Annotated in this window: 49 protein-coding genes (1 of these 49 only partly in view); 27 read left to right on the forward strand and 22 right to left on the reverse strand. The window is 74.0% G+C overall.

Annotated features, from left to right (window positions below; genetic code table 11):
* Positions 1-460: the 3' portion of a hypothetical protein gene (locus tag ACFYT9_RS06060; protein ID WP_389161229.1), read on the forward strand. 53 nt of this gene lie to the left of the window's left edge; only the last 460 of its 513 coding nucleotides appear in the window; the start codon falls outside the window, past its left edge; it ends in the stop codon at positions 458-460.
* Complete coding sequence (locus tag ACFYT9_RS06065; RefSeq protein ID WP_389161231.1) at positions 457-939, forward strand: hypothetical protein; 483 nt, start codon at positions 457-459, stop codon at positions 937-939. The genes ACFYT9_RS06060 and ACFYT9_RS06065 overlap by 4 nt, the downstream gene beginning before the upstream one ends.
* A 578-nt stretch (positions 940-1,517) precedes the next feature.
* Here ACFYT9_RS06065 and ACFYT9_RS06070 read toward each other — a convergent pair.
* Positions 1,518-2,171, reverse strand: a complete 654-nt coding sequence (locus ACFYT9_RS06070; protein WP_389161232.1) for an NADPH-dependent F420 reductase — start codon at positions 2,169-2,171, stop codon at positions 1,518-1,520.
* A gap of 84 nt (positions 2,172-2,255) precedes the next feature.
* On the opposite strand from ACFYT9_RS06070, the gene ACFYT9_RS06075 reads away from it, so the two are divergent.
* The 8 genes from ACFYT9_RS06075 (at position 2,256) to ACFYT9_RS06110 (ending at position 7,349) form a co-directional block, all read left to right on the forward strand.
* On the forward strand, positions 2,256-2,615 hold the full coding sequence (locus tag ACFYT9_RS06075; protein WP_389161655.1) for a winged helix-turn-helix transcriptional regulator: 360 nt from the start codon (positions 2,256-2,258) through the stop codon (positions 2,613-2,615).
* A 67-nt stretch (positions 2,616-2,682) separates the two neighbouring features.
* Complete coding sequence (locus ACFYT9_RS06080; RefSeq protein WP_389161234.1) at positions 2,683-3,315, forward strand: RNA polymerase sigma factor; 633 nt, start codon at positions 2,683-2,685, stop codon at positions 3,313-3,315.
* Entirely contained in the window at positions 3,312-4,334 is a 1,023-nt protein-coding gene (locus ACFYT9_RS06085) for a CU044_5270 family protein (RefSeq protein WP_389161236.1), read from the forward strand. Before ACFYT9_RS06080 ends, ACFYT9_RS06085 begins: the two co-directional genes overlap by 4 nt.
* Positions 4,335-4,348: 14 nt before the next feature.
* Complete coding sequence (locus tag ACFYT9_RS06090) at positions 4,349-4,726, forward strand: VOC family protein (protein WP_389161237.1); 378 nt, start codon at positions 4,349-4,351, stop codon at positions 4,724-4,726.
* Between the two features lie 170 nt (positions 4,727-4,896).
* Positions 4,897-5,568, forward strand: coding sequence for a beta-glucanase (locus tag ACFYT9_RS06095; RefSeq protein WP_376604674.1), 672 nt, complete (start codon positions 4,897-4,899; stop codon positions 5,566-5,568).
* Positions 5,569-5,677: 109 nt separating this feature from the next.
* Complete coding sequence (locus ACFYT9_RS06100; RefSeq protein ID WP_389161238.1) at positions 5,678-6,073, forward strand: VOC family protein; 396 nt, start codon at positions 5,678-5,680, stop codon at positions 6,071-6,073.
* A gap of 343 nt (positions 6,074-6,416) precedes the next feature.
* A complete protein-coding gene (locus tag ACFYT9_RS06105) occupies positions 6,417-7,082 on the forward strand; it encodes a hypothetical protein (protein ID WP_389161240.1) in 666 nt (221 codons plus the stop codon).
* A 135-nt stretch (positions 7,083-7,217) separates the two neighbouring features.
* Complete coding sequence (locus ACFYT9_RS06110; protein ID WP_389161242.1) at positions 7,218-7,349, forward strand: hypothetical protein; 132 nt, start codon at positions 7,218-7,220, stop codon at positions 7,347-7,349.
* Positions 7,350-7,361: 12 nt separating this feature from the next.
* Here ACFYT9_RS06110 and ACFYT9_RS06115 read toward each other — a convergent pair whose 3' ends face one another.
* From ACFYT9_RS06115 to ACFYT9_RS06150, 8 genes are all read right to left on the reverse strand, one after another.
* A complete protein-coding gene (locus ACFYT9_RS06115) occupies positions 7,362-7,850 on the reverse strand; it encodes a hypothetical protein (RefSeq protein WP_387276847.1) in 489 nt (162 codons plus the stop codon).
* Between the two features lies 1 nt (position 7,851).
* A complete protein-coding gene (locus tag ACFYT9_RS06120; protein ID WP_389161243.1) occupies positions 7,852-8,382 on the reverse strand; it encodes a matrixin family metalloprotease in 531 nt (176 codons plus the stop codon).
* A gap of 855 nt (positions 8,383-9,237) precedes the next feature.
* The gene (locus tag ACFYT9_RS06125; protein ID WP_389161245.1) at positions 9,238-9,690 is read right to left on the reverse strand and encodes a hypothetical protein; all 453 of its coding nucleotides are present in this window, start codon (positions 9,688-9,690) and stop codon (positions 9,238-9,240) included.
* A gap of 647 nt (positions 9,691-10,337) precedes the next feature.
* The gene (locus tag ACFYT9_RS06130; RefSeq protein WP_387276839.1) at positions 10,338-10,661 is read right to left on the reverse strand and encodes an SH3 domain-containing protein; all 324 of its coding nucleotides are present in this window, start codon (positions 10,659-10,661) and stop codon (positions 10,338-10,340) included.
* A gap of 85 nt (positions 10,662-10,746) precedes the next feature.
* The gene (locus ACFYT9_RS06135; protein WP_389161247.1) at positions 10,747-11,523 is read right to left on the reverse strand and encodes a hypothetical protein; all 777 of its coding nucleotides are present in this window, start codon (positions 11,521-11,523) and stop codon (positions 10,747-10,749) included.
* Between the two features lie 65 nt (positions 11,524-11,588).
* Positions 11,589-12,257: an aspartate/glutamate racemase family protein gene (locus tag ACFYT9_RS06140; RefSeq protein ID WP_389161249.1), complete on the reverse strand. Its 669-nt coding sequence runs from the start codon at positions 12,255-12,257 to the stop codon at positions 11,589-11,591.
* 543 nt (positions 12,258-12,800) lie between these two features.
* Positions 12,801-14,525: an MFS transporter gene (locus ACFYT9_RS06145; RefSeq protein ID WP_389161251.1), complete on the reverse strand. Its 1,725-nt coding sequence runs from the start codon at positions 14,523-14,525 to the stop codon at positions 12,801-12,803.
* Positions 14,522-15,730 carry a M20 family metallopeptidase gene (locus tag ACFYT9_RS06150; RefSeq protein ID WP_389161253.1) on the reverse strand — a complete coding sequence of 403 codons (1,209 nt, stop codon included), beginning with the start codon at positions 15,728-15,730 and terminating at the stop codon, positions 14,522-14,524. Before ACFYT9_RS06150 ends, ACFYT9_RS06145 begins: the two co-directional genes overlap by 4 nt.
* A 79-nt stretch (positions 15,731-15,809) precedes the next feature.
* Between ACFYT9_RS06150 and ACFYT9_RS06155 the strand changes: the two genes are divergently transcribed.
* Entirely contained in the window at positions 15,810-16,940 is a 1,131-nt protein-coding gene (locus ACFYT9_RS06155) for an Lrp/AsnC family transcriptional regulator (protein ID WP_389161255.1), read from the forward strand.
* Between the two features lie 163 nt (positions 16,941-17,103).
* On the opposite strand, the gene ACFYT9_RS06160 is transcribed toward ACFYT9_RS06155, so the two are convergent.
* Both ACFYT9_RS06160 and ACFYT9_RS06165 read right to left on the reverse strand, forming a co-directional pair.
* On the reverse strand, positions 17,104-17,352 hold the full coding sequence (locus ACFYT9_RS06160) for a hypothetical protein (RefSeq protein ID WP_389161257.1): 249 nt from the start codon (positions 17,350-17,352) through the stop codon (positions 17,104-17,106).
* A gap of 50 nt (positions 17,353-17,402) precedes the next feature.
* A complete protein-coding gene (locus ACFYT9_RS06165; RefSeq protein WP_389161258.1) occupies positions 17,403-17,786 on the reverse strand; it encodes an ankyrin repeat domain-containing protein in 384 nt (127 codons plus the stop codon).
* 201 nt (positions 17,787-17,987) lie between these two features.
* Between ACFYT9_RS06165 and ACFYT9_RS06170 the strand changes: the two genes are divergently transcribed.
* A complete protein-coding gene (locus tag ACFYT9_RS06170; protein ID WP_389161260.1) occupies positions 17,988-18,866 on the forward strand; it encodes a maleylpyruvate isomerase N-terminal domain-containing protein in 879 nt (292 codons plus the stop codon).
* 18 nt (positions 18,867-18,884) lie between these two features.
* Here ACFYT9_RS06170 and thpR read toward each other — a convergent pair whose 3' ends face one another.
* Both thpR and ACFYT9_RS06180 read right to left on the reverse strand, forming a co-directional pair.
* Positions 18,885-19,466 (reverse strand): RNA 2',3'-cyclic phosphodiesterase, encoded by a 582-nt coding sequence (gene thpR, locus ACFYT9_RS06175; RefSeq protein ID WP_389161261.1) that lies wholly within the window; start codon positions 19,464-19,466, stop codon positions 18,885-18,887.
* A 254-nt stretch (positions 19,467-19,720) separates the two neighbouring features.
* Positions 19,721-20,800, reverse strand: a complete 1,080-nt coding sequence (locus ACFYT9_RS06180; protein ID WP_387275440.1) for a hypothetical protein — start codon at positions 20,798-20,800, stop codon at positions 19,721-19,723.
* Positions 20,801-20,935: 135 nt separating this feature from the next.
* Here ACFYT9_RS06180 and ACFYT9_RS06185 point away from each other — a divergent pair, with 135 nt between their 5' ends.
* The gene (locus ACFYT9_RS06185) at positions 20,936-21,307 is read left to right on the forward strand and encodes a PadR family transcriptional regulator (RefSeq protein WP_387275438.1); all 372 of its coding nucleotides are present in this window, start codon (positions 20,936-20,938) and stop codon (positions 21,305-21,307) included.
* Positions 21,304-21,873, forward strand: coding sequence for an HAAS signaling domain-containing protein (locus ACFYT9_RS06190; protein ID WP_389161263.1), 570 nt, complete (start codon positions 21,304-21,306; stop codon positions 21,871-21,873). Before ACFYT9_RS06185 ends, ACFYT9_RS06190 begins: the two co-directional genes overlap by 4 nt.
* Positions 21,874-22,104: 231 nt before the next feature.
* On the opposite strand, the gene ACFYT9_RS06195 is transcribed toward ACFYT9_RS06190, so the two are convergent.
* The 4 genes from ACFYT9_RS06195 to ACFYT9_RS06210 all read right to left on the reverse strand — a co-directional run bounded on the left by ACFYT9_RS06195 (position 22,105) and on the right by ACFYT9_RS06210 (position 29,252).
* The gene (locus tag ACFYT9_RS06195; RefSeq protein ID WP_389161656.1) at positions 22,105-23,523 is read right to left on the reverse strand and encodes a GH1 family beta-glucosidase; all 1,419 of its coding nucleotides are present in this window, start codon (positions 23,521-23,523) and stop codon (positions 22,105-22,107) included.
* 101 nt (positions 23,524-23,624) lie between these two features.
* Positions 23,625-24,716 carry a DUF1996 domain-containing protein gene (locus ACFYT9_RS06200; RefSeq protein ID WP_376605325.1) on the reverse strand — a complete coding sequence of 364 codons (1,092 nt, stop codon included), beginning with the start codon at positions 24,714-24,716 and terminating at the stop codon, positions 23,625-23,627.
* A gap of 41 nt (positions 24,717-24,757) precedes the next feature.
* On the reverse strand, positions 24,758-26,938 hold the full coding sequence (locus tag ACFYT9_RS06205; RefSeq protein ID WP_389161265.1) for a discoidin domain-containing protein: 2,181 nt from the start codon (positions 26,936-26,938) through the stop codon (positions 24,758-24,760).
* 121 nt (positions 26,939-27,059) lie between these two features.
* On the reverse strand, positions 27,060-29,252 hold the full coding sequence (locus ACFYT9_RS06210; RefSeq protein ID WP_389161267.1) for a discoidin domain-containing protein: 2,193 nt from the start codon (positions 29,250-29,252) through the stop codon (positions 27,060-27,062).
* Between the two features lie 190 nt (positions 29,253-29,442).
* Between ACFYT9_RS06210 and ACFYT9_RS06215 the strand changes: the two genes are divergently transcribed.
* Positions 29,443-30,471, forward strand: coding sequence for a LacI family DNA-binding transcriptional regulator (locus ACFYT9_RS06215; protein ID WP_387275429.1), 1,029 nt, complete (start codon positions 29,443-29,445; stop codon positions 30,469-30,471).
* Between the two features lie 118 nt (positions 30,472-30,589).
* Here the strand turns inward: ACFYT9_RS06215 and ACFYT9_RS06220 are convergent, their stop codons facing one another.
* Genes ACFYT9_RS06220 through ACFYT9_RS06235 form a run of 4 tightly spaced genes read right to left on the reverse strand, consistent with a single transcriptional unit; the run spans position 30,590 to position 35,184 of the window.
* Positions 30,590-31,957: a GH1 family beta-glucosidase gene (locus tag ACFYT9_RS06220; RefSeq protein WP_389161269.1), complete on the reverse strand. Its 1,368-nt coding sequence runs from the start codon at positions 31,955-31,957 to the stop codon at positions 30,590-30,592.
* Between the two features lie 35 nt (positions 31,958-31,992).
* Positions 31,993-32,877 (reverse strand): carbohydrate ABC transporter permease, encoded by an 885-nt coding sequence (locus tag ACFYT9_RS06225; RefSeq protein ID WP_389161271.1) that lies wholly within the window; start codon positions 32,875-32,877, stop codon positions 31,993-31,995.
* Positions 32,870-33,862: a carbohydrate ABC transporter permease gene (locus ACFYT9_RS06230; protein ID WP_387275423.1), complete on the reverse strand. Its 993-nt coding sequence runs from the start codon at positions 33,860-33,862 to the stop codon at positions 32,870-32,872. The genes ACFYT9_RS06225 and ACFYT9_RS06230 overlap by 8 nt, the downstream gene beginning before the upstream one ends.
* A gap of 11 nt (positions 33,863-33,873) precedes the next feature.
* Entirely contained in the window at positions 33,874-35,184 is a 1,311-nt protein-coding gene (locus tag ACFYT9_RS06235; RefSeq protein WP_389161273.1) for an ABC transporter substrate-binding protein, read from the reverse strand.
* Between the two features lie 171 nt (positions 35,185-35,355).
* On the opposite strand from ACFYT9_RS06235, the gene ACFYT9_RS06240 reads away from it, so the two are divergent.
* The gene (locus tag ACFYT9_RS06240; RefSeq protein WP_389161275.1) at positions 35,356-36,687 is read left to right on the forward strand and encodes an ROK family protein; all 1,332 of its coding nucleotides are present in this window, start codon (positions 35,356-35,358) and stop codon (positions 36,685-36,687) included.
* Positions 36,688-36,718: 31 nt separating this feature from the next.
* Here the strand turns inward: ACFYT9_RS06240 and ACFYT9_RS06245 are convergent, their stop codons facing one another.
* Entirely contained in the window at positions 36,719-37,486 is a 768-nt protein-coding gene (locus tag ACFYT9_RS06245) for an NPP1 family protein (RefSeq protein WP_387275419.1), read from the reverse strand.
* Positions 37,487-38,000: 514 nt separating this feature from the next.
* Here ACFYT9_RS06245 and ACFYT9_RS06250 point away from each other — a divergent pair.
* From ACFYT9_RS06250 to ACFYT9_RS06300, 11 genes are all read left to right on the forward strand, one after another.
* Positions 38,001-38,927 (forward strand): endonuclease/exonuclease/phosphatase family protein, encoded by a 927-nt coding sequence (locus tag ACFYT9_RS06250; RefSeq protein ID WP_389161658.1) that lies wholly within the window; start codon positions 38,001-38,003, stop codon positions 38,925-38,927.
* A gap of 565 nt (positions 38,928-39,492) precedes the next feature.
* The gene (locus ACFYT9_RS06255; RefSeq protein ID WP_389161277.1) at positions 39,493-41,424 is read left to right on the forward strand and encodes a BTAD domain-containing putative transcriptional regulator; all 1,932 of its coding nucleotides are present in this window, start codon (positions 39,493-39,495) and stop codon (positions 41,422-41,424) included.
* A 184-nt stretch (positions 41,425-41,608) separates the two neighbouring features.
* Positions 41,609-43,855, forward strand: coding sequence for a TOMM precursor leader peptide-binding protein (locus tag ACFYT9_RS06260; protein ID WP_389161279.1), 2,247 nt, complete (start codon positions 41,609-41,611; stop codon positions 43,853-43,855).
* Positions 43,845-45,782 (forward strand): TOMM precursor leader peptide-binding protein, encoded by a 1,938-nt coding sequence (locus ACFYT9_RS06265; protein ID WP_389161281.1) that lies wholly within the window; start codon positions 43,845-43,847, stop codon positions 45,780-45,782. Before ACFYT9_RS06260 ends, ACFYT9_RS06265 begins: the two co-directional genes overlap by 11 nt.
* A gap of 60 nt (positions 45,783-45,842) precedes the next feature.
* Positions 45,843-47,438: a nitroreductase family protein gene (locus ACFYT9_RS06270; RefSeq protein WP_389161283.1), complete on the forward strand. Its 1,596-nt coding sequence runs from the start codon at positions 45,843-45,845 to the stop codon at positions 47,436-47,438.
* 10 nt (positions 47,439-47,448) lie between these two features.
* The gene (locus tag ACFYT9_RS06275) at positions 47,449-50,301 is read left to right on the forward strand and encodes a lantibiotic dehydratase (RefSeq protein WP_389161284.1); all 2,853 of its coding nucleotides are present in this window, start codon (positions 47,449-47,451) and stop codon (positions 50,299-50,301) included.
* Positions 50,289-51,416 carry a lantibiotic dehydratase C-terminal domain-containing protein gene (locus ACFYT9_RS06280; protein WP_389161286.1) on the forward strand — a complete coding sequence of 376 codons (1,128 nt, stop codon included), beginning with the start codon at positions 50,289-50,291 and terminating at the stop codon, positions 51,414-51,416. Before ACFYT9_RS06275 ends, ACFYT9_RS06280 begins: the two co-directional genes overlap by 13 nt.
* Positions 51,413-52,516 carry a metalloprotease gene (locus tag ACFYT9_RS06285; protein WP_389161288.1) on the forward strand — a complete coding sequence of 368 codons (1,104 nt, stop codon included), beginning with the start codon at positions 51,413-51,415 and terminating at the stop codon, positions 52,514-52,516. The genes ACFYT9_RS06280 and ACFYT9_RS06285 overlap by 4 nt, the downstream gene beginning before the upstream one ends.
* Before the next feature lie 47 nt (positions 52,517-52,563).
* The gene (locus ACFYT9_RS06290) at positions 52,564-53,565 is read left to right on the forward strand and encodes an ATP-binding cassette domain-containing protein (RefSeq protein ID WP_389161290.1); all 1,002 of its coding nucleotides are present in this window, start codon (positions 52,564-52,566) and stop codon (positions 53,563-53,565) included.
* Between the two features lie 2 nt (positions 53,566-53,567).
* On the forward strand, positions 53,568-54,323 hold the full coding sequence (locus ACFYT9_RS06295; RefSeq protein ID WP_376598003.1) for an ABC transporter permease: 756 nt from the start codon (positions 53,568-53,570) through the stop codon (positions 54,321-54,323).
* Between the two features lie 35 nt (positions 54,324-54,358).
* Positions 54,359-56,278, forward strand: a complete 1,920-nt coding sequence (locus ACFYT9_RS06300; protein ID WP_389161659.1) for a TOMM precursor leader peptide-binding protein — start codon at positions 54,359-54,361, stop codon at positions 56,276-56,278.
* Positions 56,279-56,327: the final 49 nt, after the last annotated feature.

Raw genomic sequence — 56,327 nt, forward strand, 5'->3', positions numbered from 1 at the left:
CCGGCACATCAAGCGCTATCACGTCACGTCCGACCGGGCCGGCATCGAGCCGGAGGTGGAGAAGGCGGCCCACGCCCTGCTCCCGGAGCTGCTGCCCGCGCCGGACGGCACGCCCGCCGCGAGCTTCGTGGTCCTCCACCGGGGCGGCGACACGGGGGCGTACCTCAACGTGTACAGCTGGGCCTGGGACAACGTGCTCCACTTCGCGGGGGCCGCGGCCGGGCAGCCCGCGCTCGACTGCCCCGACACCGACCCCACCCACTTCGTCCGCCTCACGGGCACGGCCCGCGACCGCTCCTGGATCGGCTGCGTCTGGGAGCTGGCACCGCTGGACCACGAACGCACCGCGTGGATCCGCCACATGCTCGCCCCCGACACTCCCGACCTGCCGGGCTACCTCGGGGACTCGCTGCGCACCGGCACGACGGCGACGGCCGCGGGCGGGGCGCTGCCCGTATGACCTCCGACCACGCCTTCGACTTCCTCGTCGGCGAGTGGACCGTCCGCAACCTCAGGCTCGCCGACTTCCTGGATCCGGACTCCGGCTGGGAGGAGTTCGACGGCCACACCTCCGGCCGCCTCTTCTGGGACGGCCGCGCCCACGTGGACGAGATCGCCTTCCCAACGAAGGGCTTCAGCGGGCTGACCCTGCGTCTGTACGAGCCGGACACGGGAGAGTGGACGCTGAACTGGTCGAGCACCCGCGCCGGGCGCCTCGATCCCCCGGTCCGGGGGCGCTTCGCGGCGGACGGCACGGGCGAGTTCCACGGCGAGGACCGGTACGGCGACCGGCCGGTCCGCGTGCGGTTCCGCTGGTCGGGCATCACCCCGGAGACGGCCCGCTGGGAGCAGGCGTTCGCGCCCCCCGGCACGGAGGAGTGGGTGGTCAACTGGGTCATGGACTTCAGCCGTCGTCGTACGGGGGTCGACGACGGCTGAACGGCCACCGGCCGGTGGAAGGCAGGCCGTCGTCGTACGGGGGTCGACATCGGCTGTACTGCCACCGGCCGGCGGAAGGCGGGCAGGTCGCGGCCCGCCCACGCGCCGAGGGGGCGCCGGGCGGCCGAGGACGGCCTCCACGCCGGGGCTGACCCGGCGCTCCTCCGGGAGCGGCAGGCCGAGGATGTACGGCGGCTGCCGGCGGGGCCGCCGACCGGTCCGGGCCCTGGGCATGCCCGGCCCCGAGGACCTGGCCGTCGCCCATGTCTCCGGTTGCCGGGCGTGTCCCTCATGGCCGACGCCCTGCGCGACCCCGACGTGAAGGCCCGCGAAGGCACCCGCCTCCTGGCCTGGTTCGACTGCCTCCTGCCCCGGTCGGCGCCGTCTTGCCCTGGGTCGGGGGCACGGTGGTGACGGTCTCCGCCGGAACTCGTCGGAGGCGCGTCCGCCCCGGACACCGTGATCCTGACGATGCGTCGGAGGCGCGTCCGCCCCCGGACACCGTGATCCTGACGCTGCGGCAGATCCGCGCGCGTGCCCTCACCGGCTGAGAACCGCTCCCCCGCCCCGTCCCGCCGCTATCCCACGTCCGGACCCGTCGCGTAGGCCAGCGGGGGTGCGATGGCCTGGACGTCGGCGCCCTCGCCCACCCAGAGGGCGATGAAGAGCGCGGCGGTCGCCTCCAGGAGGGCGGCTCGTTCGAGGCCGCCGCCGGAGACGGGGAGGCAACCCGTGTCATGGACCAGGGTACGGACGAGTCCGAGGGCGGTCTCGTCGTCACCGCAGACGGGGACGGAGAGCGCGCGGCCGTCGAAGACGGGCGGACGCATGCGCCAGACGTCCTCGTGGCAGAGGTTGAACGCCTTCACGATGTGGGCCCCGGGCGCCGCGGACGCCAGGCGCCGGGCCGCCGACGGTCCTCCCTCCGTCAGCAGGCGGAAGCCCGCGCCGACCGGGTTGGAGCAGTCGATCAGCGCCTTGCCGACCAGCTCCGAGCGCACACCCCGTACGACGTCCGCACCCGCCTCGAAGGGCAGCGCGGCGAGCACCACCTCGCCGGACCCGGCCGCTTCGCTCAGGCTGCCGGACTCCGTGCCGGCGCCGACGCGCCGCGCCAGCGCCTCCGCCTTGTCCGCGTCCCGGCCCCCGATCGTCACGTGGTGTCCGGCCAGCGCCCAGTGCGTGGCGAGTGCGTCGGCCATGCCGCCCGTTCCCAGTACGCCGATTCTCATCTCGTTCCGCCTCTCGTCGACCTGCTTCGAGCTTGCGTACCGACGCTAGGGCGCGGCTCAGGCACCATCTGGTACGTGACGACCATGCATCCCTTCCTCGCCGACTGCCGCGCACGGCTCGCCTTCGACCTCCTCTCCCACACCTGGAACGCCGTGGTGCTGTGGGCCCTGCGCGACGGCCCCGGACGCCCCGTCGAACTCCGGCAGCAGATAGGCGGCATCAGCTCCAAGGTCCTCAACGAGACGCTGCGCAGGCTCCAGTTCAACGGCCTGGTGGACCGGCGGGCCCATCCCGGCTCGCCCCCTCGCGTGGAGTACGAACTCACCGCCCTGGGACGTACGTTGCTCGCTCCGATCGATGCCTTCGGCGCCTGGGCCTACGAGCACGGGGACGAGGTCATGGCAGCCCAGGACGCGGCACGGGGCGAGGCCGACCAGCCGTGACCCCGCCCGCCCGCGAGATCGAGGCTAAGGAAAGGGAACCCGACTGCGGCTGCGGACACTTGTCTGTGTGGAACGGGAACTGAACGAACGGCTGCGGGCCGGCGACCGGGACGCCTTCGGCGAGCTCTTCGACGGGTACGGGCGCGCCGTGCACGCCTACGCCGTGCGGCTGACCGGTGACTGGGCGGTGGCCGAGGACGTCGTGTCGCTCACCTTTCTGGAGGCGTGGAAGCGGCGCGGGAAGCTGCGGGGCGAGGTGTGCGACGTACGCGCCTGGCTGTTCGGCGTCGCCACGAACGTGGCGCGGAACACCGCCCGCTCCGCCCGCCGCCACCGCGCCGCGATGGCCCGCCTCCCTCCGCCCGAGCCGCTGCCCGACGTGTCGGACGGGGTGGTGCGGCACCTGCACGACGCGGCCCGACTGGTCGCGGTGGCACGGGCGGTACGGCGTCTGAAGCGGCGCGACCGCGAGGTGCTGGCCCTGGTCGTCTGGTCCGGACTGGGCTACGCGGAGGCGTCGGTGGCGCTCGGTGTCCCCGTGGGCACGGTCCGGTCGCGGCTCTCGCGGGCCCGGCTCAAGCTGCGGCTGCTGGTGGACGAGGAACTGGGCGCCGAGGCGGCCGGCCGGCAGCGGCAGGCCGTGCCGTCCGGAGACCTGTCGGGGCGGGACACGCGGGCGGGAAGGGAGAGTGTCGGATGAGGGGTGCCAAGGGGAAGGTGGACGGCGGGCGCATGGACGACGGACTCGACGAGGCGCGGCGGGGGGTCCCCGCCTTCCCGGTCCCCGGTCCTGCGGAGCAACGGGAGCGGGAGCGGCGTCGGCACCTCCTCGGCGAGATCGACCGGATGGCGGGGCGCGGGACCGGGCCGCTCGTCGGCCGGCGGAGGCACCTCGCCGTGCTGGGGAGCGCCGTGGCGGTGGGCGTGCTGACGCTTACCCTCGGATTCCCGTCCACCCCACCGCCGGGCGCTCCGGCCGCTCCGGCCGACCCGACGACCGTGGCGCTCCTCGAACGCGCCGCGCTGGCCGCCGCCTCCGAGCCGGAGGCGCCGGTCCGGGCCGACCAGTACGTCTACCTCAAGGTGGTGGGCCACACGGCCTACCTCACCGAGAACGCCGCCGGAGGCATGGACCGTGGCCGGCAGCGCGAGGACGCGGAGCGGTGGACGTCCGTCGACGGCACACGGCCGGGGCTGGCACGGCAGGGCGGGCGCGAGGAACCGATCCGGGCAACCTCGGGAGGGAAGGCCGGTTTCCACTCCCCTACGTACGCGTTCGCCGCGTCGCTCCCGAGCGATCCCGACGAGCTGCTGGGGCTGCTCCGTGAGGACGCCCTCAGGAACCACGGTCCCGGCAGCGACTCCACGACGGGGCCGGACCAGCAGGCGTTCGTGGCGATCGGGGACCTGCTCCGCGGCACCGTCGTCCCTCCGGCGACGACCGCCGCGCTCTACCGCGCGGCGGCCCGCATCCCCGGCGTCGTCACGCTCCCCGACGCCGTGGACGCGGCCGGCCGCACCGGCGTGGCCGTGGCGCGCGTCCACGGCGGCGAGCGCGTGGAATGGATCTTCGACGGGACGACGGGGCGCTTCCTCGGCGAGCGCCTGGTCCTCACGCGCGCCGGCGCGTGGGGCGAGGCGGGGGACGTCGTCACCTCCGTGGCGGTCGTCGGGCGCGGCGTCGTGGACGAGCCCGGGCAGCTCCCGTCGGCCCGCTGACCTACGCTCTCGGCATGATCGCCCGATTGCAATGCGTGGTGCTGGACTGTCCGGACGTCAGGGAGCTCGCCCGGTTCTACCAGGCGCTGCTGGGCGGGGCGGTGGACCACCCCGACCCGCGCTGGTCCCTCGACGACGACTGGTCGACCCTCCATACGGAGGACGGCCTGGTGCTCGCCTTCCAGCGCGTGGAAGACCACCGCCCGCCGCGCTGGCCTGACCCCGAGCACCCCCAGCAGTTCCATCTGGATCTGGGCGTCGAGGACCTGGACGAGGCGCAGGCGCGGGCGGTGGCCGGCGGCGCCACGCTTCTCGCCGGCGGCGAGGAGCAGGGCGGCTGGCGCGTCCTCGCCGATCCGGCGGGCCATCCCTTCTGCCTTGTGAGGGAATGAGCAGGGTCCTGGACCCCGGCACCGGCACGTGAGGGTCCGACCGGGGCCCTCCTCGTGACGAGTTCTCGCCAGGGAGCCGATGGTTCCGCATGTGAGGGTCGAGGCGGGGGAGCCATCCAAGTGACCTTGCCGCCCGTTCGGCAACGCCCAGTGTTCCGTGAGGAGCCGTCATGTCGCTGCCACCCCTCCCCGACGACCCCGTCCTCACCGCCGACTTCACGTCCCCCGAGCAATGGGTCGCCGGGCGGTCATGGGCCTATCCGGACGGCGGTCCGGTCAATCCGCTCGACAACAAGCTGGACCATCTCGTGGAGGATCCCGCGTACAGCCGCTCCGGGGTCTTCCGGGCGACCCGCCGCCGTGACGGCCTCTGGGACAGCGGGCTGCTCACCACGGAGGGGAGCGCCGAGGGGTTCGAGGTGCGGGCCGGTGACGTGCTGGAGGCGCGGGTCCGGCTTCCGAAGGAGACGGGTGCCTGGCCCGCGATCTGGACCTGGCGCGACGGCGGGCAGGAGATCGACGTCTTCGAGTACCACCCGGACAACCCCGACCTCCTCGAGCTTTCCAACCGGGTGCGGGGCACGCACCTCTACCACCGCTCCCCCGCCGTCCGCCCCGGCGGCTGGGTGAAGCTGCGGACCGAGTTCGGCGCCCGGTCCGTCGTGTGGTGGGTGAACGGCGCGAAGGTGTTCTCGGACGGCAGGGGGGTGGGGCGCTCCTGGCACGCGAGCCTGATCGTCAACCTCTCGGTGTGCGCCGGTCGTTACCACCCCGCTCCCGACCCGGGGACGACCGAGATGTCCTTCGAGGTGTCCGAGCTGCGGGTGTTCCGCCCGGGCTGACGCCTTCCGGGAAGCGCCGCGGACCCGGGCCCGGGTCCGCGGGCGCCGTACCGCCGAGGCACCCCGCAGGCTGGTGGCGGACGGGGCACGCCTCCGGCAAGATCACCACATGATCTCAGTGGTGCAGAATGTGGCGATCGACTGCGCGGACGCGTACGCGCTGGCGCGGTTCTGGAGCGAGGTGACGGGTGCCCCGGTGGATCCGGAGGGCGAGCCGGGGGCACGCGAGACGCAGGTACCGCTGCCGGGCGGTCCCGTGCTGTACTTCAACGAGGTGCCAGAGCCGAAGACCGGCAAGAACCGGATCCATCTCTGCCTACGGCCGACGTCCACCCGCGACGCGGAGGTCGAGCGGCTGCTCGACCTCGGCGCGACGCTGGTCAACGATCTCCGGGAGCCGGAAGGTGCGGGCTGGGCCGTACTCGCGGATCCCGAGGGCAACGAGTTCTGCGTCCTGCGCAGCGACTCCGACCGCGCCGGGCAGAGCGACGGGGACGCACCCTAGGACTAGCCCGGCCGGTCATGTCACTACCCCGTGTGCGAGTCGCTCCTGTGGGCATGGGGCGGGGCGATCGTGGTGTTGGAGGTTCTGGCTCAGCCTTCGTGCACCGGCCACGGAGTGAGTGACGACTGAGGGTCTCCGGGCGGTATGCGAAGTCGCCCGAAAATGGACGGTTGTCAGTGCAGCTGGGCTGACAGTCCGGGCGGCTCTTGCCGGGGCCTCTGACGGCGTCCTCGCCGCCCGGTCACGGGTTGCCCGCTGCCTGCCGGAAGCGCGGGTTCGCCGTCCACGGCAACGAACTCTCCCAAGCCACGGGAAGCCTGCCGAGCAGGTCTAGGGTGTGGGGGTGTCTGCTCACGTCCATGCCCTGGCCCACAGACCGCTGACAGTCGTAGCGATCGCTGACTTCATCGACTACCTGTCCGAACCGCAGGTTCCTGAGGATGCCGTCGAGGAAGTGCTGGAGCGGCGCGGATGGAGCTGGGCGGACGATCTCGTCTGTGAATCCCTGCTCACCGACCACGGACACGTACTGTTCAGCGAGCGCCTCATACCCTTCGGGTTCCCTGACACACGCCACTTCCTGGTCTTCGGCGAGGTCTACCCCGTCGACGAGGACTACGACGAGATGACCAACGGCCCATGGCTGTTCCCCATCCTGGACGACTGGCAGAAACTGCCGGGCTGGACCGGGAAACGACCGGCCACGGTGGAGGACTGCGAAAGCGTTCTGACGAGCGCCGCTCAGGCCGTGACCGCATGCCTGGGGTCCACGCCGGAACGCACGATCGTCTCGGACGCGGCGGTCGTGACCGGTCCCGCCATGACCCACCGCATCTGGCGCACCCCCTCCCATGCCCTTGTCCTCGGGCCCCACGCCGACAACGGCCCCTACGGCTACCTCACCCACCTCCAACTGTCCCTCACACCGCTGACCTGCGCACCGGATCTGCCGACAGCGCACAACACCGACGACGTGAACCGGTGGATCACCGACCACGTCGACTGGTGACCCCGTCTCCGACGACAGAGCCGGGTCCCGGGCCGTGTCGGCGACGCATGCCGTGCCGACGGGCTCACGGTCGATCACGGCAGGCTTCACAACGGCCGTGACCGCCTGGACTACCCCGGGGCCCGTGCTGCCGCCATGGACTCAGGGGAGGTGGAGCAGGACCGGATGGACGCGTGCGTGCACGCGCTGACCGAGCTCGCCGACCCGGCCGCCGTGGCGACGACGGGCGGGGCGTATACGGACCACCGGATGGCCGGACGGTGGTGAGGCCGCCTCTCCCTAAGGTGCGGTGGTCATGTCGGTGCAGGGCGCTTCGGCGAAGCCCCGGTCGATCTCCTTCTTCCAGTGCGCGCCGACGACGTCTGTGGACTGGTCCGCGGGGACGGGCCGGGTGAAGCGGGCGAGCCACACGCCGTCCTCGGGGCCGATCACCGACACTTCGTACCGGCCGCCGGCCTGGACCTGCGCGGCCGCGCCCTCGGGGAGTCCGATCTCCGCCTCGGGCGGGAGGGTCCCCTTGAAGACGGCGAGCGTACGGGTCTTGAAGGTCTGCACGCCGGTGTCGTTGCCCTTGTCGACGAACCGGCCGGGTTCGAGGACGTCGACCAGGGCGAGGTTCTGGGCGCGGGCGGCCTCGGCCGCGTCCGAGCGGGTCTCCGCGCACAGCGACTCTACCCGCGTCGGGTCGTCCTGCTGGAAGTAGGCGAAGGCGCCGGCGCCGGCCGCGACGGCAGCCACGGTGGCGGCTCCGAGCACGAGCTTGTTCATCTCAGCCCCACAGTTTCTTGTAGTTGGCCTTGTCGACGTCAGGGATCCAGGTGAACTCGTAGCCGGGCGACGGAGCGTTCTTCCACAGCAGGGAGACGATCGCGTCGCTCTTGTGGCACAGCCCCAGGGCGTGCCCGAGCTCGTGGAGGGCGACGTACCGGAGCCGATCCCTGGAGGCGCCGCGGAGCTTCTGTCTGTTGAAGATGATGTAGTCCGTCGCCCCGATCGACCCATGGCGCTCGTAGCGGCCGAGCGGGGCGCCGGCGCTCGTGCCGAGGTCGGCGTCCTTGAACTCGACGTCGTTGGACGTGATCGCGGAATCCTCCACGATCTTGATCTTCGAGCCCCGGTACTGCCACGCCTTGATGGCGAACGTGCGGGCGTCGTCGTAGGACGTCTTGTCGGTCCAGCGGATCTCGCCGTCGTCGACGGCCGAGAAGCCCTTCGTCTCTCTCACTCCGTCGAGGCACGGGGCGGGCTGGACGACGGCGTACGCCGGACCCGGCGCGCTCGCGAACAGCACGAGAGCCATCGCGAAAAGGAGAAAGGGTAACCGATGCGATCTCACGCTGTGTAGCGTAGCGAGTACCCTATGCACCCTGGCGTGAACTTGCCATGCCGGCGGGGGCACCTGCCACCGGTATCGGAGCGAGCGGACAGCCCGGCCAGTCCGCGAACACGGAAAACGGCGTCGTCAGACCGCCGTGACACCCTGACGGGGCCCGGCGGCGCCCCCTCACCTCGAAACCGATACCGCCGCCGGGCACCCACCACCACACACCGGGGAGCATGCCATGGACGACTAGCGCCTCACCTGAACCCAGCAAGGCCGCGACGGCCGCCAGGCGTCCGCCGTGAAGTACAGCAAAACCGCCGCCCAGGACTACGCCGGCTGCAAGCGGGCGGAGCGCTGTCGGTGTAGGGGCGATGGCGTCGGCCTACGAGGGCAGAGCCCTGTGGCGAGGACGGTTGTAGGTCCCGTGTGACGATGCTTCACGGACCGGCCGTCTACCCGGCGAGTGCCGTTTCAGCGCCAGTGATCACCCCTTTCGATCACGTCCATGTCGATCACACCGTCTGTCCCTGTCCTGCGTGGCGGCGGCGCAGTTCTCCGTCACGAGGGCGCCACACTGACGCTGCGCCGCAGGGACCGGACAGCCCCGGCAATCCCTCCGTTCCGTTGTCCGTCACCCCTTGATACGTGTGGCAGCCACCATCGGGACCTTGCTGCTGTGGGCCGCCACGGCCGGCCTCATCTTCGTGTGGATGATGGCCGCCACCACGTGACGCGCGCGCAGCGCATGACGTCGTGACCGCTTACGCGAAAGGTTCTCCGACCCCACCCGGGCCTTCGAAGGCAAAGGCATGCCCGGGCGGTCCGTGTGCATCAGCGGGGCGACGCAGTGGGTTCGGCGGGAGGCACGGGGTGGGCTGCGAGGCGGCGGGCTTCGGCCGTGACCTCTGCATCGACCTGAGCTATTGCTTCGTCGCCGGGTTCGAGCATGCCGTACGCGTCATCGAGCTCGGCGAGCCGCTCAGTCAGGGACAGCTCGTGCCCGTAGCGACGGTGAACCCGGAAGGTCAGCTCCCAGGGCTTCAACTCGCCGGCGAGCATGCGCCGTGCGAGCGCCCGTACGGCGGCTTCTTGGCCAGCCGCGCCGCCGACCGGGTGGAGGGTGAGGCCGAGTTCGGCCAGTGCCGGGGGAAGCAGGTCGTGGACGTCGTAGTCCGCCTCGGCGCGCGTGCAGGCGGCGAGGATCCGAAGGGTGGGGGTGTCGAGTCCGGCGACGAGCGCGTCGCAGGCGGAATCGACCACCTCGCTCGCACTGATCTCCCCCACACTCCACAGGGCGGCATGGTCCTGTAGAGCGATTGCTGCTGCCTCGGTCGACGTCACTCGCCCATGATTCCTTTCACGGTGCGTTCCGGTCGAGCAGATGTCCTCGAAAGTGCCGCCCAGCGGCCTGTTCGCCCACGAGTCTGGCGCCGACCTCGACGGATACGTCTGCGGCGTGAACTGGCACGACCTGTACCCGAGAGCCAGCCTCCTTCCTGAGTCTCCGAGGCTACCCGCCACTGGTCGAAGGCTTTCGGGATCGACTTTCACGAGGGACGCATCGAAACCGACGCGCACAAGGTGACGTCGTTCTTGTCCGACCTTCAGGTGAGCGAGGTCCCGGACGGATACGCACACTTCGTCACGAGGTGGGGATCAGGGTTCATGTGATCTTGTAGGTGCCGTCTGTCCTGGTCGTTCTTCATGTCATGGTTCTGCACCGGGTGCGGACCGGTGCGCAGTGGCGTGACCTGCCCGACCGTTTCGGGCCGCGGAAGAACAACTGCGAACGCCCCCGCGCTCCGGGTTCAAAGGGCCCGGACTTGGCCTGGGACGACCGCGTATGAAAGCCGGACGGCATCGCGGCGCTCGGCAGCGCCGGCGTCGCAGCTCTCAACCTCTGGCTCCGCATGTGATCGCCCGGACAAGTACTAGCCGTCCGCTCGCATGCAGCGGAGGGGCTCGATGTCCGCCTTGGGGGCCCAGCCCTCCGTACCGGCGCGCAGCCCCGTCCGCGCGCGGTCGTCGAGGCGCACTCGGTACCAGTCGCCGGACTCCCGCAGGACGGTGACGTCGTCGCCTGTGCGCAGGGCGCCGAGGGAGGCGCGCGAGGCGCCGGGACCGTCGCGGAGGTGGAGCGTGCCGGCGGCCTCGTAGCCGCACGGATCGAACCCTCCGGGGGCGGCGGGGGTACCGGCGACGGCTGCCAGGAACACGGCCGTGAGCGCCACCCCGAGCATCGACGTCATGCGCATGCCCCCGCAAACCGTCCTCCCCGGGACAGGTCACGGACCTCGCGCGCATCTCACCCGTACGGGCGACCCTCCCGGGCCTGGCGCCCTACCGCTCACCGTCCTGGTGGTCCTCGCGCAGCATGCGGGCCGCTTCGGAGACGTGGTGGACCTGACCGGCCGACAGCCGTCGTGCCTCCCACACCAATGCCGCGGCGTCCCTGGCCTCCGGGGACGGCGGGGTCGGCGGCCGGTCCAGCACCACACCCGTCATGACGGCCAGCTCGCGGGCGTCGATGCCCAGCACGGCCGCGCAGTCCGTCACCAGGTGCGGGGTCAGCTCCTTGCCCCCGGCACCGATCACGCCGTAGGTGGGCGGCGACAGGTAGGTGGGCGTCACGTACGCGAGCGCGTGGGCGATGCCCCGCCAGTCGAGGTTGCGGTGCAGGAACATGCGGACGACCCAGCCGCCCGGTCCGTCGACGAGGGGCGCGCGGAGCTTCGGGGCGAAGGCGGCGCGTCGTTCCTCCTGCGGCAGGGCGCGCGCCAGGTCGAGGACTTCCTTGCGCTGCGCTTCGGGCAGCCGCGCCGTGTCCGTGACCATGCTGGTCACCGACGACGCGGCCTCGGCGTCCAGCGGCGCCAGGTCGTCCGGGACCGGCTGCCCCGCGAGGACGAACAGGTCGACGGCGTGGAAGCCCAGCGCGGGGCCGAGGCGTCGCAGCAGCGCGTGTCCGGGAGTCTCCCCCGCCAGCACCGCCCGGAGCTCGTCCTCCGTGACTCCGGCGCGGTCGGCCGCGTCCCGCGCGCCGAGCCCTCGGTGGTCCAGCAACCTCCCCAGCGTCGCGCCGAAGCCGTGGTCTCCGGTGGTGGTAGTGGTCGTCACTGTCGGGGCCTTTGGGGGGGGGAAGGGTGCTCGAGGGATGAGTGTTCGGGGGGGAGGGGTACGGGTCACGTCAGGAGGCGGTGGATCTCTCGCGCGGCGGCGGGGATGGGGCCGATGACCGGGACCTGGAAGCGGTGGCGGAGGGCTTCGGCGGCTTCGCCCAGGGGGCCGCCGCCGATGACGACCGCCGCCGCGCCGTCCTCCCGCACGCAGCGGTCGACGGCTTCGGCCAGCCGCTCCGTCATCTCGGCCGGACTCGCGGCCAGTCGGCGGGGGTCGCCGGGGGTGAGGCGGATGCCGGTGTACTGGGCGGACCAGCCGAGGCGGGTGACGCGGGCGTCGATCGCGGCGGCGAGTCCGGGGGTGGTGGTGGCGATGCCGAAGCGTCGGCCCGCCGCGCCCGCCTCCCGCATCGCGGCCTCGGCGATGCCGACGACCGGGACGGAGGTACGGGCGCGGAGGTCCTCGACGCCCGGGTCGCCGAAGGCGCTGACGACGAAGGCGGCCACGCGGTCGCCGGCCGGTCCGGCGAGGAGGCGGTCCGCCGCGTCGAGGACATGGCCCGCCGACGCACGCAGCACCTCCTCGTCGACGAGCATCGGCGGTCCCGCGGCGACGGTGACGCCATGGACGTCGTAGCCGTCCTCGGGGCGCAGGACGCGACGGGCGATGGCGGCCATCATCACGGTGGTGGCCCCGTCGGTGTTGGGGTTGATGAGTGCCACAAGGGTCATGCGCCCGCCTCCTTCTCCACGATGTCCCCCATTCTCGTCCTCGTCCTCGCGCTCCTTGGACCGGGCGGACGTCTCCGGCGGGAACTGGACGAGTACGGCGAGGCCGACGAACAGGGCGCCGAGGAGCTGGGCATGCCTTCACGCGCACACCCGTCCGTGCGGGCGGGCGTCAGGGTCGGCGTCCACGCGCTGCGTCACCGGGCCGTCCCGAGGAGGAGCCCCATGTTCCCCGCGTACCTGGCCCTTCGGTCCGTCGTGCGGAGTGACGGCGCCGGGCCCCGGTCGCGGCGGGCGCCAGCCCAAAGGCGTGGGGAGGACACAGCGTGGCTGCTCACCGGCGTGACCGGCTGGGTTCCGATGATGCCTGTCTCGGCTGGACCCCGCTGTTGGAGGCGGTCATCCTCGGCGAGGGCGCACGCCGGCGTACCAGGAGATCGTGGAGCTGCTCATCAGCGCGGGCGCCGCTCCCCACCTCCCGGGTCGTGGAGATGTCACCCCGCTCTCGGCCCCGACCTCCGGTCGGAGGGCGGGGCCGCACCTGTTTCAACCGGCCGCGGGAGTCCGGTCGGTGGCGCGTACCGCCGCGCGCGGGGGTGCGGTGCGGCGGGCGACCAGAGTGAGGGCGGCGGCCGCGGCGGCGACGCCCGCGCAGATCAGCCAGACCGTGACGTACGCCGATGCGGCCGGGGTGTCGGACGCCTGCGTGGCCGACGCGGTGAGGACGGCGGCCATCACGCCGCCGGCGACCGCGCCGCCGAGCGTCTTCACGTTGTTGTAGAGGGCGGTGGTGACTCCCGTCCGGGAGGGGTCGCTCGCCTCCGCGATCACGGTGGGCATGGCGCCGAGGGCGACGCCCAGGCCGAGTCCCGCGAGGATCTTCGCGGCGACGAGCTGCCAGATCGCGGTATGCAGGACGGCGGTGGTCAGGAAGCTCGCCGCGACCAGTGCGAAGGAGCCGGCGAGTGCGGGGACGTAGCCGGTCCGGCCCGCGATGCGGGCGGTGAGGGAGGCGGTGACGACGGCCGTCGCCGCGGCCGGGAGCGCCACCAGGGAGATCGACAGGGCGGAGAGCCCGAAGCCGTAGCCGGTGGTGGCGGGGTCTGCCGCCAGGAAGGTGGCGTCGGGTGCCTGGCCGCCGAAGTAGACGACGCCGAAGGCGAACGCGCAGAGGAAGAAGGGGGCTACTCGGCGGTCGGCGAGCGCCCGGACGTCCACGAGGGGTTCGGCCGTGCGGAGTTCGACGCGGGTCCAGACGACGCCGAGGAGGACCGCGAGGCCGAGCTGGATGAGGGCGGAAGGCCCGGGTCCGTCGTCCTGGGCGGCCGAGACGCCGGAGAGGAGGAGCAGCATCGTGGCGCTGAGCAGGACGGCGCCGGGCAGGTCGAGCCGCCCTCGGGCGAGGCGGCGCGACTCGGGGATGGCGAGGAAGGAGACCGGGACGCAGGCGACGGCCAGGACGACCGGCAGGAGGAGCGTGAGGCGGACGTCGTCGGTGAGTTCGTGGACGGCTCCGGTGAGGACACCGCCGAGGAGGGTGCCGAGTGCGAGGGCGCCGACGAGCCGGGCGATGGCGGAACGTGCCGGTCCGAGCGGCAGCCGGTCGCGTACGAGAGCGATCTCCAGCGGCAGCAGGGCGGCCAGCGGGCCGGTCAGGACGCGGCCGAGGAGCAGCACCTCCAGGTTGGGGGCGAGGGCGACGAGGAGGGTGCCGACGGCGACGGAGGCGAGCGCCCAGCGCAGGACCCTGCGGTGTCCGTGGAGGTCGCCGAGGCGGCCGAGGACGGGGACGCTGACGGCGGCGGCGAGCAGCTGCGCGGAGAGCACCCAGGTGAGGTCCGCGTCGCGGATGCCGAGTTCCCGGCCGATCTCCGGAAGCAGGGGGGCGATGCCGCCCTGGAGGAAGCCGCTGGTCAGCTCGAAGAGGACGAGAAGCCCGACGACCGCCCGGACGGATCCGGCACCGGTGTCTCCGACTCCGCCGTCTCCGGCCTCCGGAGTCGCGGTGTCCGGAGTCGCGGTGTCCGGGCCGGCGGAGGCGGGGCCGTCGGGGGCCGAGCTGTCGGAGGCGGAGCCATCGGAGGTCGGACGGTCGGAGGCGCAGCCGTCGGAGGCCGTGCGGTCGCAGGTGGGGGCGTCGGAGGCCGCACGATCCGGGGTCGGGACGTCCGAGGCCGCACGGCCCGGGGTCGGGCGGTCGGCGGCCGGACGGTCCGAGGTCGGGACGTCGGCGCCCGGGCGGTCCGAGGAGGGGAGGTCGGAGGCGGTCACGCGGGCTCCTCGGCGGCTTCCTGGAGGCGGCGGGCGGCGAGTTCGGCGAGCAGCACGGCGGCGTCGAGGACCGCGCGGTCGTCGAAGACGGCCTGGGGCGAGTGGTTCATGGGGGCGGTCGCGGGATCGCGGTCGGGCGGGCAGGCGCCGATCCCGAGGTAGGCCCCGGGGACCTCGCGCAGCACGAGGGAGAAGTCCTCGGAGCCGGTGAGCGGGCGCGGGGCCTCGAAGGCGCGGTCGGCGCCGAGGAGTCCCTGTGCGGTGCGGAGCGCGAAGGCGGCCTCGGCCGGGTCGTTCTCGGTGACCGGGTAGTTCTCGCGGTAGTCGAGGTCGGCCTCGACGCCGTGGGCCGCGGCGACGCCGTGGACCACGCGGGCGAAACCGGCGCGGACGGCGGCCTGGGTGGCGGTGGAGAAGGAGCGGACGGTCGCCTCCAGGACGGCCGTCTCCGGGATGACGTTGCCGGCCGAGCCGGCGTGCAGGGAGCCGACGGTGAGGACGGCGGGGTCGAACACGTCGACGGTGCGGGTGACCATCGTCTGGAGGGCGGTGACCATCTCGCAGACGGCGGGCACCGGGTCCTTCGCGGAGTGCGGCGCGGATCCGTGGCCGCCGGCGCCGCGGACGGTGAGGGTGACGGAGTCGGAGGCGGCCAGCATGGGGCCGGGGCGGACGGCCGCGTATCCGGTGGGGAGCAGGGTCGAGGTGACGTGCAGGGCGTACGCGGCGACGACGCGGCTGCCCGCCGCGTCGAGGACGCCCTCCTCGATCATCAGGCCGGCGCCGCCCATGCCCTCCTCTCCCGGCTGGAACATGAGGACGACGTCGCCGGGGAGTTCGTCGCGGCGGGCGGCGAGCAGCCGGGCCGCGCCGACGAGTCCGGCGGTGTGCAGGTCGTGGCCGCAGGCGTGCATGCGGCCGGGGACCTCGGAGGCGTACGGGACGCCGGTGTCCTCCTGGACGGGGAGGGCGTCCATGTCGCCGCGGAGGAGGACGGCGGGTCCCGGACGGCCGCCGCGCAGCACGGCCGTGACGGAGGTGAGCCGCTCGCCGAGGGTGATCTCCAGGGGCAGTCCGGCGAGGGCGTCGAGGACCGCGCGCTGGGTGCGCGGCAGGTCGAGGCCGAGTTCGGGCTCGCGGTGCAGGTCGTGCCGCAGGGCGATGAGGGGGTCGGCGATTGCCAGGGCGTCGCTGTGCGTGAACATGCCGGGTATAGTGCCGATCCGCCGGATGAACGCGATGCGCTTGCAGGGATCCGCCGAAGTGCTGTGATCGTTTGCGCGAATGAGCCGTTTCGGGAACGGAGTGGTGGGCGTGCTCGACGAGCTGGACTATCTGCTGGTGACGGCGCTCCAGGTGGCTCCGCGCGCCGACTGGCAGACCGTGGGCGAGGCGCTGGGGCTCGACGCCTCGACCGTGGCGCGCCGCTGGGCGCGGCTGACCCGGGCCGGGAACGCCTGGATCAGCGTCCATCCGGCGGTCCGGGCGCAGGCGCCCGCCGTGGTCGCCTTCATCGAGGTGGACTGCGCGGCCGGCCGGCTGCACGAGGTCGCGGCGGAGATCGCCGAGGATCCGCACGTGTTCAATCTGGAGCACGTCAGCGGCGGCCGGGACCTGTTGGTGACCGCCGTCTTCGCCGACCAGGCCGAGCTCGCCCGGTACGTGGGCTTCCGGCTGGGCGCGCTGGCCGGGGTGGCGGCGTCCCGGACGCAGGTGGCGACCACCCTGCACACCGAGGGGAGCCGGTGGCGGCTGGACCGGCTGACCGAGGAGCAGCGGCGGCGGCTCGCGGGCCCCGACCGGCCGGGTCCGGCCCGGCCCGGGGGCGGTCGGCTGCTGGAGGAGCGCGATCTGGAGCTCGTACGGGTGCTGAGCGAGGATCCGCGGCAGTCGGCGGCGCGGCTGGCGGAGCGGACCGGGCTCAGTCCGACGACGGTACGGCGGCGGCTCGACCGGCTGGAGGCGGAGCACGCGCTGGTGTACCGGTGCGAGGTGGCGCGGGCCCTGTCGGGGTGGCCGGTGTCGGTGTCTCTGTGGGCGGCGGTGCCGCAGAGCCGGGCGCCGCGGCTCGCGGAGCGGATCAGCGCGCTGCGCGAGATCCGGCTGTGCGCGTCGCTGTCGGGGCCGTACAACCTGCTGCTGGCGGCCTGGCTGCGGTCGGTGGACGACATCGCGCCGTTCGAGACGCGGCTGGCCGAGCGCTTCCCCGAACTGGTGGTCACCGACCGGGCTCTGACGCTCTGGCCGATGAAGCTGGGCGGTCATCTGCTCGATCCCCGGGGGCGACACCTGCGGGCGGTGCCGCTCGGGCAGTGGAGCGACGCGCGCTCCGAGGCCGCGGAGTCCGCGCTCCTCGACCGGCTCCGGACCCCGCGACGGCAGGCTGCATCGGGGGCGGGGTCGGCGGGGGCCTGAAGCCCTCCGGGAGACACCTGGCCCAGCGGGTGTGCGGAGCCCCTTGGAGACGCTTGGGTCAGTAGGGGTCCGAAGCCCCCTGGAGACGCTTGAGACAGCGGGTGATCGAAGCCTCCTGGAGACGTGAGTCAGCGGCTGTTCGGAGGCCCGGGAGACGTGTGAGTCAGCCGAGGACCGAAGCCCCCCGGGAAGCGCCGGGGTCGGTGGGGGTGTCCGACGCCCGCCGGGCCGCGGCCGCGGATCCCAGGGCCGCGACGATCTCCTTGAAGACCGCGATCTTTTCCGGGTTGCGCCGGGCACCCCACAGCACGGCCCGGTCGCGGGCCTGGAGGGTCGGGGTGGCGCCGCGGGCGAGGAGGTGGTGGACGACGTCGGTACGGGGCATGCCGGCCGCCCATTCGAGGGGGGTCATGTCATGCCGCCGCTCCTCCAGGTCCGCGCCGAACTCCAGGAGCAGGTCGATCAGGGCAGGGCATCGCCGAGGGTGCCGGTGGCGGCGTGGACGAGGGGGACCCAGCCGAAGCGGGTCTGGGGGCCGGTCGGGGCGCCCGCGGCGAGCAGGAGCCGTACCACGTCGGTGTGCCCCCGACCGACGGCGATGGTGAGCGGGGTCTGGTCGCCGTCGTACTCCCCGACGAGCCGCGCCGGTTCCGCACCGGCCCGGAGGAGCAGGTCGACCACCGCCGCGTGGCCCGGGTGCACGGCGGCCTCCAGCGCCATGACGCGCCCGCCGCCCGGGTCGTCGGGTGCGACGCCCTCGCGCAGGAGCCGCTCCACCGTCGCAGTGTCGCCGTCCCGGGCGGCCTCGACCAGCAGATCCGCGGGGTGGGTCGGCCCGTCCTGCACGTGCTGCGCGCCCTGCCCGTCCTGCTCACTCTGAACGTCGGCTTTCTCTGCTCGCCCTGCTCGCCCTGCTCGCCCATGCGGATGATCATCCCGCACGGGACGGCTCCCCGAGCCGTGCCCGGTTCGTCACGCGCGGCCTCTTCCACCCGCACCCTACCGAGCGGTAACGTGCGGGCCCGTCCACAGCCTTGGGGGAATCGCATGGGTGCAGTCACGGCGTTCGATCCGGTGGCCGAGCACGAGCGGACGCGGGTCGCGCTGGAGGCCGCGATCGGGCGGCTGGTCGCGTTGACGGACGGGATCGGCGACCTGGAGGTGCCGTCGGGGGTGCCGGTGTGGTCCGTCGGGGACGTCGGGGCGCATCTCGCCGCCGTGTACCTGGCGTACGGGGCCGCGATCCCCGACGCGCGGAGCGGCGAGGCCACCGAGGGCATCGACTGGGACGCCGTCCTGGCCGGGCGGGACGGGACGTTCGGCGAACGGATCGCCGCCGTGAACGCCCTGTCCGTCGGGCTCGTCGCCGGGGCGGAGCGGAAGCGGCTGGGCGCGATCCTGGCCGGGCGTGGCGCCGCCTTCCTCCGGGACTCGGCGGGCCTCGCACCCGACACGCCGGTGCCCTCGCCCTGGTACGGGCCCGGCCGGACGGTCCCGCTGGCGGCGGCGACGGGCCTGATGCTCAGCGAAACCCTGGTCCACGGTCTCGACATGGCGCGGGGTGCGCGCAGGCCGTGGGCCCTCACCTCCGAGGAGGCGTCCCTGGTCATCGGGCAGGCGATGGTGACGATGATGCCGCTCGCCCTCGACGCCGAGAAGGCCCGCGGGGTACGCATCGCCTTCGACCTCGCCCTGAAGAGCGGCCCGCGGCTCGCCGTCGTGGTGGAGGACGGTGCCGCCACGGTGACCCGGGACCCGGCGCCCCGCCCGTACGACTGCCGGATCACCGCGGCCCCGGCGGCGTTCCTGCTCGTCTCCTTCGGCCGCATGCCGCTCTGGAAGGCGATCGCCCTGGGCCGGATGCGGGCCGGCGGCCGCAGGCCGTGGCTCGCCACGCGCCTGAGCGAGCTCATCACGGCGCCGTGAGGCCGGGGTCGTCCGGGGTCAGACGCCGGTGAAGGGCCAGGAGTCGATGTCCTGGTAGCGGACCGGGGCCGGGCCCCGGGCGTAGTCGCTGCCGACGAGGTGGAGGCGGGCGGTCGGCCAGGGGCGGCCGGTGAAGCCGTCGAGGACGCCGGCCGCGTCCGGAACGCTGCTGAGGTCGCCGCGCCGGGCCCGGGCCAGGGTCAGGTGCGGGCGCAGCGGGCGCCCCTCGTAGGGGATGCCGGTTTCCTTGACGAGGGTGCGGACCTCGTCGGCGAGGCGGTGCAGGCCGGCGACCTCGCCGTCGATGCCGCTCCACAGGACGCGGGAGTCGAAGTGGCCGCCGTCCCGGAGGGAGAGGTCGAGGGGACGGCGGGCGGCGGCGAGCTCCGCAAGGGGGTCGTGCAGGAGGGCCACGGCGGTGGTGGGCAGCTCGCCGAGGAAGGCGAGGGTGATGTGCCAGTCCTCGATCCGGTTCCAGCGCATGCCGGGGTGGGCCGCGTAGGCGGGTGCCAGGGCGCGGGCGAGTTCGTCCTTGGCGTCGTCGGGCGGTGCCAGGGCGATGAAGGCGCGGATGGTGGCGGGCTGGGTCGAGTCGTTCACAGGACTCTTCGTACCGTGCCGCGGCCCGAGCCTCGCGGGCGGGTCCCGGTACGGGGGGGGCCGCCGGTCGTGTACGGGGGCGATGGCGGACGGTCGTGTACGAGGGCGATGGCGACCGGTCGCGTACGGGGGCCGGCCCCGCTCTCCGTACCGGCGGATGCCCCGTACCACCGGCCACGGCCCCGGCGTGCCGGCGGATGCCGCCCGTACACCGCCGGCCATGGCCCCCGTTCCGGCTGATCAGCCCCTGCGCGTCACCAGTCGCCGTCCGCGATCGGCGCGCCGCCCGGCGGGGGCGGCGGGGGGCCGAGCGGCTTGACCTGGTACGGAGAGGGCGGAGTCCACGGGTCGAGGTCGTCGCCCAGCCACTCGCCCACGGGCTTCACGTCGGCGAGGGGGCCGGAAGGGGCGAGGTCGGTGCCGTCGGCGTCGAAGTAGTCGTACCAGGGCAGGCCCGCGCGCGTGTAGGCGGCGCGGTCGACGGGCGACGGCGGGGGCTCCTCGCCCGTGATGCGGCGCCACTCGGGCGGGGTCACCAGATGGACGAAGACGCGCGCGTCGGCGGTGTCGGACCAGTCCCGGGCCGGACGGTCGTCCTTGTACACCTCCTGGCGCATGGTGCCGCCCGCGCCGATGCCCATCGCGGCGGCGGCCCGCGGCGCGCCCGCCGGGGCGGCCATCGGCATCGCCGGGGCGCCGCCGTAGCCGCCGAAGGACGGCGCGGGCGGGGGGCCCGCGGCGAGCAGCCGGGCCCGCTCCTCGGCCTGGCGGCGCCGCTCCTCCGCGAGCCGACGCTGCTCCTCGCGCCAGGCGGCACGGGGCTTCGGGGCCAGCGGGAACGCCTGGAGCTGGAGGCCGCCGACGGTCTCCTCGCCGGTGACCTGGCCCTCGACGGTGGCGCCCATGCCGAGCGGGACGGCGACGAACTGACGCACCGTGCCCTTGCCCGAGTTGATGCCGTCGAGCCACGGCTGGCGGGGCAGCACCACGTAGTTCTGCGGGCGCCGGGAGAGCCGCCCGGTCCACTTCTCGCCGGAGATCGCGCAGACCTTGCCGACGCCGACCTGGAGCGCTGTGGGCTCCGGGCTGCCGGCGAAGCTGAGCCACATCGCCTCGCGGAGGTAGACCGGCATCATCACGCCGCCCTTGGCGCGCCACTGTTCGGGCACGGTGTCGAGGTGGTCCTCGACCCGGCGGAGCGGGAAGGTGCCGAGCCCCGGGGGCAGGCCGTGCGTCCCGGTCTCCGGCAGCCGGAGCGTGCGGACGAACCGCACCCGCACCCCGTCCCCCAGCAGCAGGCTGTCCCCGTCGATCCTCGCCTCGTTGGCGACCACCGTGTCTCCCCTCGTCCCGTCGCATCCGTCCCCTGTTACACGTTCGGCCACGGCGGCCGGTTCCCGACGGGTGCCCCCCGGGCTCGGCGGGGGCGCGGCTTGTCGCGGGCACCGGTCGGCGCTATCTTGCATTGCATGGTTCCTGGTAACGCAAAGAACGAGGCGGGGGGCAGGGTCCCCAGTCAGCTCCGCAAGGGAGTGCTGGAGTACTGCGTCCTCGCGCTGCTCAGGGACGAACCGAAGTACGGCGTGGAACTCCTCGCCGAACTCGCCGCGGTCAGCGTGATGACCACGAGTCAGGGCACGATCTACCCCCTGCTGTCGCGGTTGCGGCGGGAGGGGCTCGTCGACACGGAGCTGCGCGAGTCCCCCAGCGGGCCGCCGCGCCGCTACTACGCGCTCACGGCCCTCGGCCGGACCGCGCTCGCCGAGTTCGCCGGGGCGTGGCCGCACTTCCGGAACGCCGTCGACCACTTCCTCAACGACCCGCAGGGGGACCCCGCATGAACGCCATCGACCACCCGCTCGTCGCGGCCTACCTCGACTCCGTGGCCCGCGAGACCGCCCCGCTCCCGGCCGACCGCCGGGCCGAACTCCTCGCCGACCTGCGCGAGCACATCGAGGTGAGCGACGCCCGGGACGACGCCGGGATCCGCGCGGTCCTCGCCGAGCTGGGGGACCCCCGTACGGTGGCCGCCTCCGCCCTCGCGGAGGAGGAACCGAGCGCCGTCGCCGCCCCCGCGCCGACCGGCCCGCTCTCCGGCCGTCAGGTCGGCCGGCTCGTCGCGGTGCTCCCCGCGCTCGGCGGCCTGCTGGTCCTGGCCTCCCCGTTCGCGGGCACGCTCGTCCTGGCGATCGGAATCGCGCTGCTGTGGAAGACGCCGCTGTGGAGCGCCCGGCACAAGCTCATCGGCACGGCCACGGCCGTGGCCGTGCCGGCGCTGCTCGTCCTCGGCGGGCTGCTCCTCGCCGGCGGCCGGCTCGGCCCGGTGGAGGTACTGCTGATCGGCGTGTTCGCGGTCGGCGTGCCGGTCTCCGGCGTGCTGACCCTCCTGCGGGCACTCCGCGACTGACGGATCCCGGAGCGGCACCGTGCGGAGCCCCGGGGCGGCACGACCGTGCGGAACCCCGGAGCGGGGGGCCACCGGTGCGGAAACCCCCGAACCGGCACCACCGTGCGGAACCCCGGAGCGGAACCCCGGGGCGGGCCAACGGAGCGGGGCCGCCAGGGCCGGGCCGCCGGTGCGGGGCCGCCAGGGCCGAGCCACCGGAGCGGGGCCGCCTACTCCTCGCGGTCGCCGGGTTCAGGCTCCGCCGCGGACGCGGACGGCCGTGTCGCGGAGCCAGTGGGCGCTGCGCTTGGGGATGCGCGCCTGGGTGTCGTAGTCGACGCGGACCAGGCCGAAGCGCGCGGCGTAGCCGTAGGCCCACTCGAAGTTGTCGAGGAGCGACCAGGCCAAGTAGCCGCGGACGTCGGCGCCGGCCTCGCGGGCGCGGGCGACGGCGGCGAGATGGGCGGAGAGGTAGGCGGTGCGGTCCCGGTCGTCGACGAAACCGCCGGCGTCCGGAGCGTCCTCGTAGGCGGCGCCGCTCTCGGTGACCACCATGGGGGTGCCGGGGTAGTCGCGGGCGATGCGGAGCAGCAGGTCGGTGAGGTCGTGGGGCATGACCTCCCAGCCGAGGCCGGTGACCGGCAGGTCGCCGTGCGGCAGGCCCCGGGTGACGGGGCGGCCCCGGGCGTCCGTGTCCGCGCCGTTCTCGTCCGTGCCCGAACTGCGCATCGAGCGGTAGTAGTTGACGCCGAGGGTGTCGATCGGGGTGGCGATGGCGGCCAGGTCGCCGTCGCGGACCGGGATCTCGATCCCATGGGCGGCGAGGTCGCCGATCAGGTCCTCCGGGTAGGCGCCGCGCAGGATCGGGTCGAGGTAGAAGCGGAAGCCGAAGGCGTCGGCGCGGCGGGCGGCCTCGCGGTCGGCCGGGGTGTCGGTGGCGGGGGCGCTGGTGCCGAGGAGGTGGGTGACGGCGAGGTCGAGCGGGCGTCGGGCGTCGGCGCGCAGTCTGCGGGCGGCGAGGCCGTGGGCGAGGTGGAGGTGGTGCACGGCGGCGACGCCGTCGGCGAGGGACCGCCCGCCGGGCGCGTGGACGCCCTCGACGTGACCGAGGACCGCCGAACAGAACGGCTCGTTGAGGGTCGTCCAGTGGGTGACCCGGTCGCCGAGCCGGTCGTGGACGAGCGCCACGTAGTCGGCGAACCGGTGGGCGGTGTCCCGGGCGGTCCAGCCGCCGGCGTCCTGGAGCTCCTGCGGCAGGTCCCAGTGGTAGAGGGTGAGCCAGGGGGTGATGCCCCGGGCGAGGAGTTCGTCGGTCAGCCGGTCGTAGAAGGCGAGTCCCTTCGCGTTGGCGGGGCCGCGTCCGCCGGGCTGGACGCGCGGCCAGGAGACGGAGAAGCGGTACGTGTCGAGGCCGAGCTCCGCCATGAGGGCGACGTCCTCGGGCATGCGGTGGTAGTGGTCGCAGGCGGTGTCCCCGGTGTCCGCGTTGTCGACGGCTCCGGGCACGCGGCAGAAGGTGTCCCAGATGGAGGCGGTGCGGCCGTCCTCGGCGGCGGCACCCTCGATCTGGTAGGCGGAGGTGGCGGCGCCGATGCGGAAGCCGGGCGGGAGCCGGGCGATCAGGGCGTCGTCGGCGGGGAAGCGGTCGGGCGAGAGCGTGGCGGCGGACAGGTCGGCGGACGGCACGGGCACCTCCGGGTGTGGGCCGCACGGGGGCGGCCCGGGCGCCGCGATCGGGCGTCCGGGCCGCCCCGTACGGGGTGGGTGAGGGGTCAGGGCAGGCGGTGGTCGGCGTTCAGCACCGTGCCGCGCTCGGGGCGGTACAGGTCGAAGCCCCGCGTGTCGCACTGGAGACCACCGTTGATGCAGTGGTCGACCAGGGCCTTGAGCGTGCGCTCCTCCCACGCGTTGAAGAAGTCGTAGTGGAAGGAGTAGCCGCGGCCGCTGGCCAGGCGGACCTGGCTCATGTCGCCGTTGACCGGCCACGCCATCTTGAACTCGATCATCGGCAGGGCCACCGGGTGGGAGGCCGGGCACATGTTGTCGTTGGTGCCGGGCTTGACCACCGGGTAGGCCATGTGGCTCTTGTGGTCGGGGGTGTCGAGGTGCAGGCCGTTCCAGCAGCTGGGCGCCTGCATGCGCAGGTTGAGCTGGACGTCGGGCCGCTCGGGACAGTGGGCGGGGATGTCGGAGTTGAAGAAGCTGTCACCGCACTCCCAGCCCTCGACGAAGCCCTTGTGGCCGCGGAACTCCTGCTCGGTCTGCATCGGGTTGCCGACGACGTACCGCAGTCCCTTGGGGAAGGGCCGCACGCTCCGGTAGTCGGTGACGCCCGCCTTGTAGTAGATGACCTGCGGGCCGACGGGCAGGATCTTCTGGTCGCCCTTGTACAGCGAGGGCATCCAGTACGCGGAGGCGTCCGCGGGTGCCTTGCAGGTGGTGGTGCCGCCGTAGAGCGAGCCGGTGGTGCTGGCGGCGTCGGTGGAGGTGTTGCCCATGAACGTGTGGTCGTGGGACTTGCCGAACTGGCCCGGGTAGACGATCGGGTCGTCCGGGGCGGTGTGGCTGACGGCGCAGCCGGCCTGGAACTCGTGGTGGTAGGCCGGGGGCGGGGTGTCCGTGGACGGGGTGACGCCGGTGACCGGCGGGTTCGCGGGGATGTACCCGTCTCCGTCGGCGTCGTCGCCCGATGCCTGGGTGGAGGCGGCCATCTGGTGGCCGACGTGGTTGGCGGCCGCGGCGACGGCCGGCGGGATGCCGTTCTCCGGGTCCGTGGCCTGGGCCATCGTGCCGATGCCGAGGACGCTGGCGATGAGGGCCGTACCGACGAGAAGTGCCGGGAGCCGCTTGGGGCTCGATCTCATGGGGATCTCCTCAGTGGGGTGGGAGGGGTGGTGCGGGCCGGTCAGCCGAAGACGCCGAACTCGTGGAGCGAGTAGCCCCAGCCGGTGCCGCGCGCGGTCATGTGCACCCGCACGTGCCGGGCGGTGGCCCCGGACTCGATGGTGTCGATGTCGCCGTTGCCGGCGGTCTGGGTGTGGATCGTGCGCCAGTTCTGGCCGTCGTCGGAGACCTGGACCTCGTAGGCGCGGGCGAAGGCCGGGTCCCAGACGAGCTGGAGGCGGGAGAAGGAGCGGACCGAGCCGAGGTCGACCTGGATCCACTGGGGGTCGGCCCAGTCGCTGGCCCAGCGGGTGTTCGGGTTGCCGTCGGTGGCGTTGCCGGCCGGGCAGGGGCAGTCGCCGTAGGACGCCTGGAAGGAGGAGGCGGTGGTGGGGCGGCCCTGGGCGAGGTTGGTGCCGGAGACCGGCGGGGCGACGACCTTGACGGACTTGGTCTCGATGCCGGCGTTGCCGCGGCCGTCCTCGGCCTGGACGTACACCTTCCAGACGCCGAGCTTCTCGGGCGCGGTGACGGTCAGGGAGCCGTCGGCGTTGCGCCGGTGCGGGGTCTCCAGGAGCCGCTTGTCGCCGTTGGCGTAGTTGCCGCTGAGGAAGACCTTGGTGGTGACGGGGTCTCCGTCGGGGTCGCGGACGTCGGCGCGGACCGTGAACTCGCCGCCGGCCGGGGCGGATCCGGACGGGGTGACGGACATGTTCGTGATGACGGGCGGCGTGTTGTCGCCCGCGGTGCTGCCCGTGTACGCCTTCTTCAGGGCGTAGTAGGAGAGGCGCTTGAGGCCGTCGGGCAGCAGGTTGAACCAGACGCCGCCGAAGTCGTGCTCGGTGCCGTAGTGGAAGACGGTGGCGCCGAGCGCGACGCCCTGGTGGCCGGTGACGCAGTTCCAGGCGCGGGTGTAGCCCTCGGCCTTCTGCACGTCGGTGGGCTCCTCGGCGACGCCGTTGGCGTCCTTCGGGGTCTCCCACTCCCCCGCCGGGCCGGTCTCGGTGATGAGGTACGGCTTGGTGTAGCCGCCCTGCTCCCAGTCCTCGCGGACCCCGCACATGTCGCCGTAGGCGTTCATCGAGTACAGGTCGAGGTCGGGGGCGTTGCGCTTGTAGTAGGGCCAGGCGCCGGTCCAGGCGTCCGTGGAGGTCACCGGGTGGTCAGGGTCGATGGAGTGGATCTTCTTGGCGACATCGTTGACGAAGGTCGTGTAGGCGTTGCGCTGGGCTTCGAGTTCGGCGCCCGAGTAGCAGTTCTGGAGGCCGAGGACGGACTCGTTGCCGACGTTCCACATCAGGGTGGCGGGGTGGGACTTGTACTCCTCGACCCACCTGGCGAACTCGTTCAGCATGTTCGTCTTGTACGTCGTGTCGGTGACGTAGTTCGCGCAGCCGCCGGAGCCGGGGCCGCCTCCGGGCTGGAGCCAGAAGCCGTTCATGACCCGGATGCCCTGGGCGGCGGCCGCGTCGAGGAGCGGCTTGGTGGAGCCGTCGGTGCCCCAGGTGCGGATGGTGTTGGCGCCGAGGGACTTCACGTCGGGCATGTACCGGCCGGCGTCGGCGACGGCCGGACCCCAGGTGACGCCCTTGACGGTGTAGGGCTGTCCGCCGACGGTGAGCTGCCAGTTGCCCTGGCTCCCGGTGACGCGGACGGCGCCGCCGCCCTGGGGCGGGGTGCCGCCCTCCTCGCCGTACACCTTGAACTCCCAGAGGGAGAGGCCGTATCCGCCGGAGCGGGTGACGCCCTGGACGCGGACGTACCGGCCGGTGCCCGTGACGGCGATCTCGTCGGTGCCGCCGTCGGCGCCGGTGACGGTCTTCGCCGTACGCCAGTCGGTGCCGTTGTCGGAGAGCTGGATGTCGTACGCGGTGGCGTGGGCGGCCTCCCAGGTCAGCACGATCCGGCTGACGGAGGCGGTGCGGCCGAGGTCGACCTGGATCCACTGGCCGTCGCTCCACTGGCTGGCCCAGCGGGTGCCGGGTTCGCCGTCGACGGCGGCGGAGGCGGGGAAGCCGTCGCCCTCGGCCGAGGAGGCGGTGGCCGTCCTGCCCTGGGAGAGCAGGGTCTCGGCGGCGGAGGCGGGGGTGGCGGCGAGGGCCGTCAGGGAGGTGGCGAGCAGGGCGCCGAGGGAGACGAGCGAGGCGGTGGTGCGGGTGCGCGTGCGGGTGCGGCTGGGCGTGGGGAGGTGGTGCGCGGTCATGGCGGCTCCAGGACGGACGCGGGGAGGAAGGGGGAGGTGGTGCCCTTCCGGGCGGCACAGCGGGACGGGTTGCCGCCCGGAAGGGGTCGGTGGCCGGGGCGCGGGGCGCCCCGGCCCGTCGTCACGGGAAGCTGACGACGGTGGACGGCACGGTGGAGGTGCCGGCGGGGATGGTGGACGCCCCGGTGTCGTTGATGACGTGGTTGTAGTGGCCCATTCCGCCGAGGGAGACCACCAGGAGGCTGTGGAACTTCACTCCCGGCTTGACGGGCGCCTTGAAGCCGTGGTCCTGGACGATCGTCGGATCCACGTTGTAGTTGCAGTAGCTGCCGAGGCCCCATGCCTCGTGGGTGTTCACGGAGTCGTCGACCCGGTAGGCGGCGTACCCCTTCGTGGCACCGTTCTGGATGGCGGCCTGGTTGGGGGCGTCGTACGCCTTCTCGTTCTGGTAGAAGATCGTGCGGCCCCGCTCGCCGTACCACTCGACGTCGTACTTGTTGAAGTGCTCGACGAACAGACCGGTGGCGAGCACGTCGTCGCCGTTGACGCGGACACCGTAGTCGGCCCGGTTGGTCTCCCAGCCCCAGCCCTCGCCGTGGTCGGCGCGCCAGACCCAGGTGTGGTCGATGATCGCGTCGTCGCTGTTCACGACCATGCTGGTGGTGGCCTTGCCCACGTGGGCGCCGCCGATGCGGATGTAGACGTCCTGCACGGTGGTGGGGTTGGCGGAGTGGTCCGCGGAGGAGTTCTGCGGGCCGAGCTCCAGCAGGGTCGGGGAGTTCACCGGGCCGGCGTCGATCAGGAAGCCGGCGAGGCGGACGCCGTCGACGTCGGCGACCTTCATCGCGGTGACGCCGTTGTCCGGGATGATCGTGGCGAGGCCGAGGCCGAGCACGATGGTGTTGGCGCGGTTCACGTTGATGGTCTGGTCGACGTGGTAGACGCCCGGCGTGAACAGCAGGTGCAGGCCCTGGGCGAGTGCCGCGTTGATCGTGGCGGCGGTCGCGCCCGGCTTGACCACGTAGAACTGGTTCAGCGGGATCGACTCGCCCTGCGGCGTGCCGTTGGCCCAGCTGGTGCCGCGGGCGTTGACGCGCTTGGCGGGGGCGAAGACCTTGTACTCGTTGCCGTCGAGGTACAGGTAGGGCTTCTCGCGGGAGATCGGCGTGGTGTCGAGCGTGGTGTAGCGGGGCTCGGGGAAGGAGGTGGCCGGAGCGCCCTCGACGCCCGAGAAGGTCTGGTTCCAGACGCTGTTGGACCAGCCGCCGATGGAGCTCTCGCGGGTGTACCACTGCTGCTGGGAGTAGTTCCCGACCTGGCCGTCGATCTTCGAGTCGGCGATGTAGCCGCCGCTCGCCCAGCCGTAGCCGTTCGGCGCGAGGTTGAGGCCGCCCTTGACGTGCATGCGGCGGAAGGCGGACGCCTGTGAGACGGCCCAGCGGTTGGTGCCGTTCACCGGGTTGAGGGTCAGGCCCTCGGCGCCGCGCCAGAAGTTCTGGGTGGCGTTGCCGTTGAACCAGCCGGCGTCGACGGTGACGTCGCCGTTGATGGTGGTGTCGCCGGGGCGCAGACCGAGGCCGGCTATCTGGGTGTAGAAGCCGATCTGGGCGTTGAGGTTGTTGTACGTGCCGGGCTTGAAGAGGAAGGCGTGCCGGCCGCTGCCGAACTGCGCCGACTCCTGCTCCTGGAAGACCTGGTCCAGCTTGGCCTGGATGCCGGGCGTGGACGGGTCGAAGACGTGCACGTTGGGGCCGAGGTCGCCGCCGCCGGGCAGCGTCGGGCCGGTGGTGTCGGTGGTGCCGTACACCTGGAACTCCCAGAGGGAGTAGCCGTATCCGGTGGCCCGGGTGAGGCCGTTCATGCGGACGTAGCGTCCGGAGCCGGAGAGGGTGACCTCGTCGGTGCCGCCGTCGCCCGCGGAGACCGCGGTGACGGTGCGCCAGTCGGTGCCGTTGTCCGAGGCCTGGATCTCGTAGTTCTTGCCGTAGGCCGCCTCCCAGGTGAGGACGGCCCTGCTGAGCTGCCGGCTGGCGCCGAGGTCGACCTGGAGCCACTGGGCGTCCTGCCACTGGCTGGCCCAGCGGGTGCCGAGGTCGCCGTCGACGGCGGCGGAGGCGGGGAAGACGGCTCCCTCGACGGTGGAGGCGGTGGCCGTCTTCCCCTGGGAGAGCAGGGTCTCGGCGGCCTGGGCCGAGGTGGTGGGGACGACCGCGAGCAGCGTGCCGGCCAGGGAGGCGACCAGGGCGCCGACCATGGAGCGGCGGAGTGGGGATGCGGGGCGCCGGCGGGGCGGCGGGGACCCTACGGAGGACATGGATCTCCTCGGTGATACGTGACGGACACATGGGAGAGCGCTCTCCGAAACCTTGCACGGGGCCGGAGTGGACGGTCAAGCCATGTGACACGACTTTTCTTTTGACTTGCATTAAGCATCGATCGCAGAGGGGGCGGTTCCGCCGCGTACTGCCCACCCTCCGGACACCCCGCACCGATAAAGTGCGTGGATGGGGAATCGAGGCCCGACCCTTGAGGACGTCGCACGTGAGGCGGGGGTGTCACGCGCGACGGTGTCCCGCGTGGTCAACGGTGTGCGGAACGTGGCTCCGGACATCCAGGAGGCCGTCCGCGCAGCGGTCGCCAGGACGGGTTACGCACCCAACCAGGCGGCCCGCTCGCTGGTCACCCGGCGCACCGGCGCGGTCGCCCTGGTCCTGTCCGCGACCGGCGGCTCCTTCACCGCCCGGCTCTTCTCCGACCCCTTCTTCGGGCGGGTGGTCGACGGCGTCCTGCCGGTGCTGCGCGAGCGCGCGGTGCAGCCGGTCCTGCTCGTCGCCGAGTCCGAGCCGGCCCGCCTCCAGCTCGTCGAGTACCTGCGGCGCGGCGGCGGCGACGGGGCGGTCGTCGTGCCGCTCGACGAGGACGACCCGCTGCCCGGCATGCTCGCCTCGGCCGGGCTGCCGACGGCGCTCTTCGGGCGCCCTCCGCAGGGGGTCCGCTGCGACTGGGTGGACCTGGACAACACCGCGGGCGCCCGGCTCGCGGCCGAACACCTGTGGGCGACCGGGCGGCGGCGCCCCGCGACGATCGCCGCACCGGCGTCGGCGCCGACCGCGCGGGAGCGGCTCTCCGGCTTCACGGCCGCCCTCGCCGCGCGCGGGGTCGTCGACGTGCCGGTCGAGCGGGGCCGGTTCACCGAGGAGAGCGGCCGGGACGCGATGGCCCGGCTGCTCGACCGGCACCCCGACATCGACGCGGTCTTCGCCGCCAACGACGTGATGGCCCGCGGCGCCGTCCGCCACCTCGCGGAGCGGGGACTCGACGTGCCGGGGCGGGTCGCGGTGATCGGTTTCGACGACGCGGCCACCGCCCGGGAGGTCGAGCCCGCGCTGACCACCGTGCGGCAGCCGGTCGAGGCCATGGCGGCGGCCGCGACCGGCCTGCTCCTGGACCGGCTGGGGGCCCGGGACGCGGACACGCCGGAGACCGGTTCGAAGGTCTTCGAACCGGTTCTGGTCGTCCGGGAGTCCGCCTGAGCCGGGCGGCTCCCGGCGGGCCCCGCGCGGGCCCCCGCGGGTCGGGCCCCACGGGCGCGGAGGGCCGCCCCCTCTCGACGGCCGGGGCGGCCTTCCGCGCGGTCCGGGGTGCGGCGGATCAGCCGTGCAGCTCCCGGTGGGCCCGGATGAGCTCGGCGTAGCGGCGGCCGGTGGTCTTCACGGTGCGCTTCTGGGTGGCGTAGTCGACGTGGACGAGGCCGAAGCGCTTGTCGTAGCCGTAGGCCCACTCGAAGTTGTCCAGGAGCGACCAGGCGTAGTAGCCGGCGAGCGGGGCGCCCTTGCGTACGGCGCTCGCGCAGGCGGCGAGGTGCTGCTCCAGGTAGCGGGTGCGGTCGGGGTCGTGGACGGAGCCGTCGGGGGCGACGGTGTCGGGGAAGGCGGAGCCGTTCTCGGTGACGTACAGCTCGCGGACGCCGTACTCCTCGGTGAGCCGCAGCAGCAGGCTCTCCAGGCCCGCCGCCTCGATCTGCCAGTCCATGCCGGTGCGGGGCACGTCCGGGAGGCGGACCTCGCGGGCGTACGGGACGGGGCCCTCGGGGTCGTCGGCGACGGTGACCGGGAAGTAGTAGTTGAGGCCGTGCCAGTCGAGCGGGGCGGCGATGGTCTCCAGGTCGCCCGGCTTCTCGGGGAGGTCGACCCCGTACAGCTCGCGCATGTCGGCGGGGAAACCGCGGCCGTAGACCGGGTCGAGCCACCAGCGGTTGCTGTGGCCGTCCATGCGGCGGGCGGCCGCGAGGTCCTCGGGGCTGCTGGAGGCCGGCTCGACGGTCGAGTGGTTGGTGACGAGGCCGATCCGGGCGCCGGGGGCGGCGGCGCGGACCGCGGCGGTGGCGAGGCCGTGGCCGAGGAGCAGGTGGTACGAGGCGCGGACGGCGGCCGTCAGGTCGGTGAGGCCCGGAGCCATCCGGCCCTCCAGGTGCCCGATCCAGGCGGAGCAGAGCGGTTCGTTGAGGGTGGCCCAGTGGGTGACGCGGTCGCCGAGGCGGCCGGCGACGACGGAGGCGTACGCGGCGAGGTGCTCGGCGGTCTCGCGGGAGGTCCAGCCGCCCCGGTCCTGGAGGGCCTGCGGCAGGTCCCAGTGGTAGAGGGTGACGGAGGGGGTGATCCCGGCGTCGAGGAGGCCGTCGACCAGCCGGTCGTAGAAGTCGAGTCCGGCGGCGTTGACGGGTCCGTCGCCGCCCGGGAGGACGCGGGGCCAGGCTATCGACATCCGGTAGGTGTCGACGCCGAGCTCCTTCATCAGGGCGATGTCCTCGGGCCAGCGGTGGTAGTGGTCGCAGGCCGTGTCGCCGTTGTCGCCGTTGTCGATCGCGCCGGGGACGCGGGAGAAGGTGTCCCAGATGGACGGGGCGCGGCCGTCCTCGGCCACGGCGCCCTCGATCTGGTAGGCGGAGGTCGCCGTGCCCCAGGCGAAGGAGGACGGGAAGGCCGCCAGGTCGGGCTGCGGGGCGGTGTGGTCGGACACGGGGTCCCTTTCTGCGGAACGGGGCTGGGAGGACGTCACTTGACCGCACCCGCGGTGAGGCCGGCGACGAGGTAGCGCTGGAGGAGGAGGAACCCGACGACGACGGGGACGCTCACCACGAGGGAGGCGGCCATCACCTGGTTCCAGTAGACGTCGTTGAGGGTGGCGTAGCCCTGGAGGCCGACGGCGAGCGTGCGGGTGGTGTCGTTGGTCATGACGGAGGCGAAGAGGACCTCGCCCCAGGCCGTCATGAAGGCGTAGATCGCGACGGCGACGATGCCGGGCCGGGCGGCCGGCACGATCACCCGGAACAGCGCCTTGATCGGGCCGCAGCCGTCGACCTTGGCCGCCTCGTCCAGCTCGCGCGGGATCGAGTCGAAGTAGCCGGTGAGCATCCAGATGGAGAACGGCAGCGAGAAGGTCAGATACGTGAGGATCAGGCCCTCGCGGGAGCCGAACAGGGCGATGCCGGTGGCGTTGCCGAGGTTGACGTAGATGAGGAAGAGCGGCAGCAGGAAGAGGATGCCGGGGAACATCTGCGTCGACAGGACGGTGACGGTGAAGACCCGCTTGCCGCGGAAGGTGTAGCGGCTGACGGCGTACGCGGCGAAGATCGCGACGATCACCGACAGGACCGTGGCTCCGCCCGCGACGACGATCGAGTTCACGAAGTAGTCGGCGAGCGGGACCGTCTCCCAGATGTCGAAGTAGGGAGCCACGGTGAGCGTGGACGGGATCCACTCGAACTTGCCCGACACGTCCTCCAGCGGCTTCAGGGAGCTGGAGATCATCACGTACACCGGCAGCAGCACGAAGACGGTGAGGAGGGTGAGGACGATCCGCCGGGTCCAGAGGAAGGAGCGGGGCGGGGCCATCGGGGAGCGCGGCCGGGCCGTGCGGGCGTGGGCGGCGTCAGACATCGGAGGTCTTCCTTCCGCGGGTGGTGAGCAGGAGGTAGACGCCCGTGACGACGAGGAGGAAGAGCAGCAGGAGCACGGACATGGCCGAGCCGGTGCCGAAGTTCCACGTCTGGAAGGACGACTGGTAGATGTGGAGCGAGATGAGGTCCGCGGCTTCCGGCGCCGCCTCGCCGAAGAGGACGAACGGCGTGTTGAAGTCGTTGAAGGTCCACAGGAAGAGGACCAGGACGAGGACCTGGTTGACGGAGCGCAGGGACGGCAGGGTGATGTGCCGGATCTGCTTCCAGACGCCGGCCCCGTCGAGGGAGGCGGCCTCGTACATCTCGCGGGGGATGTTCTGGAGGCCGGCCATCACGGTGAGGAAGGCGAAGGGCCAGCCCTTCCAGACGGAGACGACGAGCAGGGCCCAGAAGCTGTTGTCCCCGATGAGCCAGAAGGCGGGGCTGTCGCCGATGCCGAGCTGGTCGTGGAGGACGTGGTTGATGACGCCGTTGTCGCGCTGGAACATGAACGCCCAGGTGATGACGGCGGCGTAGACCGGCAGAGCGTACGGGACGAGGAAGAGGGTGCGCAGGACGCCCCGGCCGCGGAACTTCTCCTGGAGGAGGACCGCGGCGGCCGTGCCGAGGAGCCAGCACAGGCCGACGGAGAGCACGGTGAACTGGCAGGTGGTCAGGAAGGACTTCAGGAGCGACTTCCCGACGGCCGCGTCGAAGTCGAGCGAGACCGAGAAGTTGTCCAGTCCCGACCAGGGGGCTGCGGCCCAGTCGCGGATGTAGAACTGGGTGAGCTCCTTGAAGCTCATGCCGATGCCCATGAGCATCGGTACGAGGTGGACGAGGAGTTCGAGGAGCAGGGCGGGCAGGAGCAGCAGATAGGGCAGTGCGAGACGGCGACGCCCGGAGCGGCGTGCGGTGCGCGCCCCTCCGGGTGTGGCCTTGCGCACCGCCGGCTCCCGCGCGGGGGTGACGGCGGTCTGGGTCATGGGGCGGGTGCCTACTTCTTGGGCATCTGCTGCTGGGCCTTGTCGAGCTTGGCCTTGACGGACTCGGTGGTGACGGGCCGGCCGGCGGCCGCGTCGGCGAACAGTTCCTTGACCGCGGTGCCGACGACGGTCTCGAACTGCGACTCCTCCGGGACCTGCGGGAGGGCGGCGGCGCTGGAGGCGAGGGTGTCGCGGATGACGGCGAGGGACGGGCCGGAGAAGGCCGCGTCCTTCTGTGCGGTCTTGACCGGCGGCACGGAGCCGTACGTCTTGTTGAGGGCGATCTGCTCCTCGTCGCTGGTCATGAACTTCACGAACTTCAGTGCGCCGTCGAGGTTCTTGGTGTTCTTGAAGACGGCCATGTTGATGCCGGCGACCATCGAGTTGGTGGCGGTGCCGGTGCCCGGCTTGCCCGAGGGGACGGGGGCGGGGACGACGCCCCACTCCGCCTCGGACATGCCCTGGGAGGCGAAGGTCTGCGACGGGGTCTGCCAGAGGACCATGCCGGTCTTGTCCTTGGCGAAGTCGCTCAGGGACTGGTTCTGGGCGTACTCGGCGTTGCCCGGGGCGACGACCTTGTGGGTGGCCATGAGGTCGATGTACTGCTTCACGGCGGCGACGGCGCCGTCGGAGGTGAAGTCGGGCTTGCCGTCTGCGGTGAAGAAGTCGGCGCCGTGCTGCTTGCCGAGGACGAACACCTGGTGGATGTTGTTGGAGAGGTTGGAGCCCTCGACCCCGATGCCCCACTTGCCGTCCTTGCTGAGCTTCTTGCCGGCGGCGACCACCTCGTCCCAGGTCGTCGGCGGCTTGGCTATGCCGGCGTCCTTGAACATCTGCTTGTTGTAGTAGAGGGCGTAGGCCATCGAGTAGAGCGGGACGGCGGCCGGGTCCTGGCCGGGGGCGCCGGTGGAGCCGAGGGCGGAGTCGACGAAGCGGTCCTTGCCGCCGATGGCCTCGAAGTTCTTCGCGTCCCAGGGCAGCAGGGCGCCGGTGGCCTGGAGGGAGGCGCTCCAGGTGTTGCCGATGTTGAGGACGTCCGGGCCCTGGCCGGAGGTGGTGGCGGTGAGGATCCGGTTGAGCAGGTCGGACCACGGGATCACCTCCAGCTTGACCTTGACGCCGGTGCGGCGCTCGAACTCGTCCAGTTCGGGCTGGAGGACCTTCTTGTCGACCTCCAGGCTGGAGCCCTGGTTGGTGGCCCAGTAGGTGAGGGTCTTCGTCGCCTGGCCGCCGCCGTCCTCTCCGCCCCCGCCACAGGCGGTCGCGGTGAGGACGAGGGAGAGGGTGACGGCACCCGTGACGGCGGCTCTGATTCTGCGCATGGCTCCTGGTCCCTTTCAGGGAAGGCGGGAGGACCGACAGGGGGAGCGCCCGGACCGCTCTCCGCCGCATCGGCTTAATTTAGGATGTGAGTTAAACCCCATGAGAAGGTCGCGTCAAGGCTTGTCGTGCGGGTATGTTGCAGCGGACGACTACGAGGGGCGGGGACGAGAGTGCACGCGAAGAGTGGCCGCACGGTGCGCGACCTGCGGCGCGAGAACCGGACGGCGGTTCTCCGGAGGCTCTATTTCGACGGCCCGATGAGCCGGCTCGCGCTCGGTCCCGCGACCGGGCTCTCCTCGGGATCGATCAGCAACGTGGTCGCGGAGCTGGTCGCCGAAGGGCTCGTCGAGGAGGCCGGCAGCGTCGACTCGGCCGGCGGCCGGCCGCGCACCCTGCTGCGGATCGCACCGGGCAGCGGCTGCATGATCGGCGTGGACGTCGGCGAGACGCGGGTGCGGATCGAGCTGTTCGACCTCGCCCTCACCGAGCTGGCCCGCACCGAGCGCCCGCTGGCGCCGTCGGGACCGAGGACCGCGCGGTACGAGGTGGCGGTCGTCGTCGAGCACCTCCGGGACGGCATCGCGGAGGTGCTGCGCACGGCCGGGGTGCCGGCGGAGCGGCTGCTCGGTGTCGGGATCGGCGTCCCCGGCATCGTCGAGCGGACGCCGGAGGACGGGGCGGTGGTGCACGGGCAGACGATCGGCTGGGACGCGGTGCCGCTGGAGCGGCTGCTGCGCGAGACGGTCGAGCTGCCGGCGGAGGTCCCGTACCGGATCGAGAACGGCGCCAAGACCCTGGGACAGGCCGAGATGTGGTTCGGCGCGGGGCGCGGCGCCCGCAGCGCCGTGGTCGTCCTCTTCGGTTCCGGTGTCGGCGCGTGCGTGGTGACGGACCCGCTGGGCCCCGGGCGGGCGCTGGAGTGGGGTCATCTGACCGTACGGGTCCGGGGGCGGCGCTGCCGCTGCGGCGCCCAGGGCTGTCTGGAGGCGTACGCGGGCGCGGAGGCCCTGCTCGCCCGCTGGCGCGACGCGGGCGGCGAGCCGCCGGCCGGCGCGGACGAGGAGACGGCCCTGACGGCGATGCTGGCCGCGGCGTACCCGCCGGACGAGCCGGGATCGGATCCTCTGGGCGGCGCACCGGGGCCCGACATGGCGGCGGTCGCCGTGCTGGACGAGACGGCCGAGTACCTCGGGGCCGGACTGGCCGATCTGATCAACCTGTTCCAGCCGGAGCGGATCCTGGTCGGCGGATGGGCGGGGCTTCAGCTGGGGAGCCGGTTCCTCGGTTCCGTGGCGGCGTACGCCCGCGCGTACGCGCTCCGCCACCCCGGCGGCCGCACCCAGATCGCGCTCGGCACGCTCGGGCCCGAGGCGGTGACGGTGGGAGCCGGTCTGCTGCCCCTGGTGGACTTCTTCGCCCAGGGCGGGCGCAGGCCCGAGCGGGCGCCGAGCGTTCCGGCGCCCGCCTGGCAGACGGCGCTGCGGGACCGCGTCTCCACCTGACCGGTCCCGCGCGGGCTACGTCCCGCGCGGGCTACGCGTACGGGTCGAAGGGGATGCCGGCCGGCTTCGCCTTCGCGAGGTGGGCAGCGAAGCTGCCGTCCTTCAGACCGAAGTGGGCGCTGCCGAAGTCGGCCTGGCTCAGCTTCTCGCGGATTCCGGGCGGGTAGCCGTTCCAGCCGACGAGGGCGGGGAACTGCCAGGTGCCCCTGTGGTTCTCGGGCGGCTCGTCGTTGGTGTTGGCGGCCCGGAAGCAGTGGGTGCCGATGCCGTCCTTGTGGTAGACGATCTTGGGGTGGGTGCCGTCCCAGCGGATCCGGTCGCGGGCGTGGACGGTGAAGGACCCGTGGTTCGACGTGGCGACGTACTGCGCCTGGTCGTTCTGGATCCAGACCACGACGTGCTCCCAGTCGTGCCGGTGGCCGCCGAGCCCGCTGCCCCAGACGGCCTGGTCCTTCTCGAAGTAGAGGCCGTAGAGGACCGCGCACCAGCCGTTGTTGCAGAGCGAGCGGGCATAACCGTTGGTGTTCGCGAGGTCCGACGCGTCCCGGCACTGCCCGCTGACCGTGCCGGACGGGTTGAGACCGGGGTTGAGGGTGCCGTCGGGGCCGATCGCGGCCGTCGGATGGCAGCCGTCGGTGTCGTAGTCGTACGCGGGCTGGTACGTCCGCTCCAGCGCGTCCGCGTTCGCGGGGAGCGCGGGGGGCGGGGCGGCGAGGGCGGCGCCCGGGAACGCGAGGAGGAGCACGAGGGCGCTGCCGAGGACGGCGGCTCCCTTCGTGACGCGGCGCGAGGTGTTCAACTCCGGCTCCCTGAGGGGGTCGAGGGGGTGGGGGTGCGGAGGTCGCGCCGTGGGCCAGACGGGACGGACGACCGGGCCCTGACATGCCCACCCCAAGTCGCTCCCAAACGGCCGGCAACCGCCGACCGGCCGGGAACGTCCTGATCAGGGACGCCGGGGGACGATCGGAGGACGATCGAGGGAAGGACGGGTGGACGTGGCGGGGCGGGAAGGAGAACCGGGCATGCGACGACCGTGGCCGAACCGGCGCGGGCCGGACGGCGAGCGCGGGGCGCTCGGAGGGCGCGCGCGTGACGGCGAGCGCGGGCCGGACGACGAGACCTCGCCGGGCGGCGGGCCCACGCCGGACAGCAAGGCCACGCCGGTGGCCGGGCCCACACCTGACGACAAGACCCCGCCGGACGGCAGGCCCGCGCCCGACGGCAGGCCCGAGCCGGACGGCGGGCCCGCGCCGGACGGCGGGCCCGCGCCGGAGCGCGGGCGGAGGCCCGACCGTGGGCGTGCTCGTGGTCGGGTGCTCGCCGTCCTCGGTCTGGCTGCCGCCGGGGGGCTCGTGCTGCACCGCTTCGTGCCGAACACCCCGGGGCGCCTCGGCAGTCTGCTGGAGAGCTTCCTCTTCTGGCTCGGCCCGTTCACCGCGCTCCTGCTGCTCTGCGCGGCGGTGCGCCGCAGCCGTACGGCCCTGGTCGCGCTGCTCGTCCCGGTCGTGGCGTGGACCGCCGCCTTCGGCCCGCTGCTGCTGCCCGCCGCCCCGCCCGGCGCCCGCGAGTTCACCGTGCTCCAGCACAACGTCGCCGACGACAACGCCGACCCCGCCGGCACGGCCCGGGCGCTGGCCGACGGCGGCGCCGACGTGATCGCGCTCCAGGAGCTGGTCGATCCGGCGCTCGCGGTCTACCGCCGGGAGCTCGCGGCCCGCTACCCGTACCACGCCGTGCGCGGCACGGTCGGGCTCTGGTCCCGCCACCCGCTCGGCGAGACCCTGGCCCTCGACATCAAGCCGCCGGAGATCACCGAGCCGTGGCGGCGGGCGCTGCGGGCCGAGGTGCGCACGCCGTACGGGGAGGTGGCGGCGTACGTCGTCCACCTGCCGTCCGTGCGCCTCGGGCCCACCGGCCTCGCGTCGGCCCGGCGCGACGAGAGCGCCGCCCTCCTGGGGCGGATCCTGGAGGCGGAGCAGTCCCCGCGGGTGGTCCTGGCCGGCGACCTGAACGGCACCGTCGACGACCGCGGCCTGGCCCCGCTGACCTCCCGCCTCGACGCCCCCGAGCGCGGTCTGGCCCTGAGCTACCCGGCCGTCCTCCCGGTCGCGCGGATCGACCAGGTCCTGGCCCGGGGCGGCACCGTGGCCCGGATCCGCCCCCTCCCCGGGACGGGCAGCGACCACCTCCCGGTCCTGGCCCGGATCGTCCTCGACGCGGCCTCTCCGGCCAAGGGTTGATCGAAAAGCGGCCATTGTTCGGGCGCGGGCCGCATCCGCCGGCCGCGGCCCCACCGGTGAGACACCCTTCCCGTGACCGTCCGGATCGTGGACACGCCGGGTCGGCGAGCTGGGCGATTCACGGGTGGTCCGGCTTCCGGTTACGCGACTACACACATCGGACGCCGAACCGTCAAGCACACGGGGGAGCTTGACCTGAAGCGCACGCCCCCTGGTCCGCCCCCCGCGCTCCCTGTACCTTCCGTCCTGACCCCGCCGCCGACCGGGGTCGCGACCCCCACGTTTCCGGCCATTCCCGGCCACGACCGCCCAGCGCATCGCCCGCCCCTCCACTCCCCCCGGTGGTTCCGCATGCCCGCTGTCCCCGCTCGGCCCCCGACCCCTCGTCTCCGGCGTCCCGGCTCCGCCGGGGTGTAGCCCTCCGCCCGGCCGGAAGACCACCGCCGGGCCGGATCCGCAGAGACGGACGGCAGGCGAACCCGCCATCCGTCCGCCGTACGACCAGGCACCACCGGCCCGCGACACGACCGCGGCCGGGTCCGGACTCGGGGAAGACGGAGACATCGTGCGATTCCAACTGCTGGGGCCCCTGAGCATCACCGACGGACGGGACACCGTCGTGCTGCCGCCGTCCAAGCCGACGGCGCTGCTCGCCGCACTGCTGGTCCGCCCCGGCTCCATCGTCTCCACCGACCGGCTGCGCGGGGCCGTCTGGGGCGAGGACCAGCCGTCCACCGCCAAGGCCGCGCTGCAGAGCTGCGTACTGCGGCTGCGGCGCCTCTTCGCCAAGTACGGCATCGAGGACCAGGCGGTGGTGGCGGTGGCGGGCGGCTACCGCATCGACGCCGACGCCGGGACCCTCGACCTGCTCCACTTCCGCCGGCTCGTCGAGCGGGCCTCCACCGGCGACCCCGGCTCCGAGCTGTACGAGCTCCGCGCCGCCCTCGCCCTCTGGCAGGGCCCCCTGCTCGCCAACGTGCCCTCCGAACTGCTCCACCGCGACGAGGTGCCGCGCCTCGCGGAGGAGCGGCTGCGGGTCCTGGAGCGGGTCGTGGACATCGAGCTGGAGCACGGCCGATGTCGCGAAGCACTCGTCGATCTATGGGAGGTTACGCGCGTATACCCGGCGCACGAGCGGTTCGCCGAGCAGCTCATGACGGCGCTGTACCGGCTCGGCCGGCAGACGGAGGCGCTCGCCGAGTACCGGCGGGTCAAGGAGCAGCTCCGCGACCGGCTCGGCGTCGATCCCCGGGCCGGCCTGCGGAGACTGGAACTGGCCATGCTGCGCGGCGAGGACCTCGGCCCCGACGACAGCGGCGCGAGACCGCTGCTCCCGGCCGGGGCCACGCTCGGGACCACCGCCGCGTCCACGCTCGGGACCAGCACCGGGGCCACCACCGTGACCGCCGGAGCCGTCCCCGACCGGACCGCGCGGCCCCGCCCGGAGCGGTCCGCCGGAACCGCCCGCGCCTCCGCCCGCACCTCCGCCGCGCCATCCGCCGTCTCGCCGCTGCCGACCGTGCCCGGCTTCACCGGCCGGGAGGACGAGGTCGGCGCCCTGGTCCGGCTGCTGACCCGCGGCGAGGCCGACGGCGGCCGCGCGCCCGTGGCCGTCCTCTCCGGCGCCCCCGGCATCGGCAAGAGCGCCCTCGCCCTCCATGTGGCCCACCTCGTCGCCGACCGGCACCCCGGCGGCAGCGCCCTGGTCCAGCTCACCCACCCGGACGGCACCCCGCGCACGGCCGAGGAGGCCGCCGCCGAGCTGCGCCGCACCCTGCCCGACGGGCCCCGCACCGGCCCCGCCCTGCTCGTCCTCGACGACGTGGTCCACCCCGATCAGGTGCGCCCGCTGCTCACCGCCCACGCCGGCGCCGCCGCACTCGTCACCAGCCGCACCGGACTCGCCGCCCTGGTCGCCACCCACGGCGGCACCGTGCACCGGCTCGGCGCGCTCGCCCCCGACGAGTCCCGCGCGCTGCTCACCACCGCGCTCGGCCACGAGCGGATCGCTTCCGAACCCGCCGCCGCGCGCCGCCTCGCCGACGCCTGCGGCCAGCACCCGCTGGCCCTGCGGATCGCCGCCGCCCGACTGCTGACCCGGCCCCGGCTGCGGCTCGCGGACTACGCCGACTGGCTCGCCCGCGATCCGGCGGGGCGCCTCAGCCTCTCCGACGACCCCCGGACCTCCGTGCCGCAGCGCCTCGACGAGGCGCTGGGCCGGCTGTCCCCCGCTCTCGCCGAGGCCCATCTGCGCCTCGCCGCCTGCCCGTTCGAGCCGCTCACCGCCGAACGCGCCGCCGCCGTCCTGGACGTGCCCGCCGAGGCGGCCGAGCTGACCCTCGAACGGCTTCTCGACGCCGGGTTCCTGGAGGAGGGCCTGCCGGGCGCCTTCCGCCCGCTGGCCCTGCTGCGGGCGCACGCCCGCCGGACCGCGGACGCCCTCGCCGGCCCCCCTCCGGCACCGCCGCGGCCGCCCCTGCCCGCCGCTCTGCGCTGACGGCCCCGCACCCGCCCCCTGCCCGTTTCCGGTGCCGCCCCACGCGCGCCGTTCCGTCCCACCGTCCCCACCCACCCCCACCGCACCGTCCCCACCCCCTCGGCGGCCGGCCCCGCACCCCGGGCCGCTTCCGCCCCGCCCCTGCCCCCGCCCCCGCCCCCGCCACGAGAGGTGTGACGCACGTATGAGCAGCTCCTCACCGTCGTACACGGACGTCGCCGGAACCCGGCCGCGCGTCCGACGCGATGTCCTGTACACCCGGACCCCCGACGGCGTGATCTTCCACAACGCCGACGGCGGCTTCCGCCTCACCGGGGCCTCCGGCTACCGCTTCGCCACCCTGCTGCTCCCCCATCTCGACGGCGCCCGCACCGTCGAGGAGATCTGCGGCGGCTTCGGCGACCGGCAGAAGGCGATGGTGGGCGAGCTGGTGAAGGCGCTCTACGCACGCGGATTCGCCCGCCCCGTCCCCGCGCCCGCCGAGGACCCTGCCGCCCCCGCGACCGACCCGGCGGCTGCCGCCCGCTTCGCCCCGCAGATCGCCTACGTCGACCACTACACCGACGACGCCGACGCCCGCTTCGCCCGCTACCGCGGCACCCGGGTCGCGGTCCTCGGCGACGGTCCGGTGGCCCGCTGGTGCGTGCTCTCCCTGCTCCGCAACGGCTGCGCCGCCGTCGGAGTGGAGCCCGCGCTCGCCGACGGCACCGGCGCCACCACCCCCGAGGACTTCGCCGCCGTCCACGCCGAGGCCGCCGCCCTCGGGGCCGAGGGCTGTCCGGTGGAGCTGGCGGTGCTCCCGGCCGACGGCACGGGCTGGGCCGCGTACGAGGGGTACGACCTGGTGGTGGCCGCCGCCGCGCCCGGCACACCGGGCACCGTCCTGGAGCTGCTGCGCGCCGGCGTACCGGACGGCCGCACGCTGCTGCCCGCCTGGACCTTCGGCGACCGCGCGGTGGTCGGCCCGGTGATGGACGACGAGGCCGCCACCTGCTGGGCCTGCGCCGCGCTCCGGCTGGGCGCGGCGGGCGAGGCGGCCGACGCGGCCGCGCTGTGGAGCGGGCTCGCGCTCGGCGACGGGACGACCGGGACGGCTCCGGCCGGGCCGCTCGCCGCGATGCTGGGGAACCTCCTCGGGTACGAGGTGTTCCGGCTGACGACCGGCGTCCTGCCCGCGGAGACCCGCGACAAGCTGCTCGTCCAGCACACCGCGACCTTCGACGTGGCCGCCGAGCCGCTGCTCCCGCACCCTCGCTGCCCGTTCTGCGCGCGGCCGGCCGCCGTCCCCGAGCCGGTGGACCTGACGTCGACGCCCGCCCGGCCCGCCTTCCTGCCGACGGTCGCCACCGCGCCGGACGACGACGCGGCGCAGGGCCCGCTGGCGGAGCTGGAGCGACGCTCGGCGCTGGTCGGGCCGCACGCCGGGGTGTTCACCGGCTACGCGGACGAGCGGCTGACGCAGACGCCGCTCAAGGTCGGCGCGGTCACCCTGGGCCTCGGCTCCGGAGGCGCCAGGACGGTCACCGCCTTCGACGTGCACCACACCGCCGGGGCGCGGCTGCGGGCGCTGAACGCGGCGGCCGCGCTCTACGCCGAGCACGTGGTGCCCACCACCGCGCCGGCGGCGGCCGGGCTCCCCGAGGTGGCGCCGGAAGCGCTCACGATCGCCTCGGGGACGGGCGGTTCCGGTGCCATGACCACGTGGACGGCCGGCACCTCGCTGCTGACGAAGGAGGCCGTGCGGCTGCCGGCCGGTGCCGTGCGGCCCTTCGGCCCGGCCAACGCCGACCGCCGCTTCGAGCCGACCCGGGCGGGGACGGGGGCGGGCGCCGACCTGCCGGAGGCGGCGGCGGCTGGGCTCCTTTCCGCTCTGGCGCACGACGCCCTGCGCCTGGCGCTCGCCGGCCGGGGCCGGGTGGCCGTGCTCGCGCCCGAGGCGTGCGGGGAGGACCCGGAGCTGACGTTCCTGCTGCGCTCGGCGGCGCTCCTGGACCTGGAGGTGCGGCTGCTCGACCTGGGCGAGCGGGACCGCTCCGGCGCCTCGGTGGTCCTCGCGCGGACCGCGGGGACCGGCGGCGGCGCGGGCCGCTGGGCGGTCGGGGCCGCGCTCGATCTGCCGGGCGCCGCCGTCGACGCCGTGCGGGAGCTGCTCGGCGAGGCCCAACTGGCCGCCGAGGGGCCGGGGTCGAGGATCGCGGCCGATCCGGGCGATCCGCTGCTGCGGGACCTCGACCCCGCGCTCGTACGGGTGACGGAGGCGGGTCCGGCCGAGGGGACCGGGGCGCCGGCGGGGTGGGCGCGGGTCCTGGAGCGGCTAGCCGCCGCCGGGCGGGACGCCTTCGTCGTGCCCACCCACGCCGCCGACCTGCCGGCGGCCGGCATCCTCACCGTCCGCGTCCTGCTGACCCGGGCGGCCGCCGATGCCGGCTGAGACCACCGCTCCTGCGGACCGCGGACCGGCCGGGAGACCGGAACCCGCCGCGGCCGAGCACCAGGACCGGGCGGCGGAGGGCTTCGCGCGGGCACTGGGCACCGCCCTCGCCGAACTCGCGGCACGGCGGGAGCTCGACGTGGCGCCGCTGGGGCGCGTGGACGCCCGCACCGCGCCGCCCCGGGCGGCCGGTCGCGCCGGGGCGCTGCCGGTGCGGCTGTACGGGCGTCAGATCCTGATCGGGCCGCGGCCTTCGGCCGAGGGGGCGGCCGGCTGCGCGACCTGTCTGGAGCGGCGCTGGCAGGGCGTGCGGTCGGTGCCGCTGCGCGAGGGGCTGGAGCTGGGCGGGGACACCCGGGCGGCGGGCGCGTGGCCGTACGGCATCCCGTTCGCGGCGACGGCCGTGGCCGCGCTGGTGGCCGGGCTCGAAGGGGAGCCGGCCGGGCCGGGGCCGTATCCGTACGTCCGGCTGCTCGACCTGGACGCGCTGACCGTGCGCACCCATCCGCTCGTCCCCGACCCGGAGTGCCCGGTGTGCGGCCGGGTGGTCACGGACACGGCGGAGGGCGCCGAGCCGGTGCTGCGGGCCGCGCCGAAGCACCGTCCCGGAGCGTTCCGGGTGCGGCCGGTCGAGGCGTACGGGCTGCCGGTGGACGGCTTCGCCAATCCGTACTGGGGCGCGGTCGGGCCTTCGGTCGTCTTCGACGTGGCCTCGACCACCACGTCCGCGACCGTCGGCTGCTTCTCGACCCGGTCCGGCGACTATCTGCGGGAGACGTTCTGGGGCGGGCACGCGGACACGTACGACCGCAGCCGGAGCATCGGGGTCCTGGAAGCGCTCGAACGGTACGCGGGGATGCGGGCCCGCACCCGGCCCGCCTCGCTCGTCGCCTCCCTCGACGAGCTGGGGCCGGACGCGGTGGACCCGCGCGAGACCGGTCTCTACGACGCCGCCTTCTACGAGGACAACCCCTGGGTGACGCCGTTCGCCCCGGACCGGCGCATCCCGTGGGTGTGGGGCTGGTCGCTGCGGGACGGGAAGCCCCGGCCGGTGCCGGAGGTGCTGGCGTACTACCACGCCCCCGGCCTGGAGCACCGCTTCGTGCAGGAGAGCTCCAACGGCTGCGCGTCCGGGGGCAGTCTGGAGGAGGCCGTCTACTTCGGCCTGATGGAGGTCGTGGAGCGGGACGCCTTCCTGATGGCCTGGTACGGGCGGCGGCCGCTGCGCGAGATCGACCCGGCGACCAGCGCCCGGCGCTCCACCCGGCACATGGTGGACCGGCTGGCGATGTACGGGTACCGGGCCCGGTTCTTCGACACCCGTGTCGGGTTCCCGGTCCCGGTGGTCACCGCGTGCGCCGAGCGGGTCGACGGCGGCGTCGGCCGGATGTGCTTCGGGGCGGGCGCCGGGCTCGACCCGGAGTCGGCGCTCGACTCGGCGCTGTGCGAGATCGCCACCGACGCGGTCAACCTGGTCGGCAGGACCGTGCGCGACGAGGTCCGGCTGCGGGCGATGGCCGCCGACTTCGACCTGGTCACGAGCCTGCACGACCACCCGATCCTGTACGGGATCCCGGAGATGGGCCGGCACGCCGACTTCCTGCTGCGGCAGGAGGCGCCGGCCCCGCCGCTCGCCGTCGCGGACCTGGCCTGGCCCAACGCCTCGGGGCGGGCCGCCTCGGCCGACCTGCGGGAGGACCTGCTGAGGGTCGTGGACGCGGTGGCGGCGGACGGCTTCGACGTGGTCGTCGTCGACCAGACCCTGCCCGAACAGCGGGCCCTCGGGCTGCACACGGTCAAGGTGCTGGTGCCCGGCCTGCTGCCGATCGACTTCGGCTGGGCGCGGCAGCGCGCCCGCCACATGCCCCGGATGCGGGCCGCGCTCGGCCCCGCCGGTCTCCATCCCGCCCCCCATCCCTTCCCGTGAGCCGGCCCGCCGCCCGCCCGACCCGCACGCCATCCGAACGTCCGAAAGGGGGCCGACCCCATGGGGTACGCCCATGAGTACGCCGACGCCGTGCTGCACCGCGGCCGCGTCCCGATGGAACCCGCCGACTTCGTGCCCGACTGGCCGGACGCCCCGCGCAAGGGGAAGTTCTACCCGGGGGTGGAGCCGTACGCCCTGCCGGAGGGGGACGGCGCCGACGCCTCCGCGGCGGCGGGGCTGCTGCCCGCGCGGGACAGCCCGCCCGGGGCGGGGTTCACGCTGCCGCTGCTGGCCGCGATGCTGAAGGACTCCTACGGTCTGACCGGCCGTCGCCTGGGCGTCCAGGCCAACAGCGACCTGCCGGGGCTGCCGCTGTACCCGCACGCCAACTGGTCGCGCGGGACGGCGGGCGGCGGCGGCCTGTACCCCGTCGCCGTGCACTGGGCCGCCGGTCCCTCCGGGCCGCTCACCCCGGGGCTCCACCACTACGACGTGCACCGGCACTCCGTGCAGCGGGTGCTGACCGGGGACGTGACGGCGCTGGTGCGCGACGCGCTGGGCGCGGACGCGCCGGCCCCGGCGCGGGAGACCGACCAGTACCTGCTGCTCTCGGTGAAGTACTGGCAGACCGCGTTCAAGTACAACAGCTTCGGCTTCCACGTCGTCTGCACCGACGTGGGCACGCTCGTGCAGACCTGGCGGGTGTGGGCCGCAGCGCACGGTCTCGCCGTCGGGCCGGTGTTCTGGTTCGACGAGGCGCGGCTGAACGGGCTGCTCGGCACCGGGGGCGAGGAGGAGACGGTCTTCGCGGTGGTGCCGCTGGCCTGGGAGGGGACGCCCGCCGTGGCGGAGCCGCTCGCCGCGCCCGATCCCGCCGTGCGCCACCGGGACCTGGAGCGGTCCCGTACCGTCATCGGCTTCCCGACAGTCCGGGCCATGCACGTGGCGACGCTCGCCGGGGCCACCGACCGGCCCGCGCCGGGCGCCCTCGGCGCGGCGGCGGTCCGGCCGCTGCCGGAGGGCCCCGACCGGGTGGCGCTGCCCGCGCCGGTGGTGCCGGAGGTGCCGGTCCGGCGGGTGCTGCGCGAACGGCGTTCCAGCTTCGGCCGGTTCGACGCCTCCCGGCCGCTCGGGCCGGGCGAGCTGTCGGGCGTGCTGGCCGCCTGCGCGGCCACGTCGCTGGGCGGCGAGGCCGACACCGGGGACGGCGGATCGCTGGTGCGGCTGTACGTCTTCGTCAACCACGTCGAGGGGATCGAGCCGGGCGCCTACGCCTACGACCCCGACGGCGGCGGTCTGCTGCCGGTCGTCCCCGGCGCGCAGGGGGACTTCCTCCAGGCGAACTACTTCCTCGCCAACTACAACCTGGAGCAGGCCGGTGCCGTCCTCGTGCCGACCGTCCGCACGGCGGCCGTCCTGGACGCGGTCGGCGACCGGGGCTACCGGATCGCCGTCGGGACGGCCGGCGCCGTGGCGCAGACCTTCTACCTGGCCGCCTCGGCGCTGGGAGTCGGCGCGGGTGTCGCGCTCGGCTTCGACAACGTGTCCTTCGTGGAGCGGCTGGGGCTCGCGGGGACCGAGGAGGCACCGCTGCTGATCATGCCGCTGGGGCACGAGCGGCCCCGGCCGGCCGACTTCCGACACGAGATCGCCTGAGGGGGCCGCGATGACGACGACGGAGCGGACCGCGCCCGGCTGGGAGGTCGGGCGGCGCTTCCTGCTGCGCGCGGCCGGCCTGCCGGTGGAGACCGTCCGGGGGCTGCGCTGCCCGCGCGCCCGCGCCTGGGCCGACGAGGTCCTGGCGCACGAGGACCGGCTCGCCGGGGAGGGCGAGGCGCTGAGCGAGGTGCTGCACGGGCTCGTCGAGGCCGCCGACGCCTCGGGGGACCTGGCCCGCAGGGCGCTGCTCGCGCTGCGCCGCCAGATCTTCAACAACCGGCTGCCCGCCGACCCGGACGCCGCCGAACGGCTGGTCGCCGGTCTCGACCCGGCGGCCGGGGCCCGGGTGGGCGGCTGGCTGAAGGACCGGGCCCGGTACGCCGAACTGCTCGCCGAGGGCCCCGGGCTGCTCGCGGAGGAGGTGCGCGGGGCGCGCGGCGCGCTCCGGTCGGCACTCGCGGAGGACCGGCTGCGGCTCGGGCTGCTGCTGGCCTCGCCGACGCTGGACTCGCGGCTCGACGCGTACCTCGCGGACCGGGCGGCGGAGCCGGACCGGCGGATGCGGAAGATCGAGCGCTCGGCCCTGACGTACCTCTCCCGCACGGCCTGCAAGACGAGCCCGTTCAGCACGCTGACGCCGGTGGCGTCGGGGGTGTTCACGGACAGGGCCGACGACGGGGCGGACGGGGACACGGCGGGCGGCACGGCGGCGGGGGCGCGTGCGAGCGGGACCCGGGCGGCCGGGGAGTTGTGGATCGGGGAGGCGTGGTCGAGCCATGTCCGGCTGACGGTGGTGGCGCTGGCGCGGATCGAGGAGCTGATCCTCGCGGACCCCGTGCGGCGGCGTGACCTGCCCGTGGTCCTCTCCCCCGGCTGGGGCCGGGACGAGGACCGGATCCGCTATGTGCGCCAGTGGGTGACGGCCGGCGACGACAGCGCCGCCGTCACCTTCGACGCGGTCCGCGACCGGCTGTTCTACCTGCGGAGCAGCGGCGTCCTGGAGCGGTTGCTCGGCTTCCTCGGCGCGGGCGAGGGGCTGCGGTACGGGGACCTGACCGGGTGGCTGCGGCGGGAGCACGGGGCGGAGCCCGCGGAGTGCGAGCGGTACGCGGCGGCGCTGCTCGGGGTCGGCATGGTGCAGGTCCCGGCGCTCCGCCCGGACGTCCACGACGGGGACCCGCTGCGCTCCTTCCAGGAGGCGCTGCGCGGGCTCGGAGTCGAATGGGCGGAGACGGTCGCGGGCGGCCTGGACGGCCCGGCGGAATGCCTGGCCCGCTATCCGGCCGCGGGGCTCGCCGAACGGCGGGCGCTCCTGCGGGAGCTGCGCCAGGGGCTGCTCGGCGTGCTCGCCGGGCTCGGCGCCGAAGAGCCGACGCTGCCGCAGACGCTGCTGTACGAGGACGTGAGCGCGGGTGACGCGGTGACGGCCGGGGCGGAGCTGCTCGGCGGGGAGACCGGGCGGGCGCTGCGCGCGGTGGAGGGCGTCCTGCCGCTCTTCGACCTGACGCTGCCGCACCGGATCACGCTGCACGGCTTCTTCCTGGCCCGGTACGGGCGGGGCGGGCGCTGCGACGACCTGCTGGGCCTTGTGCACGACTTCCACGAGGACCTGTTCGACCAGTACCTGTCGTTCACGGCCGGGCGCGTCGCGTTCGACGCGGACGGGGCCTATGTGCCGGAGGAGAACTGGCTCGGGCAGCCGGCGCTCCGGAGTCTGGACGAGGCGCGGCGGCGGTTCGCGGCGGGGATGCGGGAGGTGTGGGAGCGGGACGGCGGAGCGGAGGAGCTGCGGCTCCCGGCCTCGCTGCTCTCCGGGGTGGCGGCGGAGCTCGCCCCGGTGACGGGGGACTTCGTCCCGCGGAGTCACCACCTCCAGGTCGACCTGGGCGGCGGGGCGGAGGGGCACCGGGTGGTGCTGAACCGCTCGTACGGCGGGCCGGCCTTCCCGTTCAGCCGCTTCACCCACGTCTTCGACGGCGACGGCGAAGGGGAAGGCGGGAGCGGGGTCGGGGAGGGGCGCGCGGGTCTTTCGGCGCGGCTGCGGGAGGAACTGCGGGAGCGGCAGCCGGAGGGCGCCGTCTTCGCGGAGCTGACCGGCGGCCCGGTGACCAGCAACCTCAACCTCCACGGGAGGCTGACGGACCACCAGATCGTCTGTCCCGGCGAGACGTCGACGGTGCCGGCCGAGGCCCGGATCGAGCTGGACGACCTGAGCCTGACGCACGACGAGGAGACGGACCGGCTGGTGCTGCGCTCGCGGCGGCTCGGCCGCCGGGTGATCCCCGTCTACCTCGGCTATCTGGTGCCGGTGGCTCTTCCGGCGATCCCCCGGACGCTGCTGCTCCTGTCGCCGAGCACCATGGCGCCGGCCGACGTGTGGGGCGGGGTGCCGGTGGGTCCCGCGGTGGACGGGGTGACCCGCAGGCCCCGTGTCACGCACGGTGACGTGGTCCTGGCGCGGCGGGCGTGGACGGCGGAGACGGCGGTCCTGCCGGTGCGCCGGCCGGGCGGCGACGAGTCGGCCTGGTGGCTGGAGTGGCGCCGCTGGCAGCGGACGCACGGGCTGCCGGACCGTGTCTTCGCGACCCCGCGGCGGGCCGGGCGGCGGGTGCCGGGCGCGAAGCCGCTGTACGTGGACTTCGAGAGCCCGCTGTCGCTGACCGCCTTCGACGCCCTGATCGACCGGGGCGAGGGCGCGTCGGTGGTGCTCCGCGAGGCGCTGCCGGACGAGGACGGACTCCAGCTCGTCTCCGCGCGCGGCCGGCACGTGGCCGAGCTGGCCGTCGAGACCTTCACCTCCCCCGCTCCCCGCACCCCTGCCCGTACGGCTACCGAGGACGGCCCGACATGCCGGAACTGACCACCCCGCACCCGACCTCCGCGACCGGCGGACCCGGCCCCTGGCTGGCGCTGCACGTCTTCTACGCGGCGAGCCCCCGGCCGCTGCTCGTCGACTGCGTGCGTCCGCTCGTCGCCCGGCTCTCCGAGGAGGGGCTGCTCGCCGGGTACTTCTTCATCAACTACTGGCTGGAGGGTCCGCACGTGCGGCTGCGCCTGCGGCCATCGAGCGCGGCGGCGGCCCCCGAGGTGCGGCGGCGGGCCGAGGAGGCGCTCGCCGCGTTCCTGAGGAGCCGGCCGGCGCTGTACGAGGTGGACTCGGGGTTCCTGAAGGACTTCTACAACTCGCTGTTCGACATCGAGTTCCCCGGCGAGGACCGGACCAGGTACATGGGCGAGGACGGCCGGATGCGGCTGCGGCCCAACAACTCCTTCCGTGAGGAGCCGTACGCCCCCGAGTACGCCAAGTACGGCGGGCCGGCCGGCGTGGAGCTGGCCGAGTGGCACTTCCGGCACTCCAGCGACCTCGTCGTGGACGCCTTCCGGACGATGAACCTGCATCTGCGGACGGTGCTGCTCGGCACCTCGGCGCAGCTGATGATGGTGATGGCGAGCTGCTTCCTGCCGGAGGAGGAGCGGCTGGCCGGCTATCTGGACGGCTACTACCGGTTCTGGCACCGGGCGTTCCCCGACAGCGGGTTCATCGGCTCGGAGGAGTACGAGCGCGGCTACGCGGAGCTCGCCCCGTCGCTGGCCCGCCGGTTCGCGGCGGTCCGCGCGGCGGTCGGGGCCGGGGAGCCGGAGCGGCTGCCGTCCTTCCTGCGGGGCTGGGCGGCGCACTGCCTGGAGCTGCGGTCACGGGTGGAGGAGCTGACGGCCCGGGGTGAGCTGCTGTTCCCGGTGTGGGAGGGGCCGGCCCGCGAGGACGCCGGGCAGGAGCGGACGGAGCCGGTGGACGCGGCGCCGCTGGAGCCGCTGACGGACGTGTCGGCGGTGCTGCCCCGGCTGCTCTCCCCGTACATGCACATGACGAACAACCGGCTCCATGTGACGATCCGGGACGAGGCGTACCTCTCCTTCGTCCTGGGCCGGGTGCTGCGCGAGGGCGTGCCGGACCCGGTGGGGGTGGACGCGTGACGGCGGCCGCCGCCCGGCGGGCCTACCGGCCGGAGCTGCGGTCCGGGGTGCGGTTCAGCCCGCCGCTGCTGCTCGGGCCGAGGACCGTGCGCCTGATCCGGCACCCCGTCACGGGGTCGGCGTTCGAGGTCGGGGAGAAGGAGCACTTCCTCATCGCCCGGCTCGACGGGACCCGCACCCTGGAGGACCTGGCGCCGCTGTACGCGGCGCGGTTCGGGCGCAGGGTCGGGGAGGAGCACTGGAACCGGCTGCTCGGACTGCTCGGGACCCGGGGGCTGCTCGTCGGCGCGCCCGATCCGGAGGTGCCCGCGCCCGAGCCCGCGCCGCCCAACTCCTTCTGGCGGGGCAGCCGTCCGATGGTGCGGGACGCCGGCGCCACCACGGCTCGGCTTCACCGGGTGCTGCGCCCGGTCCTGCACCCCGTCGTCCAGCTGCCGCTGGCCGCCGCCGTCCTCGCGCTGCTCGGGCTGCTCGCCTGGCAGGCGGGGCCGCTGGTCGCGGCGGCGGGCGGGCTGACCGGGCAGCCGGCGGCGCTCGCCGGGATCGCGCTCTTCCTCTGGTTCAGCATCACCGTGCACGAACTGGCCCACGGGGTCGCCGCCCGGCACTACGGCGGGCACGTGACCGAGATCGGGCTGAAGTGGCGGCTGCCGGCCGCGTTGCTGTACTGCACGGTCGACGACTACCTGTTCCTGCCGGGGCTGCGGGCCAAGCTGGTGATCGCTGGAGCCGGGGCGTACCTCAACATGGCGCTGCTGCTGCCGTTCGGCGCCTGGTGGCTGCTGCTGTCGGACGATGCGGCCGAACGTCCCTTCGTGGCGGGCCTGTTGTTGCTCGGTACCATCCAGGGTCTCGGCAATCTGGTGCCGTTGCCGCCGCTCGACGGCTACCGGATGCTGGGGCACGCGCTCGGCACCGCCCGGCTCGCTCCGGAGACCCGCGCCTATCTGGCGCTGCGCCGGAGCGGCGGGGCGGAGGCGGTGGCCGGCTACCCGCCACGGGCCCGGCGGCTTTACACGGCGTACGCGTCGGGGGCGGTGCTCCTGGTGCTGCTCGCCGTGGCGGCGACCGCCACCCTGCTGTTCCTGCTGCTGCGGTGACCGCCGCACCCCCTTTCCCTCCCCTCCGTCGAAGGACCACGCACCACATGAGTGAGGTACAGGCCATGTCGTCCACCCACCCCGCCGGCGGACCGCCGCCCGCGGCCGTCCGCGTCGAGGCGGTCTCCAAGCGGTACGGGGACCGGCTCGCCGTCGACGGCGTGTCCCTGGAGATCCGCCAGGGCGAGTTCTTCGGACTGCTCGGCCCCAACGGGGCGGGCAAGTCGACCCTGGTGGAGATCATGGAAGGGCTGCGCAGGGCCGACTCGGGCTCGGTCGCGCTCTTCGGCCGCTCCCCCTGGCCCCGGGACACCGGGCTGCTGCCCCGGATCGGGGTGCAGACGCAGTCCTCGGCCTTCTTCGTCCGCCAGACCGCCCACGAGCACCTGCGCACGGTGGCCGCGCTCTACGAGGCCCGTCCCGAGAGCGTCGACACCACTCTGGAGACGGTCGGTCTGACCGCGCAGCGGAAGGTCCGGGTGGAGAACCTCTCCGGCGGGCAGCGGCAGCGCCTGGCCATCGCGTCGGCCCTGGTCCACGGGCCGGAGCTGATCTTCCTCGACGAGCCGACGGCCGCGCTCGACCCGCAGGCCCGGCGGGCCCTGTGGGAGGTGCTGCGCGGGCTGAAGGCGGCCGGCCGCACGATCGTCTACACCACCCACCACCTCGACGAGGCCGAGGCGCTGTGCGACCGGATCGCGATCCTCGTCGACGGCCGGATCGCGGTGACGGACTCCCCGCACCATCTGGTCGCCTCCGCGCACGCGCCGAGCCGGCTGATGCTGCCGCTGGGCCGGCTCGACCCGCGGCGGGCGGCCGGGATCGACGGTGTGGAGCGGGTGAGCGAGCAGGGCGGTTCGCTGGTCCTGGAGACCCACGCGCCCGGGCAGGTGCTGTCCGCCGTCGACCGGCTCGTCGGCCTGGACGGGGTGCAGACGCGCACGCCGAGCCTGGAGGACGTCTACCTCGACCTGACGTCGAGCCCGTCCGCCGCCCCTGACGCCGGGAAGCCCGCCGGGACGCCCGCCGAGACCACCACGGAGCCGTGACCATGAGCGCCTACGCCGCACTGACCGGGGCGGGTTACCGCGCCCAGGTCCGGGACAAGACCACCCTCTTCTTCACCTTCGCCTTCCCGCTCCTCTTCCTCGTCGTCTTCGGCCTGATCTTCAAGGGCCAGGCGGTGGAGGAGAGCGGCCTCTCCTACCTCTCCTACACGGCGGCCGGGGTGCTGTCCTGGGGCGTGGCGAACGCCGCCGTCTTCGGGATCGCCTTCACCCTGATGCAGTGGCGGTCGGACGACATCCTGCGGCTGATCCGGATGTCCCCGGCGCCGCTGTCGGCGGTGATCGGCTCCCGGTACGCGATCGCCCTGGTCGTCGGCGCCGTGCAGTCGCTGCTCTTCGTCGGGGTGGCGATGCTTCCGGTCTTCGGCCTGGAGCCCGCCTCCGGCTGGCCGCTGCTGGTCCCGGTGCTCGCGCTCGGGGTGACGACCTTCCTGCTCCTCGGGGTGATCATCGGCTCCTTCGCGGACACCCCGGAGTCGGTGGCCGCCGTCGCCAACTTCCTGATGCTGCCGATGGCGTTCCTCTCCGGTTCCTTCTTCCCGCTCGACTCGATGCCGGACTGGCTCCAGAAGGTGTCGCTGGTGATGCCGCTGCGCTATCTCAACGACGCCGTCTCGCACGCGCTCGCCGGGCGCGGCGACCTCTCCGACGTGTGGCTGGGCTGCGCCGCGCTCGTCGGGTTCGCGGTGGTCTTCGGGGCGGTCGCGGCGAAGACCTTCCGCTGGACGAGGTCGTCGTGAGCGCCCCGGTGGCGGAGCGGCCCGTGGAGCCGCCGATGGACCGGGCCGGGGCGGAGCTGCGGGCCGCGCTGACCCTGCGGTTCGGCGCCGACGTGCCGGTGGTGCCGGTCGGGGTCACCGACGCCGCCGCTCCGCTGGGCGGGCCGGGCGCGCCGGACCCGTGGGCGGCCGAGCGGGCCGGCGCCCGGGTCCACCTCACCGCCTCCGCCGTGCTGGTCGGCCCGTGGGGCGGCGACGGCACCGCGCCCGCCTGCGGGCGCTGTCTGGCCGTGCGCTGGCAGCGGCTGCGCAGCCGGAGCGAGCGGGACGCGCTGGAGACCGGCGGGCCCGAGGGTCCGCGCCCGGCCGGGGCCTGGCCGCTGCTCACCCCGCACCTGTACGACGCGGTGGCGGCGGTCTGCGCGGCGGTCCTGGACGGTCCTGGGGCCGAGCCGCCCGCGGCCGGGCCCGCCGACCGGGCGCTGCCCCAGGTGACCCGGATCGACCTGGCGACGCTCGCGGTGCGCACCTATCCGCTGCTGGCCGAACCGCTCTGCCCGGACTGCGCCCCCGCGCCGGAGGAGGCGGGGCCGCGCGCGCTGGAGCCGGTGGAGCGCCGCAAGCCCGATCCCGGGGCGTACCGGCTGCGGGCGGCGGGCTCGTACCCGATCCCCGAGGAGGCGCTGGCCAATCCGGTGTGCGGGGCGCTGGGCGGCGGGACCTGGCTGAGCGTCACCTCGCCGACGACGGCCCCGGTGGCGGGCAGCGTCTTCGTGCGCGGGTACGCCGGGCTGAACGACGTGACGTGGAGCGGGCAGGAGAACGTCTTCGCGACCAGCCGCACGCTGGCCTTCCTGGAGGGTCTCGAACGGTACGCGGGCACCCACCGGCGCGCCCCGCGCGCACCGGTCACCGGCTCCTGGAACGAGCTGCGGGAGCGGGCGGTCGATCCGGCGGAGTGCGGCTTCTACGCGGAGCGCACGTACCGGGAGGACCCGCTCGTCGCCCCCTTCGACCCGGACCGGGCGATCCCCTGGGAGTGGGGCTGGTCGCTGCGCGACGGGCGGCCGGTGCTCGTGCCGTCCCGGCTCGTCTACTACAGCGCGGGGCTCCAGGCCGACAACTTCGTCTTCGAGTGCTCCAACGGCTGCGCCATCGGCGGGAGCCTGGAGGAGGCGGTGCTCGGCGGGCTCCTCGAACTCGTGGAGCGGGACGCCTTCCTGAACGCCTGGTACGGGGCGGCGAGGCTGCCCGCCGTCGATCTGGCGACGGTCGGCGGCCGGGCCTCGGCGGCGATGGCGGAGCGGGCCGCGCTCCAGGGGTACGACGTGCACGTCCTGGACAACCGGATCGACCTGCCGGTCCCGGTGGTGACGGCGGTCGCGGTGCGCCGGGACGGCGGCCCGGGGCTGCTGTCCTTCGCGGCGGCGGCCTCCCTGGATCCGCGCGCGGCCGTGGAGGGGGCGCTCTCGGAGGTCCTCACCTACATCCCGCACCTGTCCCGGCAGACGCGCGAGCGGCGGGCCGAGCTGGAGGCGATGGCCGGCGACTTCGACCGCGTCCGGCATCTGAAGGACCACGCCCAGCTGTACGGGCTGCCGCGGATGGCCGGCTACGCGCGGGCCTTCCTGGAGCCGCGGGCCGTGCGCTCCTTCGAGGAGACGTACCGGGAGTGGGAGGAGTCGGGGCGGCCCCGGACGCTCGATCTCCGGGACGACCTGCGGGTGGTGACGGAGGCGCTGACGGGCGCGGGGCACGACGTGGTCGTGGTCGACCAGACGACGCCGGAGCAGGAGCGGATGGGGCTGTGCACGGTCAGCACCCTGGTGCCGGGGCTGCTGCCGATCGACTTCGGCTGGAACCGGCAGCGGGCTCCGCTGATGCCCCGGCTGCGGACCGCGCTGCGGCGGGGCGGTCACCGGGCGACGGACCTCACGGACGGCGAGGTCCACCGGGTGCCGCACCCGTTCCCCTAGGGGTGGCGTGTCGATCGGGCCCGGCTCGCGGTGTCCGGCCCGATCGGCG

Origin of the sequence: Streptomyces sp. NPDC004435, from assembly GCF_042873895.1 — a bacterium.
Taxonomy (GTDB): Bacteria; Actinomycetota; Actinomycetes; order Streptomycetales; family Streptomycetaceae; genus Streptomyces.

Coding starts and splice junctions, on each gene's coding strand:
- ACFYT9_RS06230 (WP_387275423.1), bottom strand. CDS start 33,862: ATGACCCAGACCGCCGTCACCCCCGCGCGGGAGCCGGCGGTGCGCAAG.
- ACFYT9_RS06130 (WP_387276839.1), bottom strand. CDS start 10,661: ATGCGCATGACGTCGATGCTCGGGGTGGCGCTCACGGCCGTGTTCCTG.
- ACFYT9_RS06225 (WP_389161271.1), bottom strand. CDS start 32,877: ATGTCTGACGCCGCCCACGCCCGCACGGCCCGGCCGCGCTCCCCGATG.
- ACFYT9_RS06075 (WP_389161655.1), top strand. CDS start 2,256: ATGCATCCCTTCCTCGCCGACTGCCGCGCACGGCTCGCCTTCGACCTC.
- ACFYT9_RS06095 (WP_376604674.1), top strand. CDS start 4,897: ATGTCGCTGCCACCCCTCCCCGACGACCCCGTCCTCACCGCCGACTTC.
- ACFYT9_RS06270 (WP_389161283.1), top strand. CDS start 45,843: ATGGGGTACGCCCATGAGTACGCCGACGCCGTGCTGCACCGCGGCCGC.
- ACFYT9_RS06275 (WP_389161284.1), top strand. CDS start 47,449: ATGACGACGACGGAGCGGACCGCGCCCGGCTGGGAGGTCGGGCGGCGC.
- ACFYT9_RS06170 (WP_389161260.1), top strand. CDS start 17,988: ATGGGTGCAGTCACGGCGTTCGATCCGGTGGCCGAGCACGAGCGGACG.
- ACFYT9_RS06265 (WP_389161281.1), top strand. CDS start 43,845: ATGCCGGCTGAGACCACCGCTCCTGCGGACCGCGGACCGGCCGGGAGA.
- ACFYT9_RS06295 (WP_376598003.1), top strand. CDS start 53,568: ATGAGCGCCTACGCCGCACTGACCGGGGCGGGTTACCGCGCCCAGGTC.
- ACFYT9_RS06200 (WP_376605325.1), bottom strand. CDS start 24,716: ATGAGATCGAGCCCCAAGCGGCTCCCGGCACTTCTCGTCGGTACGGCC.
- ACFYT9_RS06100 (WP_389161238.1), top strand. CDS start 5,678: ATGATCTCAGTGGTGCAGAATGTGGCGATCGACTGCGCGGACGCGTAC.
- ACFYT9_RS06300 (WP_389161659.1), top strand. CDS start 54,359: ATGGACCGGGCCGGGGCGGAGCTGCGGGCCGCGCTGACCCTGCGGTTC.
- ACFYT9_RS06215 (WP_387275429.1), top strand. CDS start 29,443: ATGGGGAATCGAGGCCCGACCCTTGAGGACGTCGCACGTGAGGCGGGG.
- ACFYT9_RS06290 (WP_389161290.1), top strand. CDS start 52,564: ATGAGTGAGGTACAGGCCATGTCGTCCACCCACCCCGCCGGCGGACCG.
- ACFYT9_RS06120 (WP_389161243.1), bottom strand. CDS start 8,382: ATGGCTCTCGTGCTGTTCGCGAGCGCGCCGGGTCCGGCGTACGCCGTC.
- ACFYT9_RS06155 (WP_389161255.1), top strand. CDS start 15,810: ATGAGCCGTTTCGGGAACGGAGTGGTGGGCGTGCTCGACGAGCTGGAC.
- ACFYT9_RS06190 (WP_389161263.1), top strand. CDS start 21,304: ATGAACGCCATCGACCACCCGCTCGTCGCGGCCTACCTCGACTCCGTG.
- ACFYT9_RS06185 (WP_387275438.1), top strand. CDS start 20,936: ATGGTTCCTGGTAACGCAAAGAACGAGGCGGGGGGCAGGGTCCCCAGT.
- ACFYT9_RS06085 (WP_389161236.1), top strand. CDS start 3,312: ATGAGGGGTGCCAAGGGGAAGGTGGACGGCGGGCGCATGGACGACGGA.
- ACFYT9_RS06280 (WP_389161286.1), top strand. CDS start 50,289: ATGCCGGAACTGACCACCCCGCACCCGACCTCCGCGACCGGCGGACCC.
- ACFYT9_RS06110 (WP_389161242.1), top strand. CDS start 7,218: ATGGACTCAGGGGAGGTGGAGCAGGACCGGATGGACGCGTGCGTGCAC.
- ACFYT9_RS06210 (WP_389161267.1), bottom strand. CDS start 29,252: ATGTCCTCCGTAGGGTCCCCGCCGCCCCGCCGGCGCCCCGCATCCCCA.
- ACFYT9_RS06140 (WP_389161249.1), bottom strand. CDS start 12,257: ATGACCCTTGTGGCACTCATCAACCCCAACACCGACGGGGCCACCACC.
- ACFYT9_RS06070 (WP_389161232.1), bottom strand. CDS start 2,171: ATGAGAATCGGCGTACTGGGAACGGGCGGCATGGCCGACGCACTCGCC.
- ACFYT9_RS06115 (WP_387276847.1), bottom strand. CDS start 7,850: ATGAACAAGCTCGTGCTCGGAGCCGCCACCGTGGCTGCCGTCGCGGCC.
- ACFYT9_RS06065 (WP_389161231.1), top strand. CDS start 457: ATGACCTCCGACCACGCCTTCGACTTCCTCGTCGGCGAGTGGACCGTC.
- ACFYT9_RS06090 (WP_389161237.1), top strand. CDS start 4,349: ATGATCGCCCGATTGCAATGCGTGGTGCTGGACTGTCCGGACGTCAGG.
- ACFYT9_RS06235 (WP_389161273.1), bottom strand. CDS start 35,184: ATGCGCAGAATCAGAGCCGCCGTCACGGGTGCCGTCACCCTCTCCCTC.
- ACFYT9_RS06205 (WP_389161265.1), bottom strand. CDS start 26,938: ATGACCGCGCACCACCTCCCCACGCCCAGCCGCACCCGCACGCGCACC.
- ACFYT9_RS06260 (WP_389161279.1), top strand. CDS start 41,609: ATGAGCAGCTCCTCACCGTCGTACACGGACGTCGCCGGAACCCGGCCG.
- ACFYT9_RS06150 (WP_389161253.1), bottom strand. CDS start 15,730: ATGTTCACGCACAGCGACGCCCTGGCAATCGCCGACCCCCTCATCGCC.
- ACFYT9_RS06160 (WP_389161257.1), bottom strand. CDS start 17,352: ATGACCCCCCTCGAATGGGCGGCCGGCATGCCCCGTACCGACGTCGTC.